This is a genomic window from Spiroplasma endosymbiont of Melanargia galathea (assembly GCF_964031075.1).
GTDB lineage: Bacteria > Bacillota_I > Bacilli_A > Mycoplasmatales > Mycoplasmataceae > Spiroplasma_A > Spiroplasma_A apis.
This window is the reverse complement of sequence record NZ_OZ035000.1, coordinates 922,740-980,410: the sequence shown is the minus strand read 5'-3', so window position 1 is coordinate 980,410 and position 57,671 is coordinate 922,740. Positions and strand designations below refer to the sequence as shown.

Annotated in this window: 50 protein-coding genes (1 of these 50 only partly in view); 37 read left to right on the top strand and 13 right to left on the bottom strand. The window is 27.6% G+C overall.

The annotated features are described in order from the left end of the window. The first annotated feature begins 233 nt into the window (after positions 1–233). On the top strand, positions 234–2,093 hold the full coding sequence (locus tag AAHM92_RS04390) for a lipoprotein (RefSeq protein ID WP_500222252.1): 1,860 nt from the start codon (positions 234–236) through the stop codon (positions 2,091–2,093). Positions 2,094–2,171: 78 nt separating this feature from the next. Then, positions 2,172–4,052: a lipoprotein gene (locus AAHM92_RS04385; protein WP_500222251.1), complete on the top strand. Its 1,881-nt coding sequence runs from the start codon at positions 2,172–2,174 to the stop codon at positions 4,050–4,052. 214 nt (positions 4,053–4,266) lie between these two features. On the opposite strand, the gene AAHM92_RS04380 is transcribed toward AAHM92_RS04385, so the two are convergent. From AAHM92_RS04380 to AAHM92_RS04370, 3 genes are all read right to left on the bottom strand, one after another. Then, positions 4,267–4,425: a hypothetical protein gene (locus AAHM92_RS04380; protein WP_500222249.1), complete on the bottom strand. Its 159-nt coding sequence runs from the start codon at positions 4,423–4,425 to the stop codon at positions 4,267–4,269. 545 nt (positions 4,426–4,970) lie between these two features. Further along, a complete protein-coding gene (locus AAHM92_RS04375) occupies positions 4,971–5,177 on the bottom strand; it encodes a hypothetical protein (RefSeq protein ID WP_500222248.1) in 207 nt (68 codons plus the stop codon). Then, complete coding sequence (locus AAHM92_RS04370) at positions 5,167–5,361, bottom strand: helix-turn-helix domain-containing protein (protein ID WP_500222246.1); 195 nt, start codon at positions 5,359–5,361, stop codon at positions 5,167–5,169. Before AAHM92_RS04370 ends, AAHM92_RS04375 begins: the two co-directional genes overlap by 11 nt. Positions 5,362–6,055: 694 nt before the next feature. Here AAHM92_RS04370 and AAHM92_RS04365 point away from each other — a divergent pair. The 12 genes from AAHM92_RS04365 (at position 6,056) to AAHM92_RS04310 (ending at position 18,328) form a co-directional block, all read left to right on the top strand. Further along, on the top strand, positions 6,056–6,211 hold the full coding sequence (locus AAHM92_RS04365; RefSeq protein WP_500222244.1) for a lipoprotein: 156 nt from the start codon (positions 6,056–6,058) through the stop codon (positions 6,209–6,211). 55 nt (positions 6,212–6,266) lie between these two features. Beyond that, positions 6,267–6,422 carry a hypothetical protein gene (locus AAHM92_RS04360; RefSeq protein WP_500222243.1) on the top strand — a complete coding sequence of 52 codons (156 nt, stop codon included), beginning with the start codon at positions 6,267–6,269 and terminating at the stop codon, positions 6,420–6,422. 140 nt (positions 6,423–6,562) lie between these two features. Next, on the top strand, positions 6,563–7,303 hold the full coding sequence (locus AAHM92_RS04355) for a hypothetical protein (RefSeq protein ID WP_500222241.1): 741 nt from the start codon (positions 6,563–6,565) through the stop codon (positions 7,301–7,303). 24 nt (positions 7,304–7,327) lie between these two features. Beyond that, entirely contained in the window at positions 7,328–7,930 is a 603-nt protein-coding gene (locus AAHM92_RS04350) for a hypothetical protein (RefSeq protein WP_500222240.1), read from the top strand. A gap of 103 nt (positions 7,931–8,033) precedes the next feature. Continuing rightward, a complete protein-coding gene (plsX, locus tag AAHM92_RS04345; protein ID WP_500222238.1) occupies positions 8,034–9,038 on the top strand; it encodes a phosphate acyltransferase PlsX in 1,005 nt (334 codons plus the stop codon). Continuing rightward, a complete protein-coding gene (rnc, locus tag AAHM92_RS04340) occupies positions 9,035–9,727 on the top strand; it encodes a ribonuclease III (RefSeq protein ID WP_500223126.1) in 693 nt (230 codons plus the stop codon). Before plsX ends, rnc begins: the two co-directional genes overlap by 4 nt. Positions 9,728–9,861: 134 nt before the next feature. Next, positions 9,862–12,813, top strand: a complete 2,952-nt coding sequence (locus AAHM92_RS04335; RefSeq protein ID WP_500222237.1) for an SMC hinge domain-related protein — start codon at positions 9,862–9,864, stop codon at positions 12,811–12,813. Between the two features lie 27 nt (positions 12,814–12,840). After that, entirely contained in the window at positions 12,841–14,052 is a 1,212-nt protein-coding gene (gene ptsS, locus AAHM92_RS04330) for a phosphate ABC transporter substrate-binding protein (protein ID WP_500222236.1), read from the top strand. Beyond that, positions 14,045–16,180 carry a phosphate ABC transporter permease PstA gene (pstA, locus tag AAHM92_RS04325; protein ID WP_023789973.1) on the top strand — a complete coding sequence of 712 codons (2,136 nt, stop codon included), beginning with the start codon at positions 14,045–14,047 and terminating at the stop codon, positions 16,178–16,180. Before ptsS ends, pstA begins: the two co-directional genes overlap by 8 nt. A gap of 61 nt (positions 16,181–16,241) precedes the next feature. After that, entirely contained in the window at positions 16,242–17,012 is a 771-nt protein-coding gene (gene pstB, locus AAHM92_RS04320; RefSeq protein WP_500223124.1) for a phosphate ABC transporter ATP-binding protein PstB, read from the top strand. Between the two features lie 12 nt (positions 17,013–17,024). Then, positions 17,025–17,711 (top strand): phosphate signaling complex protein PhoU, encoded by a 687-nt coding sequence (phoU, locus tag AAHM92_RS04315; protein ID WP_023789969.1) that lies wholly within the window; start codon positions 17,025–17,027, stop codon positions 17,709–17,711. Between the two features lie 41 nt (positions 17,712–17,752). Next, the gene (locus AAHM92_RS04310) at positions 17,753–18,328 is read left to right on the top strand and encodes a hypothetical protein (RefSeq protein ID WP_500222234.1); all 576 of its coding nucleotides are present in this window, start codon (positions 17,753–17,755) and stop codon (positions 18,326–18,328) included. 110 nt (positions 18,329–18,438) lie between these two features. On the opposite strand, the gene AAHM92_RS04305 is transcribed toward AAHM92_RS04310, so the two are convergent. Beyond that, a complete protein-coding gene (locus AAHM92_RS04305) occupies positions 18,439–19,320 on the bottom strand; it encodes a hypothetical protein (RefSeq protein ID WP_500222233.1) in 882 nt (293 codons plus the stop codon). 81 nt (positions 19,321–19,401) lie between these two features. Between AAHM92_RS04305 and ftsY the strand changes: the two genes are divergently transcribed. The 3 genes from ftsY to AAHM92_RS04290 are packed head-to-tail and all read left to right on the top strand — an operon-like array spanning position 19,402 to position 21,477. Next, complete coding sequence (gene ftsY, locus AAHM92_RS04300; protein ID WP_023789963.1) at positions 19,402–20,388, top strand: signal recognition particle-docking protein FtsY; 987 nt, start codon at positions 19,402–19,404, stop codon at positions 20,386–20,388. After that, positions 20,375–20,698 (top strand): YlxM family DNA-binding protein, encoded by a 324-nt coding sequence (gene ylxM, locus AAHM92_RS04295; protein WP_041612620.1) that lies wholly within the window; start codon positions 20,375–20,377, stop codon positions 20,696–20,698. The genes ftsY and ylxM overlap by 14 nt, the downstream gene beginning before the upstream one ends. Next, complete coding sequence (locus AAHM92_RS04290) at positions 20,698–21,477, top strand: TIGR00282 family metallophosphoesterase (RefSeq protein WP_023789959.1); 780 nt, start codon at positions 20,698–20,700, stop codon at positions 21,475–21,477. Before ylxM ends, AAHM92_RS04290 begins: the two co-directional genes overlap by 1 nt. A gap of 600 nt (positions 21,478–22,077) precedes the next feature. Here the strand turns inward: AAHM92_RS04290 and AAHM92_RS04285 are convergent. Further along, positions 22,078–22,914: a hypothetical protein gene (locus AAHM92_RS04285; protein WP_500222231.1), complete on the bottom strand. Its 837-nt coding sequence runs from the start codon at positions 22,912–22,914 to the stop codon at positions 22,078–22,080. Positions 22,915–22,958: 44 nt separating this feature from the next. Next, on the bottom strand, positions 22,959–23,489 hold the full coding sequence (locus tag AAHM92_RS04280) for a hypothetical protein (protein ID WP_500222230.1): 531 nt from the start codon (positions 23,487–23,489) through the stop codon (positions 22,959–22,961). 1,068 nt (positions 23,490–24,557) lie between these two features. Here AAHM92_RS04280 and AAHM92_RS04275 point away from each other — a divergent pair. The 6 genes from AAHM92_RS04275 to AAHM92_RS04250 all read left to right on the top strand — a co-directional run bounded on the left by AAHM92_RS04275 (position 24,558) and on the right by AAHM92_RS04250 (position 34,205). Then, entirely contained in the window at positions 24,558–26,675 is a 2,118-nt protein-coding gene (locus AAHM92_RS04275; protein ID WP_500222229.1) for an anaerobic ribonucleoside triphosphate reductase, read from the top strand. A gap of 3 nt (positions 26,676–26,678) precedes the next feature. Then, positions 26,679–27,176, top strand: coding sequence for an anaerobic ribonucleoside-triphosphate reductase activating protein (gene nrdG, locus AAHM92_RS04270; RefSeq protein WP_500222227.1), 498 nt, complete (start codon positions 26,679–26,681; stop codon positions 27,174–27,176). Positions 27,177–27,345: 169 nt separating this feature from the next. After that, a complete protein-coding gene (locus AAHM92_RS04265; protein ID WP_500222226.1) occupies positions 27,346–28,956 on the top strand; it encodes a sulfite exporter TauE/SafE family protein in 1,611 nt (536 codons plus the stop codon). 23 nt (positions 28,957–28,979) lie between these two features. Beyond that, a complete protein-coding gene (gene ald, locus AAHM92_RS04260; RefSeq protein WP_500222225.1) occupies positions 28,980–30,089 on the top strand; it encodes an alanine dehydrogenase in 1,110 nt (369 codons plus the stop codon). A 2,391-nt stretch (positions 30,090–32,480) separates the two neighbouring features. Further along, positions 32,481–33,782 carry a glycosyl hydrolase family 18 protein gene (locus AAHM92_RS04255; RefSeq protein WP_500222223.1) on the top strand — a complete coding sequence of 434 codons (1,302 nt, stop codon included), beginning with the start codon at positions 32,481–32,483 and terminating at the stop codon, positions 33,780–33,782. Between the two features lie 267 nt (positions 33,783–34,049). Beyond that, positions 34,050–34,205, top strand: coding sequence for a hypothetical protein (locus AAHM92_RS04250; RefSeq protein ID WP_500222222.1), 156 nt, complete (start codon positions 34,050–34,052; stop codon positions 34,203–34,205). 2,217 nt (positions 34,206–36,422) lie between these two features. Here AAHM92_RS04250 and AAHM92_RS04245 read toward each other — a convergent pair. Further along, positions 36,423–36,800 (bottom strand): hypothetical protein, encoded by a 378-nt coding sequence (locus AAHM92_RS04245; RefSeq protein ID WP_500222220.1) that lies wholly within the window; start codon positions 36,798–36,800, stop codon positions 36,423–36,425. A 2-nt stretch (positions 36,801–36,802) separates the two neighbouring features. After that, the gene (locus AAHM92_RS04240) at positions 36,803–37,489 is read right to left on the bottom strand and encodes a hypothetical protein (protein WP_500222219.1); all 687 of its coding nucleotides are present in this window, start codon (positions 37,487–37,489) and stop codon (positions 36,803–36,805) included. Between the two features lie 1,229 nt (positions 37,490–38,718). On the opposite strand from AAHM92_RS04240, the gene AAHM92_RS04235 reads away from it, so the two are divergent. From AAHM92_RS04235 to AAHM92_RS04225, 3 genes are all read left to right on the top strand, one after another. After that, on the top strand, positions 38,719–39,084 hold the full coding sequence (locus AAHM92_RS04235; RefSeq protein WP_023789943.1) for a hypothetical protein: 366 nt from the start codon (positions 38,719–38,721) through the stop codon (positions 39,082–39,084). A gap of 68 nt (positions 39,085–39,152) precedes the next feature. After that, complete coding sequence (locus tag AAHM92_RS04230; RefSeq protein WP_500222218.1) at positions 39,153–40,127, top strand: hypothetical protein; 975 nt, start codon at positions 39,153–39,155, stop codon at positions 40,125–40,127. A gap of 302 nt (positions 40,128–40,429) precedes the next feature. Continuing rightward, complete coding sequence (locus AAHM92_RS04225; RefSeq protein WP_500222216.1) at positions 40,430–42,067, top strand: acyl-CoA carboxylase biotin carboxyl carrier protein subunit; 1,638 nt, start codon at positions 40,430–40,432, stop codon at positions 42,065–42,067. Positions 42,068–42,293: 226 nt separating this feature from the next. Here the strand turns inward: AAHM92_RS04225 and AAHM92_RS04220 are convergent, their stop codons facing one another. After that, on the bottom strand, positions 42,294–42,494 hold the full coding sequence (locus tag AAHM92_RS04220) for a hypothetical protein (protein ID WP_500222215.1): 201 nt from the start codon (positions 42,492–42,494) through the stop codon (positions 42,294–42,296). 53 nt (positions 42,495–42,547) lie between these two features. Here AAHM92_RS04220 and AAHM92_RS04215 point away from each other — a divergent pair, with 53 nt between their 5' ends. The 5 genes from AAHM92_RS04215 (at position 42,548) to AAHM92_RS04195 (ending at position 48,649) form a co-directional block, all read left to right on the top strand. Beyond that, positions 42,548–44,038, top strand: a complete 1,491-nt coding sequence (locus AAHM92_RS04215; protein WP_500222213.1) for a glycoside hydrolase family 1 protein — start codon at positions 42,548–42,550, stop codon at positions 44,036–44,038. A 2-nt stretch (positions 44,039–44,040) separates the two neighbouring features. Further along, complete coding sequence (locus AAHM92_RS04210; protein ID WP_500222211.1) at positions 44,041–44,655, top strand: hypothetical protein; 615 nt, start codon at positions 44,041–44,043, stop codon at positions 44,653–44,655. Between the two features lie 3 nt (positions 44,656–44,658). After that, positions 44,659–46,065 carry a glycoside hydrolase family 1 protein gene (locus tag AAHM92_RS04205; RefSeq protein ID WP_500222209.1) on the top strand — a complete coding sequence of 469 codons (1,407 nt, stop codon included), beginning with the start codon at positions 44,659–44,661 and terminating at the stop codon, positions 46,063–46,065. 109 nt (positions 46,066–46,174) lie between these two features. Next, positions 46,175–46,477 carry a PTS sugar transporter subunit IIB gene (locus tag AAHM92_RS04200; RefSeq protein WP_500222208.1) on the top strand — a complete coding sequence of 101 codons (303 nt, stop codon included), beginning with the start codon at positions 46,175–46,177 and terminating at the stop codon, positions 46,475–46,477. A gap of 60 nt (positions 46,478–46,537) precedes the next feature. After that, positions 46,538–48,649 (top strand): PTS sugar transporter subunit IIC, encoded by a 2,112-nt coding sequence (locus AAHM92_RS04195; protein WP_500222206.1) that lies wholly within the window; start codon positions 46,538–46,540, stop codon positions 48,647–48,649. Positions 48,650–48,692: 43 nt separating this feature from the next. Here AAHM92_RS04195 and AAHM92_RS04190 read toward each other — a convergent pair whose 3' ends face one another. Next, positions 48,693–48,890: a hypothetical protein gene (locus AAHM92_RS04190; RefSeq protein WP_023789925.1), complete on the bottom strand. Its 198-nt coding sequence runs from the start codon at positions 48,888–48,890 to the stop codon at positions 48,693–48,695. A gap of 74 nt (positions 48,891–48,964) precedes the next feature. On the opposite strand from AAHM92_RS04190, the gene AAHM92_RS04185 reads away from it, so the two are divergent. The 3 genes from AAHM92_RS04185 to AAHM92_RS04175 all read left to right on the top strand — a co-directional run bounded on the left by AAHM92_RS04185 (position 48,965) and on the right by AAHM92_RS04175 (position 51,309). Then, a complete protein-coding gene (locus AAHM92_RS04185; protein WP_500222205.1) occupies positions 48,965–49,282 on the top strand; it encodes a PTS sugar transporter subunit IIA in 318 nt (105 codons plus the stop codon). 21 nt (positions 49,283–49,303) lie between these two features. After that, a complete protein-coding gene (locus AAHM92_RS04180) occupies positions 49,304–50,254 on the top strand; it encodes an ROK family protein (RefSeq protein WP_500222203.1) in 951 nt (316 codons plus the stop codon). 89 nt (positions 50,255–50,343) lie between these two features. Further along, the gene (locus AAHM92_RS04175) at positions 50,344–51,309 is read left to right on the top strand and encodes a 3'-5' exoribonuclease YhaM family protein (protein WP_500222202.1); all 966 of its coding nucleotides are present in this window, start codon (positions 50,344–50,346) and stop codon (positions 51,307–51,309) included. Positions 51,310–51,346: 37 nt separating this feature from the next. On the opposite strand, the gene AAHM92_RS04170 is transcribed toward AAHM92_RS04175, so the two are convergent. From AAHM92_RS04170 to AAHM92_RS04160, 3 genes are read right to left on the bottom strand one after another with little or no spacing between them, the layout of a single operon-like run. Then, a complete protein-coding gene (locus AAHM92_RS04170; RefSeq protein ID WP_500222200.1) occupies positions 51,347–51,760 on the bottom strand; it encodes an HIT family protein in 414 nt (137 codons plus the stop codon). Between the two features lie 59 nt (positions 51,761–51,819). Then, on the bottom strand, positions 51,820–53,520 hold the full coding sequence (locus tag AAHM92_RS04165) for a lipoprotein (RefSeq protein ID WP_500222198.1): 1,701 nt from the start codon (positions 53,518–53,520) through the stop codon (positions 51,820–51,822). Further along, positions 53,520–55,844, bottom strand: a complete 2,325-nt coding sequence (locus AAHM92_RS04160) for a lipoprotein (RefSeq protein ID WP_500222196.1) — start codon at positions 55,842–55,844, stop codon at positions 53,520–53,522. The genes AAHM92_RS04165 and AAHM92_RS04160 overlap by 1 nt, the downstream gene beginning before the upstream one ends. Before the next feature lie 176 nt (positions 55,845–56,020). On the opposite strand from AAHM92_RS04160, the gene sufC reads away from it, so the two are divergent. The 3 genes in view from sufC to AAHM92_RS04145 are tightly spaced (at most 9 nt apart) and all read left to right on the top strand, a layout consistent with a single transcriptional unit that may run on beyond the window. Further along, on the top strand, positions 56,021–56,761 hold the full coding sequence (gene sufC / locus AAHM92_RS04155) for a Fe-S cluster assembly ATPase SufC (protein ID WP_500222195.1): 741 nt from the start codon (positions 56,021–56,023) through the stop codon (positions 56,759–56,761). A gap of 9 nt (positions 56,762–56,770) precedes the next feature. Further along, on the top strand, positions 56,771–57,535 hold the full coding sequence (locus AAHM92_RS04150) for a SufB/SufD family protein (protein WP_500222193.1): 765 nt from the start codon (positions 56,771–56,773) through the stop codon (positions 57,533–57,535). Continuing rightward, a protein-coding gene (locus AAHM92_RS04145) for an aminotransferase class V-fold PLP-dependent enzyme (protein ID WP_500222192.1) crosses the window boundary here: on the top strand, positions 57,536–57,671 show its beginning. It continues 1,079 nt past the right edge of the window; 136 of the gene's 1,215 nt are visible here — the first part of the coding sequence; its start codon is at positions 57,536–57,538; its stop codon lies off the right edge, out of view.

Below are 57,671 nucleotides of genomic sequence, written 5' to 3'. Positions count from 1 at the left end.
TTTGTTTTATGTATGGAAGAGTTAAGGATTTTGACCTAAATTTCATATAAAACCAGAATAGCATCGAATTTCTTTTGCAAAAGATATATTATTTTTAATAAACCTATTATTACCGATATTTATCAATAATTTAAAAATCTATCTTTATGGGAGAAAAAACCATTTTCAATTATAAAACAACTTTTAAGTTAATTTATGATATTATAAATTTGCAAAAGGAGAATAATAGAAATATGAAAAAATTATTAAGTTTATTAGGGAGTTTATCTTTGACCTCAATACCTATGACAACAATTATATCGTGTAGTTCTAAAAATAAGGATTCTGATAATAATGAAACACCAAATTCAGGCACGCAAGAAGATAAACCTGATTTTGCATCTATCATTGCTAATTATAAAAAGGAAGTGACTACCCTTGTTTCAAATGAATTAATTAAAGCAAATAAAAATTTAATTGAAATAGAAGACCAAGGCCAAGCTGTAAATAACAAATTTTTAAAGAAAGAAAAAATATTAAATTATAAAGGGGAAGAAGCCAAAAAATTAAAAGACGTGGAAACCGATAAAGCTGATTTATATACTGATATTATTAGTAAACTAGCAATAGAAAACATTAAAAAAGAGGTAAATAAGTTAAAGGAAAAGACCGAATATAATATCATTTTAAATGGTGTAGATAATATTTTTAAAGACTTTAAGGTGGATTTTGAAAATTTAGAAATAAATTATAAGGATTTTAATGAACAAACATTTATCAAAGAACAAGATTCTGAAAAGCAAAATAATAGTTCCTTCACATCAAGCATAAAAGTTCCTTTTAAAATAACAACAATATTTAAAGATTTTGAAAATAAGGAAGATGATAGCACAACTATTGAAAGTGATTTTATTTATTCTTTAACAAATTCTAGTAACATTGCCAAATTAGGAGAATCTATAGTAGGAGATTTACAAAACCAATTTTTTATCAATAAGAAAAGTAGTGGAAAAAGTGCTTGATTAGATTCAAAATCATTAAATATTACTGATGACGACAAGATATTGCGTGATAATAATAAAGTAGCTGACTACTTTAATAATACTTCTTTTAAAAATGGTATTTTAGATTTTATTAAGCAAGATTTAGAATCTACAAAAAATAATGAGTTTGTAAAATTTTTAAACTTTAGTGATAAAGTTGAAACAATGACAAAAGTGGATTGAGAACAATCAATTAAACTTACAGAAAAAACATTATATAGATGAAATGACGAAAATAATGGTCAACAAATGTTGGACTGAGTATTTAAGGGGATCAACAAAAAAGATACGAAAATTTTAAATAAAGTAGAACAAGAAGTAGAAGCGCCATTATATAAATATATACAAGATAACTCAAACGATTGATTAAAAACTTACAAATCAAATCTAGAAAGATGAGTGGCAAGTTTAAATGATCAAAATTTAAATAATGTTGATTTATCTTCAACATCAAAAATGGGATTTGCATATTTAAAAGGACTACAATTTCAAATCGGAAATGATTACACCCAAGAATTACCAGAGTTCAAAATTTTAACAAGTTATTCGGTGGATAAAGAGGAAAAAAATTGAGACAACAACGTCTTTAAGCAAATCAATGAATCAAAAACAGTGGCAGCAATTTATCATAACGCTTTAAAAGGCATAAATAGTTTTAAAAATAACTTCGGTATTACTAATACAACTGTTAAAAATGCTATATCAGCTTTTAGTGGTATTAAACAAGGCAGAACTAAAAACTTATGGGATACATTAAAAACTAGTAACAATCAGTATAAATTTGAATTAAACTCTTCATTGTCTTTAAAAGATGCGGACCAAAGAGAAATTAGGGATATTTTACTTAAAGAGGGAAATCAAGATATTTTTGAGTGAAAGTTTAACAGGATAAGTTTCAATGTTGTGTTTGATATTGATGACAAAGGATTATTTAATAAATCAATTTATTATAAAGGTGAACAATACTTGGACATTAATTTTTCAATTGATTTTGTAAGTATTGACTTTAGAGTCGATACCATCTGAAGTACAAAACATAAAAATCAAGTAATACTTCAGAAGAAAGTTTAGAATAATAAAAGATTCTTATAATAACGCTCACATGTTATTAATAATAAATTGAATCTTTTAAAAGGAGAATAATAAAAAATGAAAAAATTATTAAATTTATTTGGAACTGTTGGTTTATTAGTGGCACCTGTCACAACTATTGTATCTTGTAATTCAAAAAACAAATCTGAAAGCAATGGCGTTAAGGAAGAAACAAATAATGGGAATTTTTTCGCTGAAGCCATAAATGACTATAAGAAGGAAGTTAATGAAATTATTACAAGAAATATTATGGAGGCCAACAAAAATTTAATTGAAATAGAAACTGAAAATAATATAAATAAATTTTTAAAAAAAGAAAAAATTAAAGAATTTGCAGGAACTAATTCAAAAAATATAAAAGATTCAGATAAAAACGACCTTAAAGAAGACGTTTTTACTAAGTTGGCTGTCTCAAATATTAAAAAAGAACTTAATGATATGAAAAATAAAAATAAGTATAATATTATTTTAGACAAAATAACAAATGTATATGATGATTTAGAAATTGAATGATCTTCTTTACAAATAAGTTATAAATGCTTAAATTGCGATTCTAAAGTGCAAAAAAATAGTACAGATAAAGAAGGATACACCTCAAATATACTTTTAAGTTTCAAAATTAAAACATTGTATACAGATCAGGTTAATAAATTATCCGAATATAATGTAGAAAATGATTTCATCTATTCTTTAACTAACTCACAAGCTTTCATGTTATTAGGTGAAACTATCAATAAAGAATTAGAATATAACTATTTGCTAGATAAAATGGAACAAAGTGATTTATGATTAGATCCTAAAATGCTGGGGTTTGATTTGGAAGATAAAGATAAAAATTTAGTAGATGATAGCAATAAAACAAAAACTTATTATCAAGGTAAAACCTTCGAAGAAACTCTATTAAAAGATATTAAAAACAAACTATTAAACTCAAGTTCTGAGTCTGATATTATTAAAACTATAGAGTTATCATTTTCGCAAGAAAACATCGACTCTAAAATCGATTGAAAAGCTAAATTAAATTCACATTTAGTTAGACCAAAATTATATGATTCAGATATGAATGGAAAAGATATAGAAGGACAAAAGTTATTTAAATATGTATTTAATAGAACAGAAAGTTTGCAGGAAGATAATAAAGTACTTGGAGGAACATCACAGAAAATCAATGTACAAGTTTTTAATTATCTAAACTCTATTTCAGAAGAGATGTTTGATAATTATAAAAAAGCAATTGATGATGTTAAAAATGAAATAAAAAAAGATAATAAAAGTTTGTCGAATAAAGTAGATATTATTGATTTCTCTTCAACCTCTCAAATAGGTTATGTTTATCTAAAAGGATTACAATTTACTATTGGTGATTACGTTCAAAAATTGCCTGAGTTTAGACTATTAACCGCATACTCTGTAGATAAGAACACTAAGAATTGAATTAATGGTAAAAATATGACTTTAGAGGTTTCAAAAACCCTGGAATCTATCTACTATAATATAATCAAAGGTATAGATAGTTTTAGAAATACTTTTGGCATAGTTGATAACTATGGTACAACAGCATTTACTACAATGAGTGGTAAAATAAAAAATCTATCAAAAAACCTGTGAGATACTTTTGGAGATAGCACATCATGATTTAAATACGACATTAATAACTCAACGTCTTTAAATTATTCATCACAAAAAGAATTTAGAGATTACCTTCTTAAGACAGGTAATCAAGAAATATTTAGTTGGACGCTTTTCGGTGAAAAAGCAGATACAGTAGTTAAAAAAACTACATACGGATTTATAAATAATGGAACTGTATTGAATGTAATCGGAAGCCAATTTCAAGATGTAAATTTGCGCTTAGATTTCATAAACATAAATTTTAGAATCAAAGGATATTGAAATTATAATGCAAAAGGAAAACATATAATTGAACGTATATTCTAAAAATTCAAATTATTCATAACTACAAAAAATACCACAATATAAATGATTTTAGATATAATTTGTCAATTATATAAAATGTTTTTTAAAGATACTTCAAACACCTAAAGGGTCACCCCAAACTACAATTATTTTAAAAAATTACTCTTGTACATTTCTATAGGAGTAATTTTTAATTTATTTACTATTCTATTGTTTGAATAATTTCAAATACAATTTACCATTCAAGTTGAAAATTCTTTTTGTTTGAAAATTTATACCCTTTAAAATAATTCTGTTTGAAACTATTAAAGAATGTTTCTACTATTGCGTTTTGTCATGAAGCATAACCAACTGTCATACTTTGTTTTATTCTATTTGCTTTACAAAAATTCATCGTATTAATAATTCTAAATTGGGCTACTCTATCTGTATGGATAATTGAATTACTTATATTGTAGTTATTTTTTAATATATATAGCTATTTTATTAATTCTATTATAGTTTGATTACTTGAAAAATAAGTTTTTAAAGGTAATCTAGAATAAACATCAATATTTGCAAACATATATAATTTAGAGTTATTAAACTTAAATTATGATATATCTAAACATATTTTTTCCAATGGTCTTGAAGTAAAAAAAACTATTTCACCAGTAATTAGATTTTTCAATAAATTTGGAGCAGTATTTACAAGTTCTTATTTGCCACTAACATAAGATTTTCACTTTCTACTTTTTCACAATTATCAGGAAAAGGTCCTTGACTTTTCTTTGAACTTAAAACTGTTTTTCTACCAATACCGATTTTTAAAGCTATTTTTTTATGCCCTCATTTACGGTGTGTACCATTTTTTAAGTCAAAATCATTAAATACTAGTTTTATGAATAAAACATAAGAAGTATTTCTTTTTGTTTTTTAATCTTTCAAACCATTATTAACTTAACTTTTATAAGTTTTAAAATTGATGCTTAATAAATTTAATAGTCATGAAAGTTTTCTATTTTTTTGCAAGTATTTACTTTTTATTTTATAAAATTCAATGTTTATTTTTTGTTTTTTTAAATTCTTTACTAGAGATGCTGTGAACTTTTCCATAATATCGACCTTATTAATTAACTCTCTATTTTCCTTATTTTTATTTTGCATCTCTTTTTTTTAAAAAATTTAACTCTTGTTTTATGTTATCAATGTTTTTTTGTTTATAAATATTGGATTTTCTACCTCTTTTTTGATCAAATAAACCAGAGATCCCACTAGTTATATACCTATTCTGTCATTGATAAATAGTACATGGTTGTCTAATATTATATTTTTCTGCTTTTTTTTGCACTTATGTCAGATGATAAAAATTCATTTACTATTTTCATTTTTTCATCTGCAGTAAATAGTATTGTTTTAGCAATAAAAAAACCTTTTATAAAAATTATATACATAATTTGTGTGTAGTTTGGCGTGACACTTTACTTTTTTGTTGTTTTCATTATATAAGTATTTTATTTCTTGGGTTTTTCGAAATCCTCTAGGAACTAATTGAACTTTTTTAAGATATCGTTCTCCATTTATAATAACTTATTTTTCTTTTTTAGTTCTTGGAGTTCTTTTCTCAAGGAATTATCTATTAATTCTTTATTTCCTTTGCTTAGTCCCATACATTGACTAACCCTTGTAGATATTTTTCTTAAATATTCTTAACCATACTCTTCGTATCCAAGCGCTCATTTTCTTGCAGCTGTATATGAAATATTATACTTTCTAACTTACTTTTTTCAAGGTTGCTGGTTTGTAGATCAACCCTTCGCTATTTCCAACTTTTGTTCAAAACTTAAAATATTGATTTATTGCCTTTTAAATTTACCATATAAAAAAATCTTCTTATATATAGATTATATTAAAATTTTTTTATTCTAACTCTATACATAGAGGCTTATATTTATAGGAAAAAATGTTTTTGTTTTTTTGTGAAATAACATTTTTAAGTTATCTATGATACTATAAAAACAATATATAAAGAAATAAAAAGAAGAATGAAAAAATTATTGAATTTATTAGGGTCTGTCGGTTTGTTGGTTACACCAACTACAACTATTGTTTCTTGTAATTCAAAAAACAAAACAGAAAGTGTGCCAAAAGAGGCGACAGATAATATAAAATTCTTTCAGAAGATATTAAAAAGATTTTAAAAACGAGGTTAGCGAAATTGTTACTTCGAATGTTCTAGAGGCTAATAAAAGTTTGATGGAAATGGAAAATAAGTCACAGCAAAATAGTTTTCTAAATAAAGAAAACATAGAAAAATATAGCGGGAAAGAAAAAGAAGTAGTCAAAAAAGATAAAGAAAATCTCTATAAAGATGTTTTTACTAAAATGTATGTTTCAAAAATAAATGAATAGATAAATAATTAAAAAATCTTAACAAATATACTTTAATATTAGAAAATTTAAACGAAGTTTTTGAAGATTTGGAGATCAGGTGACCTTCTCTAAGCATTACTTATAATGAAAATTTTGAGGACTCGACAAATCTAAAACAAGTGGGTAACGAGGATAAACCCTTTGAATCAAATGTATATTTAGAATTTGAAATCAAGACAACATATATTGATCAAGCTAATAATAAAGCTGACTTCAGTGTCAAAAAAGATTTTATATATTCTTTAACCAACTCAAAAGTAATTGAATTATTAGGTAAAACTGTTTTAAATGATATGGAATATGGTTATTTAATGAATGGTAAAGAACAAAGTAAACCATGATTAGATTCTTCATCTTTAAAAATGGAAGATAAGGATAAAAACTTACTAGATAACAATTCAGTAGTTGAGAACTACTTCAACAACAATTTATTCAATAAGGACTTGACAAAATCTGTTAAAAAAGTTCTTGAAGATAATAATCATGATTCTCCTTGAGTGAAGAATGCAAAGCTTTCTTTCTCTGAAAATAAAGGTTTTTCTAAGATTGAATGAAAGTCTAAGCTTAATTCAAATAGGATGCAAAAACCAAAACCTCACTATATTTCAGATATTTTATATGGAGATGCTGAAAGACTATTCAATTATGTTTTTAATAGAAAAGAAGAAATTGAAAAAGAAAATAAATTTTTGGTAGGAGTTTCTCAAGAAGTTGATGTTCAAATCTACAATCACTTAAATAGTGTTTGGACAGATATGGTAGAAAATTATAGAAACGAAATTGACTTACTCAAGGAGAAGGCTAAGGAAAAACTTGATTCAAATAATTACGAGAAATTTAAAGCTTTTGATTTGTCTTAAACCTCTAATTTCGGTTTTGTTTATTTGAAGGGTCTTGAATTAAAAATTGGAAGCTATAGTCAAAAACTACCTGAGTTTAGATTGTTAACTGCCTATTCTGTTGAAAAACAAAACAAAAACTGAAATGGTAGCGAAATCAATGATTTCAAAGACAGTAAAGCATTCGAATCTGCATACCATAATACAATCAAAGGTGTGAATAGTTTTAGACAAACTTTCGGAATTGTGGATAAATCTTCTTCTGGTGGATTTACATCAATTACAGGTCAAACACCTGGTATAGCAAAAAATCTGTGATCAACTTTCAATAGTAGCGAAGCATTACTTAAATACGGTGTTAATGATTCACTTTCTTTAAATAACGGTATTCAAAAAGAACACAGAGAATATTTACTAAAAACAGGGAACCAAGAAATATTTGGATGAACCGTTTTTGGAGAGAGGTCAAATACTAAAATTAAAGTTACTTCAAAAGGATATATTAATAGGTGAACTGCTTTAGATGCAAAGGGTAATCCTACCGAAGATGTTAATTTTTTTAGACTTGATTTTATAAAAATTAATTTCAGAATACCAGGTTATTGAAATATACCTGATAAAGGCAAAACAATCATCGGACGTGTTTAAATATTTTTTTATTTTAAAATTATATATAATGATTTTTCTATAGTAAATCATAGCATAGAGTACTTTATTTGGTATATAATAGTTAATAGATTGGAGAAAGCTAATGGAATTTAAAACAATTGCATTCGATGTAATGGGTTCAGATAATGGTTTAATTCCAGCAGTTGATGCTGCTATTAAACTATTAGGTGAGCAAAAAGGGTTAAAAATAATTTTCGTTGGAGACGAAAAAGAGATTAAAAGTTGCCTACACAAGAAAAAGTATAACCACGACCAAGTTGAAATCTTTAACACTACTGAAGTAATCGATATGAAGGGTGATATAATGGACATTCGAAGAAAAAAAGACTCTTCAATGGTAAAAGCCCTAGAACTAGTTAGAGATAATAAGGCCGATGCTGTAACTACTGGTGGAGCAACAGCCCCCTTTATAGCTGGTTGTCATTTTATATTGGGTAAAATTAAAGGTATAGAAAGACCTGGTTTTATGCCCGTTATTCCTACCATCATCAAAGATAAAGTAACCTTATTAATTGATGTCGGTGCAAATTTAGAATGCGACCCAGAGGATATCGAGAAGTTCGCTATTATGGCAACTGCATATTCAAAGTCAGTAAGAGATGTCGATTCACCGAAGGTTGCATTATTAAATATCGGTGAAGAAGAATCAAAAGGCTTTGACATGCACAAAAAAGCTTATAAACTTTTAAAAGGAAATAAAGATTTAAACTTTATAGGAAATATTGAACCTAGGTATTTAACATCAGGTATCGCAGATATCATAGTTTCGGATGGATATTCTGGTAATGTTGCTCTTAAATCAATCGAAGGTATTGGTAAAATGTTGCTTACCGAAATCAAAAGTGCTATAACTAAAACACTTTGAAGAAAAATGGCAGCGTTAAGACTTAAAAAAGCGTTTAAGGAAGTATCTGTTAAGTTCGATTATAAAAATCACGCGGGAGCAATACTTTTGGGAGCTAAAAAAATTGCATTCAAATCTCATGGATCAAGTGATAAAAAATCTTTTTATGCTACATTAAGAATGACTTATGAAGCAATAGAAAACGATGTTTTAAATAAAATGACTAAAGCTTTAAAATTATAATTATGCAAAATTTCTTTAAGCAATTTAATATAACAATAAATAATAAAAGTTTTTATAACGAGGCACTAACTCATAACTCTTACTCAAATGAAAATAGACTTACAAAGAATTATCAACGTCTTGAATTCTTGGGGGATGCTATTTTACAAATGAATGTAAGTGAATACCTATTCAAAAAGTTTCCAAATTATAATGAGGGAATTTTAACCAAGTATCGTAGTTCTATGGTTAGAAGGGAAAGTTTGGCTCAAATTTCTAAAAACATTGGTCTAGGAAAGTTTATTAGGTTAGGTGTTGGAGAGTTGGAATCTAAGGGTTATGAGAAGGAGTCAATTTTATCTGATATTTATGAATCATTAACAGCAGCTATTTATTTAGATGGTGGTATTGTTGCCTTAAATAAGTGATTAGAGGCTACTATATTTAGTAAAGAAAATACTAAGGATTTTTTAGAGCATGTAACAGATTACAAATCTGAATTACAAGAAATCATTCAGCTTGAAATGAGAAGTCAATTATCTTATTCAACTGTAAAACAATCTAAGGTTGAAGAAAATAAAACTCTATTTATAGTGAAGGTCATGATTGATGGGATGATTTATGGAACCGGTGAAGGATTCAATAAAAAGCAAGCAGAGCAACAAGCGGCAAAATCAGCTTTATCAAAAATTAAAAAAAAAGCTAAATAGTAAATTATGTCCCTTATTTGGGACTTTTTTAGTGTGGAAAACTTTTAAAAAAGTTTTTGGTTTTAGTGAAAAGTCTATATAATAACAATTGTGTTATATAGGATGGCTATATACAAAAACAAGAGGTAAAATAAATGATATTTTTAAAACGAATTGAAGCGTTTGGTTTTAAGTCTTTTGCTGAACCAACCACTTTAAATTATGGTTATGCAATGACTGGAATTGTAGGACCAAATGGTTCAGGAAAATCAAATATTACAGATGCTATTATGTGAGCGCTTGGTGAACAATCTTCCAAATCATTAAGAGGTGACTCTATGGAAGATATCGTTTTCTCAGGAAGTTCTGAACACAAAGCTTTAAATATGGCCGAAGTAACCCTTGTTTTTGATAACAGCACTAGAGCGTTTAGCTCATTGGAATATAATGAAGTATCCATAACAAGAAAATATTTTAAATTAAATAAAGAGTCTGAATACTATATAAATGGAACAAGAGTTAGACTTAAAGATATTCAAGACGTTGCTCTTGAAACTGGCTTAACAAAATCTAGTTTAGCGATCATATCACAAGGTTCAATATCTTCTTTTGTTGAGTCAAGCCCAGAACAAAGAAGAAGATTATTTGATGAAGCTGCTGGTGTTGCTAGGTACAAAAAGAGAAAAGAAGAAGCCCTAAGAAAGTTAATAAGATCTCAAGAAAACTTAGACAGATTAAACGATATCATAAACGAAATTGAAAGAAAATTACCAAGCCTAAAAAAACAGTCTTCAAAAGCGTTAGAGTATCAAAAAAAATGAGAAGAACTTAAAAATATAGAAGTGTCTATTCTTGTTAAAGACATCCAGTTGTACAAAAAAAGAATATTAGAGATCGACGAAGAAAAAATAAATCTTAAGTCAAAAATTTCTTCACTAGACAAAAACATTGTAATCAAAGCAGAAGAGTTTAACAATTTAAACAAAAAAAGTTTTATGAATGAAAAAGAACTAGCTTCCTTGAATAAAGAATTTACTGAAATTGTTGACAATATTGGAAAATTAAAAGTGTCTAAAATCAATTTAGAATCAAAAAAATCTAAGCTTGATATTGATGAAAAAGAATTTAGAATTAGTGAATTGAAAAACAAATCTAAAGAATATGAAGTAAAACTAAACTCTGAAGAACAAAAGTTAGCAAGGTTATTGAATGAAAAACAAGATAAGAAAAAACTTGTTGACTCTTTAAGTAAAGAAAGATTTGATTTTAATAATAAACTTGAGTTATTGAGAAAAGAAATAACTAAAATTGAAATATTATTAGAGAATATCAATAATAAAAAGAATTCACTTGAAGGTTATTTTGAAGGAGTTAAAAATGTTTTAGAGAATAAAAAAACTTTAAACGGAATAATAGGAACAGTTCAGGAAATCATAAGTATTGACCAAGAACATGAGTTAGCTATAAGTAGTATATTGCAGAACTCAGTTCAAAATATTGTTGCAACCACAGCAAACGATGTAAAACAAGCTATAAATTTTTTAAAATCAAATAAGGCGGGGTATGCAACATTTTTACCACTTGATACGCTAAAACCAAACTTAATATCTGGTGAAAAAAAATTCGCGATTCAAAACGCAATCGGGTTTTTGGGATTCGCAAATGAACTTATAAAAACAAACAAAAAATATCAAGTAGTTCTAGATTATTTAGTTGGTTCATTTATAGTAGTGGATAATTATGATAATGCTGTTGAATTAGCTAAGTTGATAAATTACAAATTCAACATTGTAACATTAGATGGAGAGAGAATATTACCACACGGTGCTATTGTTGGTGGAAGTAGAAAAATTAAAAGCACTTTAACTTTCGACGCATCTAAATTAACAGAATTAGAAAAGCGCAAACTTAGTCTTGATCATGAAGAGAGTTCGATCGTCAAAAAAATTGCATTAATAAATGAAAAAATAGAGTTACTAAGAGAAGAGTTAACAGAAACACAAAGTTCCATAGGTGCAGCGAAAAAAGCATTGGAACATTATGAAAAAGAAATTTCTGATGTTAAGGAAGAATATCGAATCCTAACTGGAAAAGAATTAAATAGTAACGTTGATTTAGTTCAATCAATTGATGAACAAATTATAGAAGTGGTAGAAAAGATTTCGCAGCTAGAATCAAAAAAAGAAGAAATAAATCAAAAAATTAATGTTATTCGCTCAGTTAAGGATAAATCTGTTGAAAAACAAAACGATTTAAATTTAACTATTGATGAAGATCGCAAAATGTTGCAAAGGTTGAAAGATAATTACTCTAGCTTATCTACCGACAGATTGCTTCTATTTGAAAAACAATCTAATCTTACAGAAAGATTAGGACAAAACTATAATTTAACTTTTGAATCTGCGATAGAACTTGAAAAAGTTGCTATACTAGATGAAGATGAAACTAGAAAGAAAATAAATCTTTTAAAAAGTGAAATAAAATCCCTGGGAAATATCAATGTTGACGCAATTCAAGAATATGAAGAAGAGAACAAAAGGTATCAAAATTATGTTGAGCAAACTAATGATGTTCAAGAATCGATCGGAAGTTTAAAAACCGCTATCAACGATATGGACATTCAAATGACAACACAATTCAAAACCATAATTAAACAAGTTAATGATGCGTTACCAAAAACATTTGCGACTTTATTTGGTGGGGGTACAGCATCTATTGTATACACAACCCCAAATGATATTTTGAATTCAGGTATTGATATCAAAATATCTCCACCTGGTAAAAAAATAAGTAACTTAAACTTATTATCTGGCGGAGAGAAATCAATGGTGGCTTTGTCTGTACTATTCTCTATCCTTAAAGTCAAACCTATTCCATTGGTTATATTGGATGAGGTCGAGGCTCCTTTGGACATAGCAAATGTTGAACGCTTCGCAAAGTACATTAAAACTTTTACAGAAAATACACAGTTTATGATTGTAACTCATAGAATTGGAACTATGGAAAATTGTGATATATTATTTGGAGCAACAATGCAAAAAAAGGGTATTACAAAGCTTGTTCAAATTAAATTACTAGAAGCAAGAAAATTGAGTAATTCAAATTAATTTATTTTGAATTAATAAGGAGAAGAAATGAATAAAAAAATTAGCATTTCACTAATAATTATAGCTATAGCAATGTTATTGCTTTGAGTATGAACTTTATTTATAAAAAACTCTTCCATTATAATTGGGGGAAGTACGAGTGTGAACCCGTTTATGCAGGAGTTAACTAAAAATTATTATGAGCATAAAGGAAGTAAAACAGACTTCGTTTATAACTCAACAGGTAGTCAAGCTGGTGTTAGTGGGGTAGAAAAAAATATGTACACCGCAGGATTTATTTCTAAGGAAGTAAAAGAAGAAACATTAAGTGAAAATAACAGTTTTTCTAAAAAGATTGATAATAAAGATATCAAAAACGAAGAAGGTTTAAAGGATACTTTGAAAGTGGAGAATGTTGCTGGTGATTTAGAAAATAACTCATTTGCTTCATTGGAGTTTGCACTCGACGCCATTGCAATAATTTATAATGCTCCTGAATGGTACAGAACTTTTGAATTTAAGTCTAATGTAGGGGATAAAAAAATAACACTTGAAACACTTATGAATTTTAATTTAAAAAAAGATGATAATAATATTTTGAAACAGATATATTTAGGTAAACTAACTTGATTAGATCTTGCTAAGCATTTGCTAAAAGAGAAAGGCTATAATATTAGCCTTCCGAATTTTGAAGACCAAAAAATCAACACAATAACTAGAGAAAGTGGTTCAGGAACACGAAGTGCATTTACAGATTTAACAGGAATAAAGTCTTCTGATATGAAATCTTCTGAAGTTAATTCTAATGGAAGCATGTTTAGGAATATAAGGGATAACATCGGTATTGGATATGTTTCTTACGCATTTGTATCATCTGTTTATGAAGAAGTTGATGGTTCTGGTAAAGTGTCTAAAAATAATGTAAGAATTGCAGGCATCGGTGGTAAAAAATTAGGCAATAAAGCGGATTCAGGAAGCGAACCAGAAAATTGGTATGGTTTAAAACAAAAAAATGATGGCAGCTGAGAACCAACTAAAGAAAAAAACGAAGAATTTATAAGATGATGCTATGAATTTAAAAGACCTTTCGTGTCTATTTTTAATCTGAAAAATAAAAACTTTAAATACTTATTAGAGTTATTTGTTTATATGATTTCTGATGAATCAAATGAAAGTTTTGAAAAAGAAGGACTTGTGAAAAATTTTGTAATTAATCCACAAGCAAATAATAAAGTTAAAAGAGGTTTTGAAAATGGTTAACCAAAAGAAACTAATGGGTAGTACAAAGTTTAAAAAAAGAAAAGCAGATATCACAAATAAATGAACTGTTATTGCATTTACAACATTTGTAGTGTTTATCCTTGCTGTATTAGTTGGTTTTATTATTTATAAATCTATTCCTGCATTACAAGGAAACGACTTTTTAAATTTTATATTCTCAACTATTTGAAATCCTGGTAAAAATAACGATCATGATGCTAAATACGGTATTCTATCTATAATTGGTTCGACTATGATGATGCTTTTAATTTCTCTGATGTTTGCAATTCCTTTAACTATATTTAGTGCTCTATTCATCACAGAATATCTTAATAAAAAACTTAAAAATTTTGTAATAACAATCATTCAGTTACTTGCAGGTATTCCTTCAGTTGTGTTTGGTCTGTTTGCTTTAGATCAAATAGGGCCTTTAACAACAATGATGGGTGCGAAAAATGGTTCGAATATGATGACTGCAAGTATCACTTTGGCATTTATGGCACTACCCACAATGATTACATTATCTATTAATGCTATTGAAAGTGTCCCTGATAGTCATAGATTTGCATCGTTAGGGCTTGGCCTAACGAAAGAAAAAACAACTTTTGGTGTAGTTTTAACAAGTGCAATGCCTAAAATTATTACAGCTATTATTACTGGTGTTGCAAGAATAATCGGAGAAACTATGGCAGTCATATTAATAGCAGGTAATTCCACGCAAGGATTGAATACTTCTGGTGGGTTTCTAGATTTCATATTTTCTTCAATTAGGACTTTAGCTGGAACGATAGGTCTAGAAATGTTAGAAAATAACGGATCACATCATGAGGCGGCATTGTATGCAATCGGATTAGTTTTATTCTTTTTAGTAATAATAATCAATCTTTTGATATTAGCAATAGGGAATTTTAATAAAAGAAAAAGAAAAAGTATTAGAGAAATTAAGCGCAAAAATAAAATGCGTACAAAAAATACGCAAACTTCAAATTTATATGATTCTTACAAATTAACTTTACTTGTTAAAAGTTGCACTGATAAGAGAATTAAAAAAAAGGTATATAGTTCAACTATGAAGTTCTTTATGATAACTTCGACCGCGATAATTGTAGGATTCACTTCTTGAGTAATTCTTACGGTGCTATTTGATGGTCTTAGACATTTTGACGCTAGTGCATTTATTCAAATAAAAGGTCAAAGATCTGGTATATTTGCTACCATTTTCACTACAATTCTCTTAGTGATTGGTTCCATATTATTTGCAATACCTTTGGCTTTATTTGCTGCAATTTATCTTGCTGAATATGCAAGAAAAGAAAGTAAGTTTGCAAAAACAATTAGATTTTCAATCAGTGTATTGTCTTCAACTCCAAGTATTGTTTTTGGTGTATTCGGTTTAAGTTTATTTGTAATTGCTTTTAAAATTCCAATGTCTATTTTTGCTTCAAGTTTAACAATGACAATAGTTATATTACCTTCATTGATTTCAGTTTTTGAAGACGCGATGACGAGTGTTCCTGAAATGTATAAAGAAGCAGCATATGGTTTAGGGATGACAAAAACGGGTGTCATTTGAAAAGTGGTTTTACCAAACTCTATGCAAGGGATAGTTACAGGGACTATTTTAGCAATTGCAAGAATCATAGGAGAATCAGCACCAGTTTATCTGACATTAGGAACAGCTGTTAGAATGCCAAGTGAAGGATTTTTATCATCAGGTGCAACTCTAACAACGCAGATTTATATGATGGCTTCAGAAGGAAGTAGTCCAGACACTTTAAATGTTGCTTATCAATTAGCATTGGTTACGGTACTAATGGTACTATGCTTAAATTGATTTAGTAAGTACATTGCTAAAAAATTAGAACCTACATACAAGAAAGTGAAGTTTAAAAATAAATTAATCAACTACTTTAATAAATTGAGAACCTTTAACTACATGAAGGTATTTCAAACAATTCGCTCTTGAACGTTAAATATAGGAAGTAACATTAAAAATATATTCAGTTTCAAAAAGACTAAGGCAAGCATAAATGTATCACGGTCACGTAATAAGTTAATCAAAAACATAATTAAGGAGGCAAGGGAAAATGACAGAAAATCAGAACTTAGAGAAAAAAACAATAGTTAAAGATGATACACAAGAGTTGAGTTTCGATAAAAAAGCTCTAAGTAAACCTAAAAAAGTGCCAATGAAAAATAGAGAAAATGTTATAGAAATAAATAATTTGGATTTCTTTTACAATGGAGGAACCAAACAAGCATTGTATAATATTAATATGAGTATTAAAGAAAAAACAGTAACAGCCCTTATTGGTCCTTCTGGTTGTGGAAAATCAACTTTACTCAGATCAATAAATAGAATGAATGACTTGGTCGATAATACTTCGATAAAGGGCGAAATTGTTGTTAATGGTGACAATATTTATAAATATGGAACAGATGTGGTTAAATTAAGAACCGAGGTAGGTATGGTTTTTCAAAAAGCTAATCCTTTTCCAATGTCTATTTATGATAATGTTGCTTTTGGTCCGAGAAACCAAGGTGTTAATGATAAAAAGGCATTAAATCAATTAGTTGAAGATTCTTTAAAAAAAGCTGCACTGTGAGAAGATGTTAAAGATTATCTAAAGGACTCAGCACTTGGATTAAGTGGTGGACAACAACAAAGGTTATGCATTGCTAGAGCAATAGCAATGAGGCCAAAAATACTCTTAATGGATGAACCTACAAGTGCTCTTGATCCAATAGCTACTTTAAAGGTTGAAGAGTTAATATTAAAATTAAAAAATGAGTATACAATAGTAATAGTAACCCACTCAATGGCGCAAGCAACTAGAGTAAGTGATTTCACTGCTTTCTTCTTGCAAGGTGAGTTAGTGGAACACGATAGAACTAAAAAAATATTTACCAATCCCAAAAATAAAAAAACAGAAGATTATATCTCTGGAAGATTTGGTTAGGAGGAAGAAAGGATGTCTTATAATAAAATATTAGACAATGATATCAATACAATTAAAAAAGACTTAATCAACCTCGTTGAGGAAACAAAGTCTCAATACGCAAAGACATTTGAAGCCTTGAAACATCAGAATATGGAGTTTGCTGAAGAAGTCATTGTAAGAGATCTTAAAATAAATGATTTACAAAATAACTTCACAAAAATGGCACTTTGGAAAATAGCAAAACAACAAATGGTAGCTGGTGACTTGAGACTAGCTGTGGGTGGGGTTTTAATCAGTAGAGAAATAGAGAGAATTGCAGATGTCGCTAAACACATCTGTAAATTCACTATTAAATATAAACCTGAACCAATTGAAATAAACTATATCTCTAAAATGTTTGATTTAGTAAATGTGATGCTAAATATCATATCTACACTTATAGATAATTATGATAGTGACCAACATCAAAAAGTTATTAAGATAGAGCATGATTTAACAAACGAGTTCTCAAATTTAAGTAATATATTAGCAGAAAAATTAATAGATGCCAAAGACAAAAGTCAAGCACGAAAAATTATAACAATCGTGAGACAATTAAAAAATTTAGAACGAGCTGGTGAACATCTTATTAATACAGAGGAAACACTTCAGTTTATTAGAACTGGTAAATTTGAAGAAATTCCCACAAGTGTCGAGAATAATCTTGATATAAAATAAGTGGAAATTATATTGTATAATAACCCCAAGGAGTGAGTGAAATGAAAAATAAAAAGAAACCAGTAATCGCTAGTTTAGATGGACTATGCAAAGCTGGAGCAATACTAGGTCTTGTTTTTGCAGGAATTGCAATCGGTTCATCAATTTTATCATTGTTGATTTTATCAATCAATAGTAATATTTACTTTAAGTTTAATATTAAACCCTTTATGGTTGCAATCTATTTATTTCTGATAATAATTATTGGTTTACAAATTGGAACCATATTTATGTGTTTATCTATAAAAAACGGAACAGCAAAATCAAATATTGCGGGAGGTATTTATTGTTTAGTTCTTACTTCGCTTATAGCCGGAATATTTATATTAGTAGGAAAGTATGTTTTGAAAAACAATGATAATTTGGAACCAGCCGCTAAGGATATGCCAATCAATACAGACCCTGGAAAAAATAATAGCTCTGAATGAACTAGAAATCAACAATTCGGTAACGGGACACAATGAAACAATCCACAATGAAATAATCCACAATGAAACAATCCACAACCTACCAATATGGAGCAAGATCCAATTGAAAGTAAAAAAGAAGACCCAACATCCGATAAAAAAAGTGATTAATAAAATTGAAAAAACTATCTGAGATACTTTGTAAACGAATATATCTGAGATAGTTTTTTTTATTTATTAAACAAAGAATATAATTAATGTTTTAGCAAGTAACAAACAATTTAACATTTTAGTAATTTTATTACTAAAATTTGTCCTGTAAAAAAGTTTTCATTAAGTTTTATTTCTATGTGTGTAGTTGTATTTCCAATTATTTCGAAATACTTTTCATAATGTTTTTCATTTAAATCTAAACCTGTGTACTTAGATAAAATTTTTCCAAAAGCTTTTGAAGGATCCTCCTCTTTAAAAATTTTTTCACTTTTGAAGGTGTTATCATTTAAAAAATCAGTGTTTAATTTGTAATTAAATTTAACTATTGAAGAGTTTAAAAAATCCGCTTTCAAGAAACTTCCATTGTTTGTTATACAGATACTATGGTCAAAAACTAAATAGTCAAAAAAGTTTTTCTCATCATTTAGAAAAATTTGTTTATTAGCTAACTTATTAAACTTTTCTTTGACATCTTTACTTATTAAATTGTTGAAATCTTGTTCATTCTTTTTAAGAGCAGGTAAAATTAACTCCATTTTAGTTTTTTCTATTAATTTTATAAAATTATTTATTCGATCATAATTATATAAAAAAACATCAAACTTAATAGTTACAGGATGTCCTAAGCAATAGTAACCATCTTTGTCTCTGAAAGTTAAAGTTACACTATAATCTGAACAATTTTCTACTATAAATTCTGTAGAGTTTAATATTTTCTTTCCTATTGTATAATCTTGAAAATTATCTTCTACGATCTCTTTAATATTTTCTTCAATGTAGACATTAGGGTTTTTGTTTTTTATAAAATCATAATGACTATATAAATCAATGTCCCCATTTTTTAAAAACTCTTGAGCTTCGTTGTCAACTACTTTTGTTGATGCGCTAATAAGTCCTGATAAACTTACGCTAAAATTCATTGCAAACATAATTTTTAATCATTTCTTCATTACCACACCACCATATTTTTTAATTGTTCTAGAAATATTAAAATTATTATACAATTATATTGCAAGAATAGGAGAAAAAAAATGGGTTTTTGAAAGAAAATTAAAGAAAAAAAAGCCTTAAAAAAGCAAATAAAGCAACATCAAAAAGAGCATAAAAATACATTAACCTTTTCGAAAGATATTAAAAATTTAAGTAAAAAATACAAGGAAGCAGATAATGAGTTTTTTGAGGAGCTTGAAAATGTTCTGATAAAAACCGACATGGGTATGAAAATGGTTTTAGAAATATCAAATAAAGTAAGAAAACGCGCAAAGGCTAAAGACGGTTTCTCAAAAATAAAGCAATATCTTGTTGATGCACTATATTCTTCATATAGTGAGTCAAGTAAAACTAATAATAGTTTAAATTATAAAGATGGTCGCCTTAATATTTATTTGATTGTGGGTGTTAATGGTGTTGGTAAAACAACAAGTATAGCCAAAATTGCAAACTTTTACTCCAATGAAGGTAAAAAAGTGTTGATTGCTGCGGGTGATACATTTAGGGCTGGTGCCGTGGAGCAGTTAGAAGAATGATGTCAAAAACGTTTAAAAGGTGTTGACTTAATCAAATCAAACTCTTCTGACCCAGCAAGTGTTGTATTTGACGGTGTTAAAAAAGGTATTAAAGATAACTATGATATATTACTAGTTGATACAGCGGGTAGATTGCAAAATAAAGATAATCTTATGAGAGAACTTGAAAAAATAACAAAAATCATAAAAAAAACAGTAAGTGATGGTCCTCATGAAAGGTTATTAGTGATAGATGCCCAGACAGGACAAAATGGTATAAACCAAGCGAAGGCTTTCTCAGAGGTTACTCAAGTTACAGGTATAATATTAACTAAGATGGATGGTACAAGTAAAGGTGGGATTGCTTTAGCAATCAAAGATATACTAAATATTCCTGTTAAATTAGTTGGTTTTGGTGAAAAGCCAGAAGATCTTAAGCCTTTTGTTGTTGATGAATATATAAGTGAGCTAACTAGCGATTTTATGGAAGATGATGATAATGAAGGAGAATAATATCAACAAAACTATTGAGCTAACAAGTCTTTATGATTATTATAAAAAACTTCTTACAGATAAGCAGAAAAAGTATTTTGAGTTATATTTTTTTGAAGATTTAACACTACATGAAATAAGCCTAGACATGAGTGTTTCAAGAAACGCAGTTTACGATAGCATATCAAAGACAATAGCAACACTAAATGATTTAGAAAAAAACTTAAAACTTTACAAAAAATCTAATATCATTAAGGAAAAAATTGAAGAATATCAGAAAAATAAAATTTCAAAAGAAGATTTTATTTCATTTATTGAAGGAGTAGTTTAATGAATATACTATTGGTTGGTGATGTATACTCTAAAAGTGGTAGAGATGCCATTTCTAAGTATCTTAAAGATATTATAATAAAAGAAAAAATAGATTTTACTATTGTTAATGGAGAAAATATTTCTCACGGTAAAGGAATTAACAAAAATCATTACACTTTTTTAAAAAAAATGGGAGTCGATGTTATAACTAGTGGTAATCACATATTTAAAAGCTCAGATACAGTGGATTTTATTGATAATGTTGATGACCTACTAAGACCAGCAAATATGAATTCATATTTGCCGGGTAAAGGTTCAAATGTTTATAAAGCAAAGGGAAAAAAAATTAGAGTAACAAATTTGATGGGTAAAACTTATATGGAACATGTAAATAATCCTTATGAGTCAATGGACAAAATACTTTCAGAGGATAATAGTGACATTCATATTGTAGATTTCCACGGTGAGGCGAGCGCTGAAAAAATTGCATTTGCATGAAATTATGATGGGAAAATAGATGTTTTAGTTGGAACACATACCCACGTTCAGACTGCTGATGAAAGAATTTTAAATAAAGGCACAGCCTTTATTACTGATATGGGTATGACAGGAGCGTATGACTCGATCATTGGTGCTAACCCAGAAGAAGTGATAAAAAAAGAAAAACTTGGTATTCCTACTAAGTTTGTACCAAGCACAAACGAAGGAATGTTAAACGGGGTTATAGTCTATTTCAACGAGAATAACCAGCCAACCTCAATTAAAAGAGTTTTTAAGTATAACGAGCATAAAAAATAAATATATTAATCGATTATTAAATATATTTTGCGAGTGTAGAAATATTCTTATAAGAGTGCTTTTATTAAGTTGGAAGCATTTTTTTTTTTTTTTTTGAGAAAACAAAAGTAAGGTTTTCCTTAATATCAATAGCTTTCTTAGATATTTTTAAACATTAATCCAATCATCATTGATGATATTAATGAGTTCAGTACCTTCTTTCTTATATTTGAGCATAAGTTACTTTTGTGAAATTAAAAATTTTTTAGAGTTTAAAATGATTATTAGTGACAAATTCTAAAACTCTAAAAAAAATTACTTTTTTGTCTAAATTAAAACTAATTTTTTTAGTATCGTTGTTATTAAATATATTTTGTATATATCAATTTTACTAGTACGGTTAACTTATAGACTTCCTTAATGTTAAAGGTTAAATTTTCTGAGATGTTTCATAAACTTGATTATTTATAACTTTTTGTATAACACAACTTTAAAGAATTCAAACTTGATTTATTAGACTCACATAATATAAAAACTTGATATAAAAAAGTTCTCCTTATATATCCTTATGTTTGAAAACATAAAGTATACTTAGAGAACTAATTTTTTTATTAATTATTATTACTCATTTAAAAAAGTTTGTGTTTCATTAAAGTAAAGGTTTTTTCCTATAAAAACTCCTCTTTTTTTTAAACGAACACTTTTAATTATAAAACAAGGTATTCAGAAAAAATAATGAATAAATGGAATATAAATCGTTGCTTTACACAACTTGTGTAATTTGATATCAAAATTAGTTTTCAAATCTACTTTAAAGAAATAAATTATTTTAATCTTAACATAAATAGAACAAAACTCAAATAGTACTAAAACTAGCACATAAACTATAAATGAGTTGTTTCCTAAGCTAAACACATTTTGATTTTTGCTTATAGAATAAATAAACCCTAGCTCCAAAAGTAAAGAACATAAATAACTGAAGTAGAAAAGTACACGAAAGTTTTTAATCTCAATATTTGACTTTTGGTTTTTATCGAATACACTTTCTTCACGCGTATTTTCATTTATTTCCATTTTAAGTATATTGGATTTTTTAATTATTAATTCTTTGCAAAGAAATAAAATTGCCAATAGAACAAAGAAGGGTATAAAAATTATAGTAACCCCATTTCTGGTTGTTAAAATTGATAATCCAAGTAATATGAAACCCACAGTTGAAATCAATCCTATGATTTCTGGATAAACCTTAACTTTTTTTAAAGTTATTATTATCAAAGCAAGCGTATTAATTAATGCATAACCAATTGAGAATGAATATAAAATAATGACTCCTGTAAAATTTTGAGTAATAGTAGGTTCATAGTCATTTATTAAGTTATAAATTATAGTACCAATTGCAGATCCTATATAAAGCAACCAAACTGATGACATAAGTAATTGATAGTTTTTTTCTTTCATATTAGGTAAACTCCTTTCTATGTTTTGTTAATAAAAGATGAAAACTAATTACCATAAATTCCTATTGGTATTAACAAGTAAAAATTTATGTAGACACCATCACCACTATTTGCATTGCTGATAAGTCATGTTGCTGCAGAAAGATATAATGATAAAGGTCCTAAAATAGGTAAGGCTTCTGGAAATGAGTACAAAATATTTAGTATCAAAGATATATCATTTCCTAAATCAATCAATACATTTGTTAAGTAGTTATTAAAATGTAATTCTCAACGTCCAAATCAATACCACTTTGCAATTACCCAGACTTTGCATTTACTTATGTCTGCATTAGCTCAACCTGATATTCTAGGTTTTAATTTATTATCGTTAGCATTTAATTCGGCATAATCTAAAAATAGAGGGTTCTTATTTTTATCAAATTTCAATATACCCATTAAATACATATCATTCAAATATTTTGCGTAGCCAGATGATCTTAAGTTTTCATAAAACTCGTAATTTTTTAGGGATTCTAATCTGTTATAGTCAATTTCGATCTTATTGTTGTGTAACTTTATTGCCCTTTTAAGCAAATACTCAACTTGAATATCACCTTTTCCATTGAAAAATTAGATTCTTTATTATTGTTTAAAATGGTTGTTTTCCCCTTTAGTGAAAATAGTTGAAGAGCCTAAGCTAGCAATGTTGGCTGTAATACCAAAAACCCCTATTAAACTTAATAGTTTTTTCATATTTATACCTCCTTTAGAGTATCAAACTCTTGTAAATATAATATCTTACTTTGGCAAAAATGTGTTTTTATTCTTTAAAAAGAATTTATATATTCAAAATAAAAATTTGAGCTTAAACTTTTTGTTGATATATGATTAGCATTTTAAACAAATTTACATTTATTTTACTTAATAATTTATAACAGGTATGTATTTTGATTTCTGTTACAATAACTACTGAATTTATCTTTTTGTAAAGCAATTTGGAGCAATATTTTGAATTTTTAGAATATTTATTTGTTTTTAAACAAAAGACTCCTAACTTTATTAGGATGGTTACCAAGAATATCTAGAAGATAATTATTTTAAGTCTATAGTTTACAAGAACAACCCTCTAACCCCTCTGAAGTACAAGTTGCCCTATATTTTTTAAAAGAGTGATTATATATTTTAACTAATATTTGAATTTGATAAAGAAGGTTTTTAAAAGTTAATTATGATAAAGTAGCTATTTCGAAATAAAAAAAACAACTATTTATTAAGTTATAAGCGCAAACTCTTATATACTTTAATGAAGATAGACTTTCTCTTTTAAATTCTAAACAATAGGATAATGGTTTTAGGCAACTTATCATTTTTTAAAATTTCAAAACCAAACTATAAATTATTTAATGCTATAGTAATCATATAAACCCATAAAATTATCATACTTGTGATGTTGATAAAAACTACTCTATACTCTCAACTCGGTATGCATTTTTGCATTCTTTATGTTTGTAAAAGAGAAGGCAAGAGTAATCATTTTCATTCATTTTTAAAATATTGAAAAATTAATTTGCTAATTCTTATTTTACAATTATAATGTTAATTATAAATACAAAAAAAGATATGAATATATAAGTGCACAATAATCAAAAGGGAGAAATGAAAATGAGTGTAGAAAAAAAAGAATATAAAGATTTAATTAAAGAATTTACACAAGTAATATCTATTAAGAGTAATGATATTAAAAATGAAAATGCTAATATGAATAGTAGTACAGCAAGCGGTAAGATGATGAAATTTGCGTCTGTCAGTGCTAAACAGTTCGCTCTAAAAAACTTAGTTGATAAGTTTCATGCAAACTTGCATGAAAAGTCTATAATACATATACACGATTTAGATTATTATCCTACAAAATCAGCTACTTGTGTTCAATACAATATTGAGGAAATATTCAAAAATGGTTTTAGAACTAGAAATGGATTAATTAGGGAACCACAATCAATTGGTGTTTATTCAGAACTAGCAGCAATAATATTCCAAACTACTCAAAATGAAATGCATGGTGGTCAAGCTATTCCTGCTTTTGATTATTTTATGGCGCCAGGTGTTAATAAAAGTTTCAGAAAAGCATTATTGAGAAATATTAAAAAGTATTTGGAATTTAATGATATCGAATACAATGTAATGAATATAAATCTTTTATTAAAAGATGATGAAATAACTTTTGAAAATATTAATAGTCAAAAATTAAGCAACTATTTAGATGGTCAAAAACTTAATGAAAAAGTTCTAAATAAAATAATAAAAATTTCTACAAAAGAAGTAACTGCAGAAACAGATCAAGCTATGGAAGGTTTTATATATAATTTGAATACCCAACATTCAAGAGGAGGTAACCAGGTGGTTTTCTCTTCTATTAATCTTGGAACAGATACCTCAAAAGAAGGTAGACAGGTAACAAAATCATTGTTAAAGGCTTTAAGAAATGGTTTAGGAAATGGAGAAACTTCAATTTTTCCAATAGTTATTTTTAAAGTTAAAACTGGAGTCAACATTGATGAAGAAAGCTATAAAAAAGCTATGAACCTATCGCAAGAAGTTTGATTTGATGAAGCCAATGAATGAAAAACTCCAAACTTTGACTTATTTTTAGACGCAATCAGAACAACCAGTTTAAGACTATTTCCAAACTTTATGTTTTTAGATCAACCTTATAACAAGCACCCGCTTTGGAATCAAAAGGATAAAAACTCTTGATATTATGAGCCAGCAACAATGGGTTGTCGTACAAGAGTTTTCGAAAATGTAAATGGAGAAAAGACTTCAATAGGTAGGGGAAACTTAAGTTTTACTTCTATAAATTTACCATATATTGCGCTGGACCTACTTAGAGCTGAAAATCTAATACAAAACAATGAAATAAACTATAATATGATTGACTTCGACAATATCAAAAAAGAATTTATTGATAGGGTCGAATATTACGCAAACGAAGTGTGTGAACAAATGTACTCAAGATATCAGTACCAATGCTCAGCTTTAGCCAAGGAATTTCCATTTATAATGAATAATAATATTTTAAGTGGAGGCTCAAAATTGAACCCAAATGATAAAGTTGAAGAGGTATTTAAACAAGGAACTTTAACAGTTGGATTTATTGGTTTAGCAGAAGCATTGAAAGCTTTATTGAATGAACATCATGGAGAATCTGAAACTGCTCAAGTATTTGGATTGGAAGTAATCAAAACTATTAATAATGTTACAAATTTATGAAAACAAAAATATAAATTAAACTTTGGAGTAATTGCAACACCTGCAGAATCTGTGGCTGGAAGAATGCTAAAAATCACAAGAAAAGAGTTTGGTGAGATTAGTGGAGTAACAAGTAGAGACTACTTCACAAACTCAAATCATGTTCCTGTATATTACAATACAACAGCGATTAATAAGATAAAAAAAGAAGCCGCTTATCATGAATTAACTTTGGGTGGAAGTATCAGTTATATTGAATTAGACGGAGAGGCTAAAAAAAACTTACATGCTGTTCTTTCTATCATCAATGCAATGAGAGTTAGTGGAATCAATTATGGAAGTTTAAATCATCCTGTTGACAGATGTAAAAATTGTCATTATACTTCTTTGATAGCTTCATGTTGTCCGGTCTGCTCTAACGATGATATTTCAAGAACTAGAAGAATAACTGGATATCTAGTTGGAGATCTTGATGGTTGAAATCAAGGTAAACAAGCAGAAGAAGCAGAAAGAGTTAAACATAAATTATAGTTTATGAAAATTTTAAAAATTTACAAAGAAACTATTAGTGATGGTCCTGGTCTTAGATACTCAATCTACTTATCGGGTTGTTTACATGCTTGTAAAGGATGCCATAATATAAGAAGTTGAAGTTTCAAAGTAGGTAAAGTTTTTGACAAAGAATATGAAAAATCTATAATTGAGGATTTGAAAAGTAACCCATTACTAAGTGGTGTTACCTTTAGTGGTGGTGATCCTATGTTTAGTGCGATTGAACTTTTACCATTTATAAAACTTATAAAAAAAGAAACTAATTTAAATATTTGACTTTATACTGGCTTCACTATCGAAGAACTAACTGAACAAAAAAATAGAAATGAAGATACGCGAGCAAGATTTGAAATATTAAAATTTATTGATACATTAGTTGATGGTAGGTTTGTGAAAGAATTACTAGATCCAAACGTTTTGTATAGAGGAAGTAGTAATCAAAGGTTAATTGACACTAAAGAGTATTTGAAAAAAATATAATGTAACTCCTTGCGGAGTTTTTTTGATGTAAGTTGATTTATAAACTACAATTTTTGTTTCTTTTGTGTATGATTGAGGCGAAAGGATGTGGTGAGGTGAAGAATTTATTATAGAAAGATAAATATGAAACACGATAACTCGTTGAAAGATAGGTTGTGAATAAATAAACATGAATAATTCATTTGCTGGAATTCAAAAAGAAGTTTTAAAGAGCGAAGAAGAGCTCGCCAAAATAGTCAACGACATTTTAAGTTTTAGTGACTTGATTCAAATATTAAAGAGTGATTTTGCCTCTCAAAAAAATGATTTGGCAAGTTTGTTCAAAGAAAAACAAGTTACACACGAAGAATATGTCCAGGAATTAAAAAAACTTCAATCCGTTTATAAAATTCATATAAGTGATATCAAACAATCTGTTGGAGCTACTCAAAAATATGCTTTCGACAAGTACGAAAAAAATATAAAGTACAAAAAAGAACATAAACAGGAAATAAAAAATATCTTAAAAAGTCTTAGTGATGATATAGATGAATTAAAAAAAGTCGATAAGAAAAACTCAAGTATATCTACTTTGAAAGAAAAGAAAAAAAGTTTAGTTAAGCCAATAAGTACAAACTTTTTAAAAGTATTTAGTATTATTGCAGTACCTTTAATATTGGTATGCACACTTTTGGTTAATTACTTTGTTTACTTTCCTAATACAAGAAATGGAGAGCTTGACTTATCTAAATCAGAATACTTAATAGCATTTATTATTGTTATTTTAACCCTAGTAATAACTGGTATATATTTTTATTTCATAGTATTCAAGGTTTTAAAAAAATCTTATATTGATAGAGAGAATAATATATTCAAACTTACATCTATCGGTGTTTGTGGTTCATTCCTTGATACTATTGGAGTTGGTTCATTTGCTGTTGCAACCGCCGGTTTGAAAGCAACAAAAACCATGAAAAATGATGCCTTGTTACCAGGTACTTTGAACGTAGGGTTAGGTATACCTAACTTAATTGCAGGTACTGTATTTGTGGCAGCAATTGATGTTGGTACAATCACATTGGTTTCGCTAGTTTTAGCGGCAATTATAGGAAGTTTTTTAGGGGCCGAACTTACCAAGAGAATAAGTGCAAAATATATTAGCGTAACTATGGGAGCATTGTTAGCTATAGTTGGTATATTAATGTTTTTGATACAACTAGATATTTTACCTAGTGGTAACGCAACTAGTTTGGAAGGTTGAAAACTTGGTCTAGGTATAGGGTTATTCTTTGTTTATGGTGGGTTACAAGCATTTGGTATTGGTCTTTATGCTCCTGCATTAGCAACTATTACTTTATTGGGTATGGATATAAAAGTTGCATTTCCAATAATGACACTTGCATCAGGTTCTGCGTTTCCACTTGCTGCTTACTCATATTACAAAAATAATAACTACTTGCCAAAAACTAGTTTTGGTTTAATGGTAGGAGGAACCTTGGGTGTAGCTCTAGCGTTCTTAGTAGTTTTTGTGGGTATTGAAGTAGGTGCAGAAGTGAAAACTGCAGTGTTCACTAATTATTTAAAATGATTAGCTATACTAGTTGTATACTATGTGGCATTTGTATTAATCATGTCATATGTTAAGGCACGAAAAAAATCCGCCAATTCAACAAAAATAACAGAGCATCAAATAATTTATGCAATTAATAATCGCTCTACGTGAGATGTAGATATTAATCATCATTTATCAATCTTATTAAAAAACTTTAATGAGAACAAACAAGCTTATGAAAAATCATAAGACTTGTGGAAGGATGATAATGTATGAAAATTGGAATACCTAAAGAAATTAAACCCCAAGAAAACAGGGTAGCAATCACACCTGCTGGTGTAAAAGAGTTAATTATAAATAATCACCAAGTATTTGTAGAAAAAAATGCAGGTCTAGGAAGTGGATTTTGTGATGAAGACTATAAATTGGCAGGCGCCAAAATTATCGATGACGCAGCTGAAGTTTGAAAAAATGATATGATCATAAAAGTTAAAGAACCTCTAAAGTCAGAATATAAATATTTATATGAAGGACAAATTGTTTTTACATACTTACACTTAGCATCAGACAAAGTTTTAACAGAAGAACTTTTAAAAGCAAAAGTTACTTCAATAGCTTATGAAACCATACAAACACCCGATGGTGCAATCCCACTATTAAGACCTATGAGTGAAGTTGCTGGTAGACTTGCTGTAATCAACGGTATGTACTTCATGTTCAAAACTAACGGAGGAAATGGACTTTTAATTAATGGTACACCTGGAACAGATCGAGCAAAAGTGACAGTTATTGGTGGGGGTGTTGCTGGTAAGGCAGCAGCTAGAATGGCAGCAGCCATTGATTGTGATGTAACAGTAATTGAAAATTGTGAAAGAAAAATAAGAGAACTTCATGATTTATTTGGTAATAAAGTTCAAATACTAAAATCAAATCATTACAACATTGAAAAATCAGTAGTTGTTAGTGATTTGGTAATTTCAACAGTTTTAGTCCCTGGTGCATCGGCTCCAAAAATAGTGACAGAGGACATGGTTAAAAAAATGCAAAAAGATAGCATAATTGTCGATGTAGCTATTGACCAAGGTGGTAGTGTAGAAACAATAGACCATGCAACAACTCATGAAAATCCTACCTTTAGAGTTCATGATGTAATTCATTATTCAGTGGCTAATATGCCTGGGGCTGTTCCTAAAACAAGCACTATAGCATTAACTAATGCGACAATACAATATGTTATTGAAATTGCAAACAATGACATTAAAAAACTTATAAAATCAAATGAGCAAATTAAAAAAGGAGTACAAACTATAGAAGGTAAGTTAGTGTTCAAAGGTGTAGCTGATGCTCATAATATGTGCTTATCAAATATTGATGAAATTTAAAAAAATTTGGTATTGCAAGCTTAATGATGTTTGCGTATAAACAAATCAAAACAAATGAAATATATAGATTTAAAACTAAAGTAATTATAAATATAAAATTTGTTTTAAAAAAATGTTTGTAAAAAAAATACAAACATTTTTTATCATGACCATACAAACAAATAAGTATGGCTAAAAATTTTTTTATCTATCATTTTATTATTTGAACATAAATATCAAGATGTTTAATTATTTTTTTTGTAGAGTATTTTTTTCATAACATAATTAGCAATTTATTTATTGTTTCATTTTTAATAAGTTTTTTTCTATTCTTTATTAATATTTGTTTCAATTCTTTTTATTTACTTTGTTAATAAAAAATAAAAGTTTCTTAATACTTTAAGGAGGTACGTGGAAAAAAAATTAAACACATTAATGAATCAATAGGTCTTAAGAAGTTTTAGATATCTTTAAAAGTTGTTTTTTGCAATGTTATTAAAATCTGATTTTTTATATTACAAATAATGTCGTAAATTATAAATCTAGATATTTTAAAAAGTAGTTTATAAATTAATTATTATGAGTTTTTAAGGGAAATTGATATTTAGTTATATTAATTAATATTATCTTAGCGTTTATGGTCTGTGATAGATAATTCCCATTTAAATTAATTAATAAATAGAAAGCATAGAAAAGGATTTAATTTGATGTTATTTTTAAAGTTTGCTTTCAATAGTTTTCCTGTCTTCTTTTGATTCTGTGTTATCCATTGTTTTACTATGTTATTAATTACAAAATGATTTATAAAATACTTTATTCTACATATGACGTTCTTATTAAAACTTTGAATATTAATGCGAGAATAAAAGGTTAGCATTGTCATGTAATAAATATTAAGGCATCAACTTAAAATCATGAATATTTATTTTAAAACAAATAACTCTAAATCAAAGCTTTTGAAATAAGACAATTACAGTGTTATAGAAAAGGAAAATATTAACAGATAAATAAACTTTAATTCTTTCAAAAATTGTTAAAATAAGTAAAAAATATCACATAAATACATGAAAGTTTTCCTAATTTATTTATACTTAAGAACTTTCATATTTCCTAAATTTCATATTTAAATTATCATATAAAATTTTTTTAGATTTGTTCATAGTAATTAAACCCGTTTTATATCATTAAAAATTTATTAAAGATAATAATTTACTATAACAAATTTCGAATATAAATGATATGCTTTATAATTTCGGATTATAAAATTTGCATACAATTTAAAGACTCTAATTATATTTAAAACTTATCTAAATGATAAGTTTATAAAAGTGTGTCTTGAAAATACAAATAAGTAGTAATAAAAATTTTTAATAAATAATCATGTTATAAAAATGCGTTAACAATAAAACTGTTCATGTAAACCAAAAATAATACTTCATTTAAATTAATTATTATTAATGATTTAACGAAAAAGCAGAAATTATGAAGTATTAAAGTTATAAAAAGAAAAAGAAGTAATTAAGATATAAATTTGTTAATTAATTTATCTATATCAAATATAAGTATGATGGTAATAATACTAAAGAGTATAAAAATATTATCTATAGAATTTTTTTAGATTGTATAAACTAAAGTATATTTAAATATTTTTGGAAAGATACTATTAAATTCATTTACATTTATGAGATTATAAAATTTATAGATTAATTAAAACTCAAGCATTTATAATTCATTATGAATCTTTAAAAAACAAATAAATTATATTAAAGCTTTTTTATGGAGATTAGAAGAAAGAAATAAGTTATAATCTAAAAACACTTACATAATTCTCTAGATCTGCTAAAAAGCATTTTTTATTGTAAGAGATAAAATATTATAAAACACATTTGCGTACACTCATTGATCTAACGGTAATAACTTTTAACATATAACAATTTTGACAATGAAAACAAAAAATATAATTAATATGCTATTTGAATTAAAACAATGTAAATTCTTTTTTAAATTTAAGAAATTAAATAAAAAAAAGCTTCTTTTATTTACAATTATTAATAAAAGTTTCCAAGTTTTGCGGTTTTTAATTTGTTAAACTAATTACAATACTAAAACTTAAATCATTAGCGTTGATAACTCGCAAAATGATACAGATATTGATATTTTTTGAGTTTTTTAAAATCTTGATAACTTAAAGAGTTTGGATATTTATAAAATAAGATATCAAGAAATAAAACAAAATATTTTTAATGTATCAATTTGAGCACAATATCGAAAAAAATTGAATAAATCAAAAAAAGTTTAACAACTTAAGATATAACATACAATAATTTCAATATATATAACCCAATTTAAAAAAGGAATTTTATTAAGTATTTATAAATGATATAATATTTAAAATAGAAAGAAATAAAACGTATGAAAAAATTAATTAATTTAATCACAGTGTTATCCTTTAACACTTTTATCTTAAATGTTGTTGTTTCTTGTAATAAAACAAAGGAAACTGAAGAAAAAAAAGTTATTAATTTAAAAAAAGTTATTCTTAATACAAATATCGGAGAAATAGAAAAAAATAATGTTGAAATTATATTGAATGCATTGATATCTAAAAACAAGGAACTTAAAAAAGAGTCAATCATTGTAAAAGATATCACTGAGAAAAGTGCAATTATTACTTCCAATGGAGATGGAGTATATTGTGGTAATGTAAAAGTATTTTTCTTATTGAAAAATGAAGGAGTTGAAAAATCTGAAAAAGTTTTAGTTGGATACTACTATGACTGAGGTGGTATCGGTCAAGTAAAACCTTCTTTTGAAGAAATTTCAAAAACTAATTATAATGTTATAGATTTTTCCTTCTTATATTCTCGAACAGCTTATGAAATGCCGGTTTATCAACCTATAAATATAAAAGAAACTAAAGAGGGGATTGAACTACTACATTTGAAAAACAAAAAAGCGGTCATTTCCATGGGTGGAGCAACTGGTGAAGCAATGAGATTTAAAAAAGAACAAAAATCTGAATTAAAAGAAACTATATTAAATGTTGTAAATGAGTATGGATTTGATGGTATTGATATTGATTGAGAAGGTTCATGTTTACTTGATAGAGAAAGTCAACAAACAACCATTGATGTCTTAAAAGAAATTAAAGATGAGAGACCCAATTTTATTATAACGATGGCTCCAGAAATGTCTTACTTAAAAAATAGTACCGAGAATTCTGGTGGGAGTTATATACCTTTTTTAAAAGGTTTGGATAAATATTATGATTGAATAAATCCTCAATTTTATAATGGATGGGCATTCGGACCTACACCTGAAGTTGATGATCAAAAGAGATTAGGCATTCCTGATGGATATATAACTAATGATGATTTAAAATATAGGGCGGAGTTTTATTACTTAATGACAAAATATTTGACAACCAAATATAGTCCTAAAAACGATTTTTATTTAATTGATAGGAATAGATTTGTTATGGGTGTTTCTACTAATGAGGCTGCGGGTCGTGGTTCTGCAACAGAAGATGCTATTAAAAAATCATATAAATTATTATCTGAAGATGGAATTTTTACAAGAGGACTCATGACATGAGCAGTTAATTTTGATGCTTACGAAGGATCATTTAATTACGAAGGAAAAGTTATTAGTTGAAAGAAATGAAGGTTTGAATCATGATATAACGAAACACATGGTCTTGAAAAAAATAAATAATTGAAAAAAGAAAAAAATTCATTGCTTTTGGAAATGACCATGTTATCTAACTATTTTTTACAAGTTGAATGTTTTAATATAATACTATATTTTTTGGACAAAAAGTTGGTGTAGTAGGTTTATATTATAAAATAAACATTAGGCTTTTTTGAAAACACTTGTAATGAGTTAGATGAATATAATCCTCTATGTATAGAATTAGAATAAAAAATTCTAATATACTCTATATAAGAGGATTTTTTATTTGGCAAATTTAAAAGGCAATAAATGAAAAATTTTAGTTTTGAACAAAATTTGGAAATAGCAAAGAGTTTTTCTATAAGCCAGCAATATTGAAAAAAGTTAGTTAGAAAGTATAATGTTTCATATTCAGCTGCAAGAAATGATCAATTGGATACTAACAATATGGCAAACAATATTTAAGAAAAATAACATCAAGTGTTGGACGATGTGCTGTAATAAGTAAAGGAAGTAAAGAATCAATAGGTAATCCTTTGAGAAAAGAGCTCCAAGAACTAAGAAATAAAATTAGTTATTAGAAAGGGAGAATTATATCTTAAAAAATTTCTATCGGTTCCTAGTAGATTTCGAAAAACTCAAGAAATATAATACTTATATATTGAAACCAAAAAAGAATGGGCTATTAAGTTCCTATGCTTTATTTTAAAAAAAACACAAGCAAGTTATTATAGGTGGTTAAACCGAGAAAAAACTATGTTCAAATATAAGTTTAATGAAATATAGCCCATAGTATCAAAACAAAACTTGATGAACATAATCAAATATATGGGTATCTAAGAATCAGAATAGTCTTAAAAAAAGTTATAATATATAGTCTCTAATTAATTTGTTTGTAAATATATGTTGCTTTTAGGTATCAAATCAAAAATAAGACTAAAAAGGAACATTAAACCAAAAGAGATCAAAGTTAAAAATAAAATGATACCAAACATAGTTAGTAGAAAATGAGAGTCTTATAATAAAGATTAACTATTTGGTACAAATGTTACTTACTTGCCATATGGTCGAAATAAGCTTGTATATTTAAGTGTAATGAATGATATTAAAACAGGCTTTATTGTTGGTTATGACATTTCGATGAGAAATGATACAAAATTTATACTAATACATTGCATATGGCAAAAATACTTAACAAAAAATAAAAACCATATCATTCACTTAGACAACGGCTTCAAATATACAACCAATTACAATATTTTTTTTATTTACAAAACAATATTAGAATATTACTTAATAATAAGGGTAACTATCTTGATAATTCTGCATGCTAAACGTTTTTTCTTTTCTAAAAACTAAAGGATTTTTAAAAAAAACAACCTATGTTTCAGTCTGTATACAATAACGTCATAGAATATTTGCAGTATTATAAATTTAATAGAATCATGATCTAAAATGAATTAACTCTTTGAGAAGCATGAAAGTCTTTTTAGAATAAAAAACATTTTCTATACTTGACATAATTTGTTTATCTATTGAGTAAAGGTTTTTATTTTAAAATAGACACAAGCTTGCTCATTGCTTTTTTACAATTTTTTCTAGAGTTGTAAAAATTAAAAGAATCATCAATATTACTTTACAAAATAAGAAAACTAGTTTTGTTTAAATTAACTTTATTATTTTTATTAAAACAATGCATATAGCTTAAGTTACATAATTGGTAAAATTATTAGTTCTAAATGATGATAAAATAAAAAGCTTTTTGACTATCTTTTTGGCAAACAAAGAAGCACACTGTGTTTCTATATCATGTCAAGTAATGCCCTTTAAATAAATGTCATTTTTTATAAATATAATCATCAAGATGTTTCTTAATAATCTAACATTATATTTTCGAGAGAAATCCGATTCTCGATGATTGTTTTCTTCAATTATTTATACTGATTAAAAGGTACTTTGTTTAAAGATATATATTAATGTTTGTTAAGATAAAAACTATTTTTTTGTATATTGTACAATTTCTATCTACAAAATTCTTTAAATTATTCATTTTTTTGAGATAGTTATTTTTTAACTTAATTATTTAATTATTTTAAAATAATAATAATTATTGCTAAAGTTTTTTGCCTTTAAGTATTTTCTTTTTTTAAAATATTTTTACTATTGAGCAAGATATATTCGACTCGTTTCCAAATACATGTTTTTTTTCGCTATAATCTAAAGCAACACTTCTTTTGAGAAACTAATATGTTTATTTTCTTGTTTTAATAATAATTTTCTTTGATCACAAAAAATATTTTACGTAACATAAAACCTTATGACTTCTTTTGATCATTCTTTAGTTTTGATTAAATTAATACCTTCCTAAATCTTTCATCAGTTGCTTAAATTCACTTTAGTTAGTTATAGACCCTTTAACACTTTTTTCAATCAATATATATTTTTTAATGTAAGTTAATCATTTTATAAATACTTGTAAATTATTATTAATGATTTACTATTAGTAATAAATATGACATATTAGATTTGTTAACATCGAATAATATTATAAAAAATCCTTTCTTTATATTTTTCTTTCTAGTATAATGTACACTTAGAGAGTTGTAATCATTTCTAAAAAACGTCAACTTTTTTCATTTTGCGATTTTGCTTGTTTTTAAGTAGATATATTTATAAGGAGCTTTATTTAACATCAATAATGTTTTTTTTATTTCCAGCTTCGCTGACACTATCTTTATTTTTAATATAATTGATCAAGTAATATATTCAGAAGAATACAAGAACAGAAATAATGAAAACGGCATCTATTATTAGTAGTGAAAGGTATATCTTTTTAGATTTTCAGATCTCGTTGTTAACAAGAAACAAAATTGAAATTATTAAACTTATTAGAAATAAAAAACCTGCTACTCAAAATAATACAAAAGCTAATATAAAGTTTCCATAATTTACTTCTCCTATCACAGAAATTAATATTCATAATAAATTAGAAATGAAACCTATCGCTGACACAATGATCAAGGCACAAGATACCTTCTTAGCAGTTTTATTGAATAACATAATTAATTTGACCCCCAACCAACATCAAATATTACCCATCCATAAGTACCTATTCATACACCACTACCATTATCATATGAACTAAAAATAAAGGAGTTAACTACCAAAAATAAACTTAGCAAAGAAACGGCTACAGCAGTACCAGGAAATCACCCAGATATTGCATCTACAACATCTATTACATTTGAGGCTGTATCTAATATATGAGCTGCTGTTTGACTTTTTTCATGATCAAAAATTATTTTTCCTCACCCGAATCAGTACCACTTAAATTCAATTGTAATTCCATCTATTCTAGGTTGTGGTTTTAAGTCTAAGTATTTTAAGTTATTTTTGAACTTTATTAAAGAAATATACTCATTACTAAAAGAAAAACTTTTATAAAGTTGTTTTACTTCTATTGTGAAAATATTATTATTTAAGCTATCAACATTGATTAATATCAAATTATTTTTCACATAGATAGATGCTAAGAAGTTTGCTTTCGCCGCTTCTCTTACCTCGTGATTTAAGGATTTGAAATAATTATCTAAATAATTGTATATACTGATATTATTTTGCTGTTTGATACTATTAATTAAAGTCATATCATTTTTGATTTTATCGTTTAATACAAGGTTATTTGATAAAAGAGATAAAGGAGATGCTATAATGCTTGTTATTCCTACTATGCTCAGCATTTTTTTCATTGTTACCTCCTATAACGTGTAAACTATTTAGTGCTTTACAACGGGATAATTTTAATAGAATCAAATAAATTAGCAACATATTTATTAACTTTGAATTTAAATTTCATATTTTCTTAAGTTAAAATTGCAAAAGTATTTACAAAACCTTTTTTAGTGTTAATTTATTGTCAAATGCACGCAATTCATTAACATCAAACATTTTGGTAGCGCGTAAACACCAAAGAAAAAAACTATTCTAGAAGTTTTTTTTTTTTTTTTTGATAAGTACCACTTGTAAAAACTAAAGGCCTTTTAGTAAATTAATTTTTGTTGCATTAAACAATTATATGACAAAATGACAAAAGCACACATCCTCTCGTTATGTTTACATAATTTAAGAAGAGCAGTAAAACAATTGTCTTTTAGAAATAAAAACAAAGTCGTGCAAGTTAAAAAAAGAAGGTGCTTTAAAATTTGAAATGCAACGGTAACGAAAAAAAGTTCGAGATCTATTAAAAAAACTGGGAAGGATAATAAAAAGCAAGTGATTATTACGTAGAAAATTTTTTAAATGAAGTTTCTTACTAGGTGTAAATATAGCATATAAAATTAAAAGAGTTATTTAGTATTAAAAAAAAGCATCTAATATTTCACACTGCCTGAATACTTTAAAAATATTTATTGAAATCTTAATAACTGTATTCTTGAACTTTAGTTATAAATAAACTTAATATTGCTTTGATTGCTTATCATTAATGGAGAGGAAACTCAAAAAGCCTTTTAGTACTCTAATTTAATTCTATTAGAGAAAATATTTAACTTGTATAAAGTGACTTTGAGTAAATTACTTTTAGGAGAGGCAAGATTAGCTTTAATAAAGTTATACTAAGGTTGGTACGATTAATTTTAATGCTTTCGTAATTATTGTTTAAATTATTCCTTTAAACTTTTAACAAAGACAACAAAATAAAATGTTATTATCTTGTGAGTACAAATCTCAGAAATTAATATAGTAAACTAAAAGTAACAATTAACACTCCTTAAGTATTGTTAACATCTTATTTTGTTAGTTTAGAGATGAAATTTGAGTTTATATGAGATTCTAATTTTAAAATATTTTTAAAGATATTTTAATATCTTGTAAGAACAAAAACGTCTATAATTTGTAAAAGTAGTAATTAAACAAAAAAGAAGGTATAATTATACCAATCATAAAGCTAGTCTTTATTAAGATAACAGGAGTTGATGTTATGAAGAGACACGATAAACTGAGAAATTTACACGAAGCACTTTTTGCATTGGACAAGGAAGTTAAAAATGTTTGTAAAGGTGTGGAACAAAGGTTGAGAACTTTACCAAAGTATAGAGATACTTATGAAAGAATATTGACAGAAGTAGAGTTTGAACGTAAAAATGAAATGTATGGTAGATCAACAATTTATGACTTTGAAAGAATGAGAATAAATTTGGAACAGGATGCAGGTAATGTCATTTATGAAGCTATCAATGTAATTGGTAACGACGAATTCATCAATAGAAAGCAAAATGTTATCTTTGCTTTTTGATTTTTAGGTCAATTTGACGTTTACGCGCTTGATCTTTCTCACGAAGATTAATATTGATAAATACAATAAAGTTGTATTTTTTTTATGCTAAAATCACAATAATGTTTAGGAGCGGTATTATGGAACCATGAACACTGATATGAAGTTTATTGAGTAAGATATTATATACAATTGGTGGTATCACTATTTTGATACTTATTTTGCTACTTATTATAAGACTTGTGAAACTTAATTCCTTAAGTTTTAAAACCACTGCCTTTCAAAAAGGAGAGTTAATCAAGAAAAAAATGTTCAAAACAAAAGATTTATACGAGCTAGCTTGATATGGAGATATTGATCCAGAGAGTGAATACATATTGATTGGCGTACATGACTTAAATAGAAATCGCAAAGATTTTGAGCGCTTAAGTAACTATTTTGCTCAAAAGAGTAACTTAATATCTGTTGTAAGTTTTGATCAAAGAAATTGTGGTGATAACAAAGATTTTTTTGATTACCATCCAGGAGTACTAATATCAGATTTAAATGAAATAGTGAATTCTCTTAGTGAGAATTACAAAAGTATGAAAATTATCATACTTGCAGAGGGAATATCTTTTGCGAGTTGTCTATATTTATCAAAAAATAAGAATGTGCATAAAATAATTTCAAGTTCATTGAGATTGAATATAGCATATAATAAGGAACCAGGCTATAATTTTAAATTATTTATGGGAATAATTTTTAATATGAACACTTTTTTAAAAGAACATATCAATGGTTTAGATTTAGTTGATGATATCAGTTATGCAAAAAGTTTAGAAAAACAAAACTTAGAAAAAGGTAGATACTCAGTTCGAAGTTTATTTCTTATGAATAAAGTTAACAACAATATTAAAAGACACATCAACAACTCAAATAATAAAGTGACTTTAATACAACCTACAAATGATTATTATTCGGATGCAAAAAGGACAGCAAAACTTTTAAGTGCATTGGATGAAAACTCTTATGAATTAATTTTGCTTAAAAATTACAAACACTATACATTAAATCACAAACATTCAGAAGAGGTCTTTAAAAAAATTGAAAATGCAATAAAGAAAATTGATTAAAAACTTCACGATTAAACATTACAGTATAAGATGTTAGATTATCAAGAAACAAATTTTGTCGACAACTTTATTATTACAATCAAAAACAAAAACTGGGAATCAAAAACTAACCCTTACATAGATATAAAAAAATCATAAAGCTATTTCAAAGAAATTAGTCTTTTTACGTTTTAGTTATAGGCCTAAAAGTTGAATGCTGTAACTACAAAATGAAAAAAACTTCAATATCTATTAAAAATACGGTAAAATAAAAAAGTAATGTTCAAGGGGCGTTGAACTATATATTTAAAGGGGCTATCAAAATGGAAAGATTAAAGTTTGAAAACTCTCGAAATTATAAAGGTATTGTCGAGAGTGTATTTGTGTCTGATGGTGAAGTTGTCAAGGTTGGACAACTTCTAGCTAAAATTTCAACACAAGTTGAAAGTTTTGAAATTACTTCACCAATTGAGGGTATTGTTAAAAATGTTTATGTTATTGAATCATTAATTGTGACTAATGGAGACATTATTTTTGATATTGTAAGTAGTTCTGAACAAACAATGGAGCCAACTCTTGATTTCACTAGCGGCACTGAAATTTTCAATGCTGATGATATACAAATTGGTATGGAAACAAAAAATATTTTTCCTACAGATAAATTTATGAGTGAAAATGAGAACTTCAAAAAAGGTGATGAATTTTTAAAAGCAAACTTTGATTCAAATGTAGAAGAAACTTCAAGAGATTTTGAAAACGCGGAAAACAAAACTGTCGAAAGTGAAGACATGCACACATTTAAAAATGAGTTTTTGAATAAATACGACGAAAGCATTAATGAAAGAGTGGACTCAGTGAATTCAAATGTCGAGCCCCTAACTATAAGTGATTCAATAACAGAAGAACTATCGCTTTGAGAATTGAAGGAGAAAAAACAGGAAAGCAGCTTCACAGATGAATTCAATGAAAATTTAGAAAACAATCAAACAAGGAAAGACAATAATGATAACGTCTCGATTAAAGATTTTGAATTAAATAATCAGAGTGTTTCACATGTAAATGAAGAAGAACTATTGTTGCAAATAGCTCACGAAATAAAAAGATTGAACAAAGCCTTAGAAGAAAAAGAGAGTGATTCAAACAAAAAAACTAGCCAAGTAATTACTGTAGACGAATCACAAAGTAATTATCTAGTAGATCGTGATGAAAAAGATAGAAAAAATGAGTTCTTAAATAAAAAACTTGAAGACTTGATGCTATCGGATAAAAACTCTATGGAAAAACTAGAAAGTCTAATCAGCAACAATGACCTTTTGAGTGAAGAGGTACGATTACTGAAGTTGGAAAACGAAAAACTAAATGAAAAACTACAACTTATAGAGAAAAATTTTAGTTCAAGTTCAAAAAATAACGAAACTACAAAAAAATTTAAAATGAGTTTTGAAGTTGATATTACAGCATTAATGACTATATATACATTAATGCAAGAACCTTATTTAAAAAAAGGAATTGAACTTTCTTTATGTACTTTTTATTTAAAAGCATTTAATATGGTTTCAGAAAAATTTAATTTATTAGATGTCAATAAAAATACAATATCACTTGGTAACATAGACGAAAAAGGATTAAATTTTAACAACTTAGCTTTTGACTCTAAAATACCTTTAGATACTTTGGCAAACATAATGAGTGAAAAAGTTTCTCAATCAAATGACTCAAAACTAGTTATGTTTGAACTTTCTAATCATTCAGCAGAATACGTTAATTTAAATTTAGAAAACCCTTCAGACATTTTATTAGTAGTGGGTGAACCAAGGTCAAAAGTGAAAGAAGATATGATACTTTCGAACATTGTAACAGTTTCTTTTGAATTTGATTTAGATCTTCTAACGAGCAGTGTTGCACTAAATTTTGCTAAAGAGTTTAATTATATAATTGGAAATCCTGGATTTATAATTTAAAGTTCCCTTTTAATAAAAGGGATTTTTTTATTTTAAAGTTACTACCCTTTTTTTAAGTTCAAGACATTTATTATATGAATATCTAAAAAGTAGAAATCCTTGAAGGAAGTCATAAAAAAATACTTTGATAGTTTTTTTCTTATAAAAGTTTCTAAAATAATGGTGTGGTTCTAAGTCATTTTAAACGTTTATCGCTACAAAATATTAAAAAAGATATTCAATATTATTAATTATGACCATATAGAATAGTAACAACAATTACAATAATTGCTATAGTTCAAAATATTAAGAATGAAAGTAAAACTACTAGTTTACTTCATGAAAAAAATTTGTGCATTACTTTATCAAAGAATCTAAAAACTCCTCATATGATAAATGGTAATGCCAAAAACGAACCCGCCAACACTGACCCAACTAAAATACTCATATTTACCCCTCATTTAATATATTTTACAACTAAAATTGAAAGGTATTATCACAATGCAAAAAGAATTTTTATTTTCCTTATCAACTAACGCATTTCTGGTTGAAGGAGGTCGAAGCCTGCATGGCCGTACCGACTCTATCTGAGATTGATTTACAAAAACGAATTATCACATACCACCGACCGGAAGTACTAAAAGAGAGATCAACTCCATAGAAATTAGTAGTGACCTTTATTATAAATATAAAAGCGACGTTAAAATAATGAAAGATCTTGGTATCAACTCACTGATTTATTGCCTTGACTGGATACGTTTATTTCCCAAAGATAAAAACTTTGTGAATCCTATGGCAGTACAATTCTATGATAATTTTTTTAAAGAGTTATGTGAAAACGGCATTAAACCAATACCAATACTATTCCACTGAGACACACCCTTATGGCTTGAAATTAAAGGTGGCTGATGTGAGAAGTATGTTTTAGATGCTTTTCGTAATTATTGTGCAGCAGTGTTTAAGTACTTGGGTAAGTATTCTGACATTTGATTTGTTAATGATGAGAACAAGACATTTATGTTGGATGGTTACCTAGGAGAAGCTATTCCACCAGGTTATAAAAGCGTACATAAGTTTGCTACTGCACTTCATAATTTAGTAGTTGGGGCTGCCATCGCCAAAGAAGAATTTCAAAAAGCAAAAGATTTAGGGTATGTAAGTAAGGAAGCTATTATTGGTATCGATGATGATTGGTCACCTCCAATAGTTTTCGACAATAGCGAAGAAAACAAAGAAGATTTAATCAAAAACTATAATATTTGAATGCTAGATCTTTGGATTCAACCTAATTTGCTTGGGATATATCCAAACGAGTTCATAGATTTTTTAAAAATAAATAATATTAACGCTAATATTGTTGATGATGAGTTAGACTATATAAAAAAATACACCTTAGACTTCATAGGATGGAATTTTTATAGGCCTTACTTTATTGCTGATAGTAAAAAAGAAGTAAATCCAAAGTTAATATATAATAAACCTCTCAAGTTACCTTTCAGTGAATTTCAAATAGTACTCCCAAGGTCGCATAAAAAATATACTAAATGGCTTTGGCCGATTGCGCCGGAATATTTAGAAATAGGGTTAAAAGCATATAAAGAAAAATATGATTTACCAATTATGATAGTAGAGAATGGTTTTGGTAATTTTGATCTTAAATCTAACGAAATGATTCTGGATTATGATAGATTACAATATTTGCAACCAATATTAGAATCTGTTAGTAGATGTAGAGAATTAGATTTAAATCTGTTTGGTTATTCCTTATGAACTTATTGCGATATATTTTCTCCAAGTGCAGGTTATCGAAAGGATTATGGGATTATATCTGTTGACTTTGATTCTCCTATTAAAGAAAGAAAACCAAAATTAAGCTATTGTTGATACAAACAGGTAATTGAATCAAATGGAGTTAATACTTCAATTGATAAAACTAAATTAGAAAGGGATTTAAAAAATATTTTAAGAGATTGAAATATTTTGTGGAAGTAGATGTGATTAAACAATTTAAAATAAATAAGGAAGAAGAAGCACAGCAACTTGATAAAGACTATAATGATTTTTTAGATAATATAAATAAGAAAAAATATATGTCAGTGCTGGAAGAGCGTAAACGTTTGAATAAAATTAACATTGTGTCAAAAATTAAAAGACCCCTATGTGAAGTGTTTAATGCTTTTTTGGTCATATCCTTAGAAGATATGAACCCCAATTTATCAATCGACGATCTTGATGAGGGATATTGATACAAGTCAAGTAAAAAAAATAACAAAGTTAAGTTCAAGTTGAATAAATTTATTCCTAACAAGGAGATTCAACTTACTTGAATAGCAAATAATCAAGTATTTATAAAAACTGTCACATTTTATTCATCAAGAGATGATAGCTTTACTAAAATAAGATATTCAGATTACGTTAAAGGAGATACTTCTATTATGGGTTTTTTTGAGCGTCATATTTTATCGGTTTATGTTAAGAGACAAAAACTAGCTTTTCATATTCAAATATTAAAAACTAAATTAAAGTTAAATATGGTATCAGAAGAAAACAAATATAAGGTTTTAAAAAAGATTGAGATGTTATTGAGCTTTTCAAAAAGCCTAAGTTAATAAATGAAAAAAATAAAATTCTCAAAAGATTTTTGATTTGGAGCTGCTACAAGTGGTCCTCAAACAGAAGGTAATTATAACAAAAGCAATCCAAATATATTTGATGACTGATACAAAAAAGATCATTCTGCATTTTGAAATGGTTTGGGACCCGATAAAACTTGTGACACATATAATAAATATGCAGAAGATATACAATTGATGAAATTCATTGGCTTAAATAGTTTCAGGACCTCTATTCAATGAACAAGACTTATTAAAAATTTTGAAACTATGGAAGTTGATGAAGATGGCTTGATGTTTTATACAAATTATTTTGAAAGTATAAAAAAAGCAAATATTATACTTGTTGTAAATTTATTTCACTTTGATATTCCTGTGAGCCTTTTAAAGTTAGGGGGGTTTGAGAATCGAGAAGTTATATATAAGTTTTCCGAATATGCAAAAATATGTTTTCAAAAGTTTGGCAATTTAGTTGATTACTTCACAACTTTTAACGAACCTGTTGCAGCAGCAGAAAACCAATATTTATACGGTTTCCAACCACCTTTTGTAAAAGATTTTAAACGTTTTATAGCGGTTTCTAATAATACTATGCTAGCTCATTCATTAGCGGTGCAAGAATTTAGAAGTATATTTGGTACTAAATCAAACAAACAAATCGGAATAATTTTAAATTTAACTCCATCTTACCCAAAAAACTTAGCGATAAGAAATATAAAAGTATCTAGGTTGCGTGACTTAATTTTTAACAAGTTTTTTCTGGACGCTGTGATAAAAGGTAAGTACCCTATAAAGCTTATAAAGTTCTTAACTAAAGAAAAATTGATGTTTCCTGTTCATGAAGATGATGCAAACATATTGGAAAATGGAAAGATTGATTACTTAGGTGTAAATTATTATCAACCAACTAGAATAAAAAAATCCAGTTCAATTAACAACACACCACCTTGAAATTGATTTGAAACGTACAGATGAAGCAAAGGACGCTTCAACCCCTATAGAGGGTGAGAGATTCACCCTAAAACCATTTATAAAATTGGTATCCTAATTAAAAAACGTTATACAAATATAAAGTGATATATCTCTGAAAATGGTATGGGTGTTGAATCAGAACATAGATTTAAAGACTCATCTGGTGTAATTAACGACTCTTATAGAATTGATTTTATAAAAGAGCATTTATATTGACTAAATAAAGCCATCAATAAAAACTCGAACTGTTTTGGTTATCATGTTTGAACATTCATAGATTGTTGAAGTTGAGCAAATTCTTTTAAAAATAGGTATGGACTAGTAGAACTTGATTTAGAAAAAGGGATAAGAAATATTAAATACTCTGCGTTATGGTATAAAACACTATGTTCAACCAAAGAATTAACTATAAAAGCAATTAAAAAAAGTAAATAAGAAGCATTCCCATACCTCGTGGGAGTTTTTTTCAGTTTCTAATATTTTTTCCATTTTAGAACTTGAAAAATGGAAAAAGATTATAATAATTTTAAAGGAGGCAAATGGAATGAAAAAAATATTATTAGTTTGCTCGGCTGGTATGTCTACCAGCATGCTTGTAAAGAAAATGCAAATGTATGCAGCTTCTAAAAAATTGGATTATGAAATAGTTGCCAAAGGTATTGCCGAAGCTAAACCAGAACTGAATTTGTATGATGCCATAATGGTTGGACCACAAATTAGTTACGCCCTTGAAGATATCATAAACATGACTAACAATGTTCCGGTTGAGTTGATACCAACCCAAGTTTATGCAATGGCTAAAGGCGAAGAAGCAATGAAACAAGCTGAAAAAATGATGGGTAAATAGTTAAACTTTTTATATCAATTTTATTAATTATTAAATTTGTCTAGAAAGAAGGTTTTTATTATGTCGAATAATAAATTTAGTCCTGATAACAAGACACGATCTAGTAAAAGTAATGGTTTTAAACCATGATTTAAAACAAAATTCATACCAAAAGTGGCAAAAATAGGTAATCAAAGACATTTGGCTGCCATTCGTGACTCTTTTGGTACAATGATTCCACTTATTATTGCTGGATCAATAGGTGTATTGGTAAACGCAATAGTGTTTGGTGGCGCTGGATCAGGATATGTGTCGTTATTAGGTTTATTTGCAAAAGCAAGCCACCCTGAATTAACGTGGGATGGTATCTCTAAACTCTTGGGTGACACAACAAATGGTTGAGGACAAACTTCAAAGATTTGTGGGCTGGCCTTTGGTCATATGAATACAGTAACTGTTGGAATGATGTCAATTTATTTTTCATTCTTATTTGGTTATTATATATCACTAAGTAGAGGATTTCAGCAACCAATAATTGCTGGATTAGTATCAACTGCTTCATTTATGTTGGCTGGATTAGGAGAAATTGCATTCTTCATGGATGCAAAAGGTTTGATTGGTGCTATTCTATTTGGAATTATCGCAACCGAAGCTTTTGTATATCTTTCATCATTAAGAGCACTTAATATTAAAATGCCAGATGGCGTTCCTCCAGCAGTTGGAAAATCTTTCGCAGTATTTTTACCAGCTGTAATCACATTGGCTGGAATAGGGGTATTAAATATTTTTGTGTTAGCACCAGCGATAATAACTAGTAATCTAACCGTGACAGGTAATAATCAAGCTCAAATTGCAACAAATCTTCAGGAAGTTGAAGGTTTACTGGATAAAGTTAGGGGATTAACAAATACTCAAATTGCTGAGTTATTGAAAGTAGATGTAGATTCACCCTGAATTAAAGATATGTTTAACAACTTAACAACTGAGAAGTTCAGTCAGTGATACAATAGTCAAGGAAATGATATTAAGTCATTGGTTGCAGCTTTATTTCTAAATCAAGGTCAAAATGTTAGTTTAGGTGACTTTCATCATTTAAATGCTGATAATATCTTAAACTTTGGATTAGATGCAAATGGTAAAATAGTCGCCCTTACTGGGTCTTATGTTTCTACAAAACTAGGTCCTACACAGTTTGGTTTAAATGCCGCAATTTATCAATTCTTTACTTCTTGATTTATTGGATTCGCTACAGGTAGTGGTGGATTAGGTCTTGCAATAGTATTCGTATTCTTTGTTGGATTCTTCTGATTCTTTGGAGTTCATGGATCAAATCTAATGGCCGGTGTATTTGAACCTATATTTTGGATGGTTCTTGGAATAAATACATCATTAGTTAATGGATTAGGTTATGATGTCGCTGCTGCAACAGGATCAATGGGTGTTTTCACTAAACCATTTTTCGATTCATATATGTATGTTGGGGGTAGTGGTGCTACTCTTGGATTATTAATAATGACGTTTGGATTCTCTAAACGACGCGAATTAAAAGAAATTGCTAAATATGCAACACCAGCAGGGGTTTTTCAAATAAATGAGCCAGTTATTTTTGGTTATCCAATAGTTTTAAATGTTGTGTACATTGTTCCATTTATTTTTGCCCCTATACTTAATTTATTTATAGGTTGAATATTTTCACCAGCTGTTCTAGGGTTTGTAAAATATTCTTATGTAGCTGCTCCCTGAACAGCTCCATGATTTGTAAGTGCCATAATTACTTCATTAGATGGAAAAGCAATTATTCCAGCAATGATTTGCTTTGGTGTGGATTTATTATTTTATTTACCGTTTATATTATTAGACAATAAGTTATATTTCAAAAAATTAAAATCTAATAACCCTGAAAAATATGAACTAGAGAAAAAATATTATTCTGATAAAGTATATCGTTATGAAGTTGACACAGAAACTAAAGTTAAATATTTAGAAGAAAAATCTGAACTGATGTTAATGGATGCTGAGTCACAAATCACTTTTTGAAGTAGAAGAATGACAAATAAAGAAAAACTTGAAAAACGTAAAGTAGAGCTAATGAAAAAAGCACAAGTTAAACACGATAAATACATTGAACAATCTAAAAAAGTAGCTAAAGCTAGAAGCGAAAAACTTATGGCTTTAAGAAATAAAAAAAGATAATTAACTTAGATTATTTAAAAGTTCTACCCCAAAGGTAGAACTTTTAAATAACAACATACAATGATAATACAATTATTAGAATTATTAACAATGAGGTTACCATTGCACCAATTAAATATATCTTCAACTTATTTTTGACAAAGTGATGAAAAAATCTCTCTAGTAACTCAATAACTATATATATAATAAAATAAATAATCAATGGTACAAAGCTAAAGTAAGCTACACTTGAAAAATGCATTGTCTATCTCCCTTTGGTAAATCAAGTACATTATAACAAGATATTAATATAGAATAACTTTATAGGAGAAAAATATGAAAGATTTGAATTTTGAACAAGTATCATTCACTATTATCGCACACGCTGGTGAAGCCAAGGGAAAAGCTATGGCAGCAATAAAGTGTGCTAAAGAAGGTAATTATAAAAAAGCACAAGAGTTAATCGTAGAATCTGAAAAATCTTTAGCCATTGCCAGTCATACACATATGGATATAATCTCAGCCGAAGCAGCGGGGGAAAAGATAACTATACCAGTTTTATTTATGCATGCTGAAGATCAGCTTTTAACCACGGAGACTGTTATACTTTTGTCTAAAGAAATAATTGAGATTCACGAAAAAATAAATAAATAATTAAAGGATGGAGAATATATTATGATAAAAGCATTATGTATAGATATCGGGGCTACCTCTGCTAAATGTGCACTTTTTGAAGATAACAAAACCTTATTTAGATTTTTTGTAGATACCACGAATAATAAAGATATAGTTAAAAGAATACACGAAAAGTTTAATAAAAAGTGTGAGGAATCGAACATAAAAGCCGATGACCTATCATTCATAGGGATTGCCTGCGCTGGATTAGTTGATTCCACAAATGGTATAGTTGTATTAGCTTCTAATTTAGGATGGAAAGATTATCCGCTCTTAGAGACCACTAAAAAATTATTCAAAAGTAATAAAGTTTTTATACTCAATGATGCAAAAGCTGCCACTTATGGAGAATGAAAGTTGGGTTTAAAGGGTAAAAAGAGTTCAATGGCTCTTTATTGTATCGGAACAGGTATCGGTGGTGGTGCTATATTTGATAATAAATTAGTAATGGGAGATAGCTCTGGACTACCTAGTGAACCTGGTCATGGTGGTGGGTATCAAAATATAATCAAATGTGCTTGTGGTCTAGAAGGGTGTATTGATCCAATTAGTTCAGCTACTTGAATTGAGAAACAATTAAATTTGGTTGGTAGTAAATCGACAGGAAAACTTGGTGAGTTATATAAATTAAACAATAACTTACATATAATTGATATCGTAGATTTATTCAAGGAAAAAGACAAGGAAGTAATTAGTATATTTGAAGAAGCTGTGGAACCATTGGCTAAATCAATGTCTACACTAATTCATTTCTTGGACTTTGAAACTTTTGTAATTGCTGGTGGACCATCGAATTTAGGACAACCACTTTTAGATATTATTAAAAATCAACTTAAACGCTTTACACTTCCCAACTTTTTAAATAAGTTGGATTTGCGAACTGCTAGCCTAACTAATTGATCAGGAACTTATGGTGTCTATGAGTACGGAAAAGATAACTATAAAGATTAAAAACGATACTATTAAATTGCAATTAATTCTAAAAGCACTTATTAATGAGTGTTTTTTTTGTTAAAATTACAATATTATTGAGGTATTGTATGAGAATAAATGAAATTAAGTCTGAAACTAAGAATTTAGTTTTGATAGCAAGAGTTGAAAAAGTAATATTATCAACAGGTAACAACGGTTCGAATTATCTAGTAGTTTATTTAGTGGATAAGACAGGAAGGGTTGAAGCAAGGCTTTGAAATTGTGATGACGCAGATTATGAAACTATCAAAGCAGATAGTGTTATAAAAATTGAGGCAGTTGTAAACGTTTATCGACAACAAATTCAGTTAAAAATAAATACATATGAAGTTTTGAAAGAAGAAGATTTTCATAAGTATGATATTACTGAGGAAACTTTTTCTATATCAGCTCCTATAAATGTCGAGATGAATTTTAAAGTCTTGATGGAATTTTTAGAAAAGTTAACCAATGAAACATATAAAAAAATAACTAGGTCAATTATTAAAGAATATGAAGATGAATTTAAAACATATCCTGCAGCAACTTCTATACACCATAATGTAGTTGGTGGCTTATTTTGACACAGTTTTTCACTTTTAATGGCAGCCAAAGGATTGAAAGAAGTGTATCGTTATGCTGAAATTGATTGAGAACTAGTTTACTGTGGAACATTGCTACATGATATCGGTAAAGTAGTTGAAATGAAAGGTAAAAGAGCAGCAGAGTATACTGATGAAGGTAAATTACTTGGTCATATCTCTATTGGTAATACCTTCATATCATTGAAAGAAAAGGAACTAAATATTGATCCCAAATTTCATAATGAAGTTGTTAAATTACAACATGTAATTTTATCAAGTCACGGTAAGAATGAATTTGGTTCTCCTGTTGAACCAGTTTTGATAGAAGGTATTATAATTTCATCATTGGACGCACTTGATGCTAGAATTTACAAAGTTAACGAAGAGCTTATGAAAGTAGAAAATTCAGGTTGATCTTCAAGAATAATGACAGAGGATGGAAGAAGTTTTTTAAGACATTATAAAAAATAAAAACACTTTACTTAGGAAAACTAATAAAGTGTTTTTATTATTCTTTTAATGCTTTATATATTTCACTAATTTCCAACATTTTTGATTCGTCCTTATTTATTTGGAACAATAATCCTTCACCTTTTTGATACTTCGGAACTATATGTTCATGATAATGAAACACTGACTGATAAGCATCACTTCCCTGATTAGAAACATAATTGAAACCAATAGGTTTCATAGGCAATTTCTTAGTTAATAATTCAGCAACTTGTTTTTTGGCAATTGCAACTTCTTTTAAAAATAAGTCATCAGTTTCTTGTAGGTTATTGGAATGATTTTTAGGAATAACCAAGGAGTGTCCATCTGTATTCGGAAACATATCCAAAAATGCCAATACAAACTCGTTTTCATAAATAATATTACTTTCTATTTCTTTGTTTGATATTTTACAAAATATACAATCTTTCATCTTATTTACCTCTAATCTAATTGTACAAAAAATATAAAAAAAACTATTTTAAAATAGTTTTAATCGTCTTTATCTTTATCATTTCTTATATATTTACCAATTTGATCATATAAACCAGCAAAGTAAATTTCTTTTGCGTTAAGATATTTTGAGTATAAAGTTGTTTTAGCTAAATCTGCTGTTCCTGTATCTTGTGATACTAGGTATTTAATTTGATTTAAAATTGTTGACTGTTGGTCATTTAAATCTTGCACGTCTTTTGAGTGTAATTTTTTATTATTCTCTTGATTTCAAACATCTTTATATCTTGAATTGTTTATCAATGATGGACCAAACTCGATTGCTTTACCTTTACCATCTGCATCCTTAATTTCGTATACTTTACCGCTGCTATCATTTTCTTTACTTCCACCAAGCAACTCAATCATGTATAGAGGAAGTACAATTACAACTTCTGCTATGTTAGAGTTCTTTGCGTCTACAAAATAAGGTGTTAGGTTATCAAATAATATCCCTGGTTTCTTAGCTTCTTTAACTTTATCTTCATATTTAGCTCCAGCAATAGGACTTGTTCCTAATGATGTACCGTTTTCATATAAAGTGAACCCTTTGAAACCTTGTAATCCAAAGAAAGAATCGTAAGCATTTGTATTGTCTCCATTATAAACTGGCAATTTTTCTTTTTGATCTTCAAATGCACTAAAGAGCTTTTTAATGCTTTCACCGCTTTTCAACTCTCCATTTGCTTGATTTATTTCTTTAATACCTTCTACAATTTTTTTGATAGCATTATTATTTTTGTTCTCTGTATTGTCAAACTTCAGTGATCAAACCATTCTAACGTTTGTAGTTCAGTCTGTAGTTGTTGAGCTGTTTCAAGATTGTGTTTTTGAAAAAATAGGAGACCCAGTATTGATATAAGGGGAACTTCCTTCTTTTGCAGCTGACACTGTGAACATATCTGCTTCCATGAAAGACATAGTTAATAAGTTTTCAATAATTCCTGATAATAATTTATTTTTGAAGTAATCTTGAAAACGTAATTTTAAGGCTGTTTTAGACGAAATATTTATTTTTGTTGATTTGCCATCGTTTAGAACAACGAAAAACGGTGATTCTTTTTTATTAGCGTATTCTTGAGTTAATTGTTCAAGAGTAGGTAAATTATTTGATCCACCTTTACCATCTTCATTGAATACTTGTCATCTCTTATCGTTTATTTCGATGTAACTACCAACGGGAACAGTTTTTTCGTTATCGGTTTTGTATTCTTTTATTTTAGTTTCTTGGATTACATTCAAGTTATATAAAGATTTCAATAATGAATTATCTAATCTTTTACCACTAGCTATTGATTTTGTGTACTCTGTGAATAATAAGTCTTCTGCGATAGAACCAGCGTTATTTAAATATGAATCAATGTAAGACTTTGGTATAGAATCCTTACTTTCACCACTAGCGTAGTCATATTTTTTTAAACCTAATTTATCTAAATTATAATTTGTAGATTCATAACCATATTGTTGACCTATTAATTCGTCTATTATACTTACAACAACCTTTGTAATATCTTCATCTGAAAACATATCTCCAAAGTCTAAACTAGCCATATCCGAACCTTTTAATTTTGCGATTAGTTGTTTAGCCAATTCTCTATTTAGTTTCGGAGTTTTGATTCGTTCCTTATTACATGCTACTACAACTCCAGAAGTAGAGGTGAATAAAGAAATAGCACCTAAGATTCCTAACAATTTCTTCATTATTTTATACCTCCGTTATTTTTTTTGTAATTGTAAGCTATTGAGTTTAAATCGTAAATACTTAATGAATAGTCAAATGCGTTAGTTTTAAAAGTTTGAACACTTTGAGCACCTTTTTTGTCTACTGCGTGTCATCAGACTTTATTTATTTCCTCTGCTAATTTATCGGAGTTGAATATATCATTTTTTACTATTTCTTTTGGATAACCGATATTTGTTTTTGTGTCTAATTCTTCGATCATTTTTTTGTATGCGTCAACAAATACTCAAGAAGGGTTGTTTGTAACAACAATTTTCATAGATTTTATTGCTCCAATTGTTCAATCACCAATTTTTTTAGCAATAGCTTGAGCTTTTTCGTTATTTCCATCAGGTCCAAATATAACAAATTGTTCTATAAAAGATTTGTCTTCTGTTAGCTTATCTTCTTGTTTGCTAGTCATTGTTTGGAAATAGTCATAAACCATAGTTACTCAATAAAATTCTTTTTCTGATGAGCTTGAAATTGTTGCTCAAGCCTTAACTTCTGCCATTATGTCAAATCCAACCGGTGACCCTTTAACACCTTTTAACAAGGAGTTATTTACTAAGAACTTTAGATATGGATTAGTAACTGTTGAGTTTAACTTTTTAAAATATCTATCTTCACTATCTGTTTTTCTTCAGAAATCATAAATTTTTTCTTGAGTTGTTAATTTATTAAACTCTTTAAAATCATTAAGACTCTTTTGAGTTTCTTTATCAATACCATTTTTTGTATCGTCTATTATTTTTTTAGCATCTTTATTTGGAGTATTTGTAGTAGACTCTACTAATTCATTAAATCCATCTATTGAAACTATATGAATACCAGAAGAATCTATGTATACTAACTTATCTTTATCTCCATCACTAAGCTTTCTATAAAGGTTATTTGATGTCTTATCGAAGCTTCCAGTTCTGTTTAAAGCTGTTATCAATTTACCAAAGTCCTCTTTTTTATATTCTTTCTCAATATCAGTTTTTGTTGTTCACTCAGGGACTTTCACTTTATCATTTTCATCTGCTCTAGTAACATCAGTTTTATATCTTTCACCTAAAATATAATCATATACAATTGAACTCAATGTTGGTGTGAAGTCAGTTGTATTTGTCAGTGTCAATAAATTATCATAATGTTTAACTGTAGCTTTAGAATGTGTTGTTGAACCTTTTGCCATAATTTCACTTCAAGATGTTTTATCAGTAATTATTTGTTTTAAAAGTGTTCAAGTTTGTTTAGAATTAACTTCGTTATCTCCTTCAAAATCTGATGGTAATATACCGTCATCAAAAGTTTTATTATCAGAAAAAGCAATAGTTATTTCACTAATAGCTATTGGGGCTTTGGCATTGTAATATTTGTTTAAAAAGAACTGTTGTGAGTTACTCAACATACCCGCTCTAGTATCAGCTCCACCTGTAACTAATTCATTTATATCGGTTGGAACATCATATTTTATATTACTTTCTTCTATTTTCAATGCTTCGTCAACTTTTGCTGAAATTTCATCATCAGTACTTTGATCATTAACACTTGATTTTACTCACTCACCAGATTCTTTAGTAGAGTTTATTATTTGTTGTAAAGCCTTAACATCTGATTTTGCTGCATATAGTAATTTATCTTTATCATCTTTAACAGATTTTAAAGTAGCTAGTTTTCTTTTAACTTGTTCAACTGTTATTCAAGTAACTCCTAATTGGTCGGTATTTAAAAGAATATCTAGAAGAGCTTTTGTAACGTTGTTAGAAGAATCTGTTAATAAAATATCAGATTTATATTTACCTTCTAGTAGGTCGACATCCATATCTTTTACTTTATCTTGATAAACAGAATACTTACCAACAAGCATTTCACATCATTTATCTCATCATTTTTTACCATTATCTTTTTTATATTTATCTTTTTCCCTTTGAATTTTTAAATCCACAGCTTTATTTAAGGTGTTTCATTTATCAGATAAAGAAGAAGCTAAACCAGCGCTTATGAAAGCGCTTGAGTTATTCAATTTGATTTCTCCATTTTCTCCAAAGTTTTTTTCAGAGTTAATTAAAATAGATGCATTGATTGTTTTTAAAAAATCTAATGCAAAAGTTTCTCTGTTTTTAGGTCCATTTTCATTAACTAATTTTCATAATACGTCTGATGCATCGATATTAGCTTTTCCATTCAATGAATTTAAAAAATTAATTAGAATAGAATTTCCATCTTGTTTTTTGTCATAGTTCGTACAAGCAACTGCCATCGAACCAGCACTGGCAGTAATTGCAAAACTACCTAGTAGTGTTAATAATTTTTTCACACTTTTCACTCCTTGATTTTGTATCAACATAATTATAAAGAAAAAAAGACTAAAAAAGAGTGAGAAATTCAATTTATTTAAGTACATAGTATAAACAAAAAAAATTATAATTTGTAAATAAATTATCTATTTTCTTAATTCAGGCAATATAATTAAAGAGGTTAAGGAGTTTTAAAATGCACACATTAAAAATTATTAATTTACACGTAAAGATTGAGGATAAGGAGATCTTGAAAGGAATAGACTTGGAAGTTTCATCAGGGGAAATTCATGCTTTGATGGGTCCAAATGGTAATGGAAAATCAACATTACTGATGGCTATAATGGGTCATCCAAAGTACGAAGTAACTGAAGGAGATATTTTGTTAGACGGGAAATCTATTTTAGATATGAGTGTGGATGAAAGAAGTAGGGCAGGGCTGTTCTTGGCAATGCAAAACCCTCAATCTATACCTGGGGTAAGCAATTTAGAATTTTTGAAATACATTGTAAATTCTCATAGTGAAGAACCTAAAAAACTGCAAGAGATTTTTAAAGATATTAAAGCCAAAGCAATGAATTTAGATTTTGATTTAAATATGCTTAAAAGATTTGTTAATGATGGTTTCTCAGGTGGAGAAAAGAAAAAGAATGAAATACTACAATTGAAAATGTTAAACCCTTTATTTAGTTTGATAGATGAAATAGACTCAGGACTTGATGTAGACGCTCTAGAAATTGTTTCTAAAAACTTGAATGATGATGAAATCTCTAAACAAGGTTTGATTATCGTATCTCACTATGATAGATTTTTTAAAAAGATAAAACCAACTCATGCACACGTTATTATAAATGGAAAAATTATAACAAGTGCGGGTGGCGAGCTTGTTGACCGTATCAATAAAGAGGGTTACAACTGAGTTAAGGATTTAATTTAGGTGAACAACATGTGAAAAAACCCAAATTTTATTGATTATAGAAATAATTTAGCAAGTGAGTTAGTCTTAAAAACGGATGATAACAAGGTAATTTTATTAGGTGAATCTGATGGAAAATTAAATATTGTAATAAAAGCTAACACTAGTGTTAGCTTAACAATCTTGTTTTTGCCGATTGAAAACTCGGGAAATGATAAAAACTTCAATATTAACATAACTATAGAGGATTCTTCAAGGCTAGACTTAAAAATAGCTAACCTTATGAATTGTAACGCCAATGATAATCTTGAAATCAATTTAAAAGAGACAAGCTCAAGCATTGAATTCTATAGTGCTACTATTGTTAATAAAAATATCATCAAAAATAGTTTTATAAAATCATTACACAATGCACGTAACACTAGTTCAAATATTAAAGCATATGAAGTATTAAAAAATGAATCGAAGGGTTTTATAAGATGCATCAGTGATATTAAAAAAGGATCAAGCTCTAGTGAGGCACATCAAGAATTAAGATTATTGGTGTTAGATAAGAAGGCAAAAGCAGACTCTGACCCTGTATTATTGATAGACGAAAATGACATCGTTGCTAGCCATGCAAATGCTATTGGAATGCTTGACCCTGACCAAATATTTTACTTATTATCAAGAGGACTTAACAAAGAAGAAGCACAAGAGTTGATAATAAATGGATATTTTGAACCTGTGTTTCTTTCATTAAACGACGATGAAATCGTAATATATCTTAAAGATATATTGAAAGGAATGATTTAAATGGACTATAAAAGTTATTTTCCATATTTTAAATATAATCCAGATGAAATTTATTTTGAATCAGCAGCAACAAGTCTAAAACTAGAACAAGTTATCAAAGCAGAAGCGGAATATAATGAAAAAATTGCAGCAAATA